Source organism: Corynebacterium tuberculostearicum SK141 (assembly GCF_000175635.1).
Classification (GTDB): domain Bacteria; phylum Actinomycetota; class Actinomycetes; order Mycobacteriales; family Mycobacteriaceae; genus Corynebacterium; species Corynebacterium tuberculostearicum_C.
Window position 1 is genome coordinate 1 of record NZ_ACVP01000005.1, and the last position, 55,563, is coordinate 55,563.

Sequence of the window (55,563 nt, forward strand, 5' to 3'; positions counted from 1 at the left end):
GCCCAAGAAAGGGAAGAGGACGGAACACGACCGTCCTCTTCCCTTTTTCCACGTTTTGCGGAAGCCGGTGTTACGCGACGGAGCTCGGGGCGAGCTGCATGCTGCGGTCTTTCTTCGTCGCTGAAGTATATAGCTATTAGGCTCCCCAGGAGAACACTTCAGGCGACTGGTTGTGTTCCCGCACCCAACTGTGCTTATTGCCGGGGATCTACGAACTAGAAATGGCTCGGTGGTTTTCCTTTGTTCACTCGCAGATAGCCCGCTTTGGTTCTAGGTTTGGTCACGTGACAGTTTCATGGACTACACAATGTGTCGGCTATGCCTGATCGATTAGGCGGTGCGTGTAGAGAGGAAGGGCGGACTCGAACTCCTGGTACTTCCCGCTGAGCGGGTCAGTGAATTCGATGTGCGTTGCTGTGAGGTGCATTGGGATGCGCATATCCTCAGCATCCTCGGGATAGATTTCTGGATAGACAGGATCACCCAGGATGGGTATTCCAGCTTGCCACATGTGGAGGCGCAATTGATGGGTCTTGCCCGTGGTGGGTTTGAGCGTGTATTTGCCTAATTGTGGCAGTTCTCCGTGGATCTTTTCATAGGGGGCGTTATCTATTAGTTCTACTGCAGTCAGAGTAGTAAATGCGTTGGGGATGCCATCGCCTATGCGGCCTTGGATTTCGCCGGGGGTTTTGGTGAGGTGGGAGGCCCACTGTAGGGGCGTCGGAAAGCGGCGGTATTCGGCGATCGCCTGATAGGTTTTTTGTACCTTCTTTTCCGCGAAGAGGGTTTGGTAGGCGCCCCGAACATCGCGATGCTTGGTGAATAACAAAATTCCCGAGGTAAGTCTGTCGAGGCGGTGCGCCGGTGCGAGCTCGTCGTTTCCTGTCATTCGTCGGAGCTGGACTGTAGCTGTCTGTACGATGTGGCGTGCGCGTGGCATGGTTGCCATAAACGGCGGCTTATCGGCGACGAGGATATGTTCATCCTCGAAGAGAATGGGGACGTCGTAAGGCACCGGTGTTTCGGGTGCCGGAATGCGGTAGAAAAAGACGTCCTCGTCGTTGCCTAATATTGAGTCCGGCCGAAGCTTGGTCTGATTGCGTAGGACAACCTCGCCAGAGTCGAAGCGCGCCTGGAGCGCCGAGGCGTCGTCGTCGGGGTGTCGATGGCGTTGTGCCGAAATTACTGCACTAAGAAAATCCCAGGCCGTTATGCCTGCCTCGGGAGTGCGCACGCGGGTTGGATTCAGACCGTCTTTGATCGGCAAAGGCGTGAAACCTTTTCGGCGATGTATTAATGTTTTGTCCATGGATTTTAACTCTCTCATTGAACCGGTTGTTGCCTTTTTCTCTGAAGGTATTGGTGCCGTAATTCGCACCGTCCTGGAGTTTGTGTACACCGTTATGTTCCCGTCGAATTCCGAGGCTGCAACCGTCAACCCTCAAGCCTAATCCGTACTACAATTAAGGTATAACCACCGAAAGGACACATCATGGCTAAGGAAGACATTGTAGTCGTTGCCGTTGACGGTTCGGATGCATCGAAGAATGCAGTTCGTTGGGCCGCAAATACGGCTATGAAGCGCGAGATTCCACTGCGAATCGCATCTAGCTACACCATGCCACAGTTCCTGTACGCAGAGGGCATGGTTCCGCCAAAGGAGCTTTTTGACGACTTGCAGGCCGAGACCCTCGAGAAGATCGAGGAAGCTCGCGCCATCGCTCATGAGGTAGCCCCAGAGCTGAAGATTGGTCACACTGTGGCCGAGGGCTCCCCGATCGACATGCTGCTAGAAATGTCGCACGATGTCACCATGATCGTCATGGGCTCCCGCGGCATGGGTGGCCTGTCCGGCATGGTGATGGGTTCCGTCTCCGCTTCGGTAGTGTCCCACGCCTCTTGCCCGGTGGTCGTTGTTCGCGAAGATAATCATGTTACGGACTCCACCAAGTACGGCCCTGTCGTCGTTGGCGTGGATGGTTCCGAGGTTTCGCAGAAGGCCACGGCTTACGCCTTCCGTGAGGCACAGGCCCGCGGTGCTGCTTTGATTGCCGTGCATACTTGGATGGATATGCAGGTGCAGGCTTCCTTGGCGGGTCTGTCGGCCGCCCAGTCCGAGTGGGCTGATATTGAAAAGGAACAGAGCGAGCTTCTGACTGAGAATCTGAAAGAGCCACGCGAGGAGTATCCGGAGGTTGAGGTAAAGAAGCTCATCACCCGTGATCGTCCAGTGAGCGCTTTGACCGAGGCTGCAGAAGGCGCGCAGCTTTTGGTTGTTGGTTCGCACGGCCGAGGCGGCTTTAAAGGTATGCTCTTGGGCTCGACTTCTCGCGCACTGTTGCAGTCCGCACCGTGCCCGATGATGGTTGTCCGTCCGGATGAGGAAAGCTAAAAGCTGCCGTTTATAGAGCGCTTCGCCCACAAGGGCGGAGCGCTCTTGTTGTGTGGGGCCGCCTTAGGTACTGTGCGCTCGTGTACGCTAAGGTATTACCCGCTAATTTAGGAGGATTGCATGAATTTGGGTTTGGGGCTTATTAGCTCGATTGTTATTGGTATCATTGCCGGCTGGCTGGCAGAAAAGATTATGAAGCGCGACCACGGCCTGCTGACCAACCTTATTGTTGGTGTGCTGGGTGGCATTATCGGTGGCATGATTATCCACTTCCTGAACATTGAGGAAGGTGGATGGATTTTCTCCTTGATTGCCGCTACGGGTGGTGCTTGTATCCTGTTGTGGATCGTGGGGCTCATCAAGAAGTAGCCCGAATTTAATTCGCGTACAAACCGGTTTGTCTATAAAGTATAGATGAACCGGCTTTGTCGTTTTAGAGAGGAACCCATGGCAGAGAAGAAGTCGCGCCGTAATCGGCCCAGCCCGCGCAGCCGGCTGCTGGAATCGGCGACCAAGCTTTTTACCACCGAAGGCATTCGTGTCATCGGAATCGACCGCATCCTGCGCGAGGCGGATGTGGCTAAAGCTTCTTTGTACTCTTTATTTGGTTCCAAAGACGCGCTCGTTATCGCTTATGTAGAAGCTTTGGATGAGAAGTTCCGCCAAGATTGGGAGCAGCGTACCGCGGAGATGACGGATCCGGATCAAAAGATCCTGGCGTTTTTTGATAAGGCGATCGAGGAAGAACCCACGCAGGAATTCCGTGGCTCCCACTTCTTGAATGCCGCCGGAGAGTATCCGCGCCCCGAAACCGAGGCGGAACACGGTATCGTGGCTGCCTGCGTTGAACACCGCAATTGGGTGCATTCCACTCTGACGGCCTTGCTAACCGAGCGCAATGGTTACCCATCGTCCTCGCAGGCGAGCCAGCTGTTGATTTTCTTGGATGGCGGCCGTGCGGGTGCTCGGCTCACCAAGGAGATTGGGCCGCTGCAGACGGCCCGCGACCTGGCTACTCAGATGCTTTCTGCTCCCCCTGCTGATTATTCGATTTAAGGTACTTTCGGGCCTCCATACGTAGCTGGCTGACCCGCTTCTTCTCCTCCTTGGAGAGGGCGGGTTCTTTTTCGCGCTTGCGCCAGCGGCGAATGCTTTCGCGGCGCATAGCGTGGACATCCTCAGTAAGCGGGTAGTCGCGGTGCAAAATGATCTCAAAGATAGCGGTTTGGATCAGCATGAAGAGATAGGCGCAGCCCCAGTAAAGGATGATGGCCACTGGGATAGGTCCGGTTTGGGCTAGGTGCCACAGGAAGAATGGGATCACCAGGAGCAAAAAGCCCATGAGAATGAAGACGCGGCGGTTGACCTTCTGATCAAATTGAGTGGTGCGGAAACTGCGCACGAGGGAAATGACGGAATTAGCCATGGTAAAGGCGATGGCGGCAATGAGGATGGGATTGATGAGGTCGCCGTGCTCGCGGGCGAAATCCGTCAGCGGAGCGCCGTAAAAGGTGGTTTCGCGGAAGGCCGAGACGTCGGAGGCATTCAACATGCCCACGGTGGTGGAGCCGCGCTCAATATTGGACATGCGCAGGAGCACTTGATAGAGGCCGATGAAGGCCGGAATCATGATGAGCGGGGGAACACAACCAGCTGCGGGGTTGTAGTTATAGCTCTTCATGAGGTTCTTTTCCTCTTGCATGAGCTCCGCCATCTCCTCGGTGGTGGTGGCGCTATTCATCTGCTTTTTGATGCGGTTATTCTCCGGGCGGATGAGTGCGCCGATGCGGGCGGAGCGTACGGATATCCAGTTCAAGGGAACAACGACGCCGCGCACGGTGATAACCAGCAGGATGATGGAGATCAGCCAGGCCGTAGATTCACCGACGAAGCTGCTGATGAGCCAGTGCCAGAATTTCATGATTCCGGAAACTGGGTACATGAAGACTTCGTACATGCTCAACCTTTCATGGGCAGTATGGTTTAAGGCATGACTAAAGTTCTAGGGGAACTCATGCTAACCATTGGCGTGGTTCTTTTACTCTTTGCATTCTATGAAGCCTATTGGACAAATGTAGAATCCGGTCAGCTGCAGGAGGAGGCGAGCGCTCACCTCGACGAGCAATGGCGCAATCCGCGGCAGAAGTTGGAGCCGGAGTTGGGTGAGGCGTTCGCGCAGCTTTATATTCCCACGTTCGGTTCTGACTACCGCTTCGCCATCATTGAGGGCACCAATGAAGATGACCTGCTGCGCGGCCCGGGGCGTTACCTGGATTCCCAGATGCCGGGAGAGATGGGCAATTTTGCGGTTGCGGGCCACCGCGTGGGCAAGGGAGCTCCCTTTAATGACTTGGGCAAGCTAGAGACCTGCGATGACATCGTGGTGGAGACGCAGAAGGAGCGAATTACCTATCGCGTATTGCCCATCGATGGCGAGCAGGCGGACTGTTTCAATGGAATTCCGCCGGAGTATTCGCACGTAGCTGGCCGGCATATTACGACGCCTGGCGACGTCTCGGTGACCAACCCCGTGCCAGAGTCGGACGCCGAACCGAGCCGCGAGATCTTGACCTTGACCACGTGTCACCCGCAGTTTTCCAACGCGGAGCGCATGATTGTGCACGCTATGGAAGTAGAAAAAGAGGAGAAATAATGTATCGCGCTTTGTGGAATCTCTTGCCGGGACCGACGCCGGTGAAGGCCATCTTGGCCATTGCTATTGCGGTGGGAGTCTTCTTCCTACTTATGGAGGTTGTATTCCCGTGGCTGTCGCCGATGATGCCGTACAACGACGTCGCGGTTTAAAGGCCCAAGTTGGCGATCGCTTCGTGGGCGATCTGCTCTGATTTAACGGTTTGTTGCTGGTTGCTCCACACCAGCACCGCGTGCGTGTCCTTCTGGACGGCGTACACGGCGTGCTCATTGACTACGCCCCGGCCACCTTCCCAGCCGTCGAAGGAGGCCGGTTCGGTGGCGTCGATAGGTGCGGCCCAATCCACTGCGGCGCGGGCGTCGTCGACCGTGGGCATATCGCGCACGATGACGGTGGCTTGTGGGTCGTCCTGGTAGGACCAAAAGACGCAGGCCGGGGTGGGAAAGCGCGTGTCGATGCCCTGCTTGGTCAGGCGCTGGCCGTTGGTTTCTTCGAGCCAGCCAGGTCCGATGTAGGGGCAATCGCTCCAGTCATTGACTTCCGCGGATTGGGCCACGTTAACCTCCGGTGCCTCCGAAGCCTCCGGAGTGACCGTAGTGGTTGGTGCAGGAGTGGGTGCGGATGAATCGCAGCCGGCGATCCCAAAAGTGGCTAAGGCGAGTAGGGGAAGTAGGCTTTTGCGCATGAGCCCCACAATAGACCGGGATGCCGATGCGTTGCGCACCGGCATCCATATCCTGACCGCTGGCCTGCTGGTGGTAGGCATTTTTACCTCCGCACGAATGCCGCTTTCGCAAGCGATCATCAACCTGCTGCTCTTGGTGGGCTTTGCGGCCGTGTACTTCGCAGGCTCGGTATACGGGGAATATTGGGCAAGACCGGTGCGCTACCTGTGGCTGTGCATCCTCTCGGTGCTGTGGGTGGCGGACCTGTTCGTGGCCCCAGCGGCAATCTATTTGGTTTTCGCCATGTTCTTTTTGTACCTCACGGTGCTGGACATGGCGGCGGGCATCGCGTGCGTCATCGTTGCCTCGATCATTACCGTGGTGGTGCAGATTCCGCAGGGCCTGACCTTCGGTGGTGTCATGGGGCCGGCGGTCTCGGCGCTGGTGACGATAGCGATCACCTACGCCTTCCGGACGCTGTCGCGGATGAATAAAGAGTTGATTGAAACCCGTTCACAGCTGGCTGCCACGGAGCGCGATGCCGGCATGGTGGCCGAACGTCAGCGCATTGCGCACGAGATTCATGACACCCTTGCCCAGGGACTGTCTTCCATTCAAATGCTCCTGCATTCGGCGGACCGTGATCTGGATAAGCAGGACGCGGGCAAAGCGCGAGAGCGCATCGAGCTGGCCCGCAGGACGGCCGCGGATAATTTGCACGAAGCGCGGGCAATGATTGCCGCTTTGCAGCCGCCGACGCTCAATGAGGCATCCCTTGAGGCCGCGTTGACCCGTATGGCGGAAAATTTCGGCGCTACCGGAGATATCCACGTTGAGGTGGAATCCGAAGGAGAGGTGCAGCAGCTGCCCATGAAGGTAGAGGCGGCGCTGCTGCGGATTGCGCAGGGCGCTGTGGGGAACGTCGTCAAGCATGCAGAGGCAAGCCGCGCCCGGATCACGGTGACCTATGAGGGCGATGAGGTGCGCCTGGACGTGGTGGATAACGGCAAGGGCTTTGATCCAGCCGCGGTGGAAAGTACCCCGGCAGGGCTGGGGCATATTGGGCTGGCCGCAATTAGGCGCCGGGCACAGGAGCTAGGTGGGGAGGTCATTATTGAATCCGCGCCGGGGGAGGGCACTGCCGTGTCAGTTAGTATGCCCTTAGGCAACCGGGTAGATTAAACTTTTGGTTGACAATGACATCGATAGGAGGAATGTCGTGATTCGGGTCCTATTGGCAGATGACCACGAAATCGTCCGCCTGGGTCTGCGCTCCGTGCTTGAGGGCGCAGAGGATATCGACGTCGTAGGGGAGGTTGCTACGGCCGAAGCTGCGGTGTCGGCAGCGCAGGCGGGCGGCATCGATGTCATTTTGATGGACCTGCGCTTCGGCGCGGGCGTAGAAGGAACCCGCGTTATGGGCGGCGCGGAGGCAACCGCGCAGATTCGCTCCGCGATGGCCACCCCGCCCAAGGTCCTCGTGGTTACCAACTATGACACTGATGCGGATATCCTCGGCGCTATCGAAGCCGGTGCCGTGGGCTATTTGCTCAAGGACGCACCACCGCACGAGCTGCTGGCCGCAGTGCGCTCGACTGCGGAGGGTGATTCGGCGCTATCTCCCATCGTGGCCGATAGGTTGATGACTCGCGTGCGTACGCCACGCACCTCGCTCACGCCGCGTGAGCTGGAGGTCTTGCAGCTAGTTGCGGCGGGTGCGTCGAACCGCCAGATTGGCCAGGACCTTATGTTGTCTGAGGCCACGGTAAAGTCCCACCTCGTGCACATCTATGACAAGTTGGGCGTGCGCTCGCGCACCTCCGCTGTGGCGGCAGCGCGCGAGCAAGGCGTGCTTTAATTAGCGGCGTTATAGGCCTCGATGACGTCCTGCCGGATCTTTCCGCGGTGCGCCACTGGCAGGCCTTGGGTGCGGGCCCATTCGCGGATTTGGCTGGGGCTTGCCCGCTGCGCATCAGGTGCGGGGGCTATGCGGGCGGCGTCCACGTAGGGGGCGAGCAGATTATGGAAATGCCGCGCGTTATCCGTGGAGAGATCGATAAGGTAATTTTGACCGTTTACGCTGAAGCGAACGACTTCTAGCTGGTCTTCAGGGATTAGGGTGTGGTCCAAGTCGTCGTAAAATTGGGTCACTTCACGGCGGGAAATATTTCCTCCAATTTTAAAAATTGCACCAAGCACAGAGAGCACAAACGGTGTTAAAGGGGTAGGGCGGTGAGAAGATTTTCAGCAACTTTTTCTGGCCGAAAATACTTTTCCCGAAAAAATCCCGGATCTTTATAGAAAATAATTAAACGCCACCACCGAATAGGAGGCGGTGGCGGCGTGTATCTCTTTTACTGGGCCAGGCGCTGCTGGATTTCCGCAGTAATGGAGTCAATTTCCGAGCTAATGGTCTTGTGAGCGCGGCGGCGCTGCTGCTCGGTCATGAACTCGGCATTATCGATGGCGGAGTCCACTTCTTGCAGGCGGTCACGCACATCGCGCTTGAAGCCGGCCGGAACGTCCGTGTTATCGAGGGAGTTGCGGATGCCGGCGGTGCGGGCCTTGAGCGGCGCACCGTAGCCGGAGAAGGAAGCCATCTGATCCGAGCTCACGCCCGCCTTAGCGGCCTTGCGCTTTTCGCCCTCGGTCTTCAGGCCCACGTAACCGCGGTAGAGGAGCGGCAGCAGTAGGGGTGCTGCGGTGCGCAGTGCACCGGCATAACGCTTGACATTATCGGAGTTAAAGCGGCCGGCCTTGAGCTTGGCTAGCTCGTTCTTGGCCATCTTCTCCTCGTGCTTGCGGCGCTTCTTGAGGCCCTTTTCCTCCGACTTAATGAGGTGCTTTTCCTGCTTGGCCAGGAGCTTTTGCTGGCGGCGACGGTCCTTAGACTGGGCCTTTACCTCTGCCTTGGCACGGGTCTTGGCGGCCTTTGCCTGTGCGCGTGCTTCTTGGCGGGCCTTTTTAACTTTCTTCAGAATGCTCATTAAATTTCCCTCACGTTTGATCGAGTCTGGATTCAACTTTACCTTGCCGTTCTATTAAGCTCACCCGGTGTGGAGGATGTGGTTGTTGCTTCGGACCTTGTGGGGTGCCGCTACCGCTTAGTACAGCGGCGCGCGCACCCCGAGATGCCGCGTACCCATGCCTCGATTGCCCGAGCAGAACGCCACGCGGCCGCAGTGGAGGCCGTCATGGAGATGTTTCCCCGCAAGGGCTCTGGCCGGTTCCGCCGCATCGATCTGGAAGGCGATGAGTGGGAGCGCTCCATGCGCACCCTTGAGGCCTTAGCTTCTGGGTATACGCACATCACCAACGCGGTCTTCGCCACCGCGGAGTGGATGGTGCGCGTAGATTTGCTGCTGCGCGAGGGCGATAAGTACACCCCAATTATCGTGTCCAATCACCGTGTGGCCCGCAAGAATGACACTAAGACGACGCCGGCGGTGCCTACCCACCGCTTGGGCCTGAGTGAGCCGCTCGAGGCGCCGTATAAGCTGCGCCATCATGCGGTAGATGGTTACCGCTTAGCGTTTGCCGCCCGTGCTTTGCACGATCTCGGACTCGATTCCGGCCGGGGCGGGGCCATCGGCCAGGACCGCACCCGGGCATTTTTTACGGAAACAGCCAAGTTTGATCTGGAACGCGCCTGGAATCAGCCGCTTCCTACCGCCCCGGTGCGGGTCAAGGAGTGTGCGAGCTGCCGCTTTTGGTCTTTGTGCGAGCAAGAGCTGGTGGCAGCGGATGATATTTCGCTTTTCCTATCCGGCGACCGCGCTAAGCCTTACCGCGAGCGCGGGATTACTACCGTGCAGGCGCTTATCGACGCCGACCTAGGCGAGCCCTCCCGCCTTGCTGCTGCCTGGCGCGCCGGGGAAGTGTTGCTGCGCCGCGGCGACGTGCACGTTCCGCGCGCGGACGTCGAGGTAGACGTGGATATGGAAGCCTACCTGGACCAAGGCTCGTACCTATGGGGAGCCTGGCACGACGGCAACTACGTTCCGTTCGTTACGTGGGAGCCGTTGGGCGGGCGCGCCGAGGCGGAGAACTTTGCGGCGTTCTGGCGCTGGTTGATGGATGTGCGTGCTAAGGCCCATGCGGAGGGCAAAACCTTTGCTGCATATTGCTACTCGGCCCACGGCGAAAACCACTGGATGCGCATGTCCGCGCAGCGCTTCCGCGAGGTGGATGAGCGGGAGGTAGAAGAGTTTATCTCTTCACCGGAGTGGGTGGATATGTTCGCCCACGTCAAACGATCCTTCGCCGGCCCCTTTGGCCTAGGCCTGAAGGTAGTCGCCCCGGAAGCGGGGTTTACCTGGCCAGAAGAAGACTTCGACGGCGAAGAATCCGTGAACGCGCGTCGCGAGGCGCTAGCCGGTGACCTCGTGGCGCGGCAGCGTTTGCTGGACTATAACTCCGGCGATGTCCAGGCCACCCGCGCGGTCCGCGAGTGGATGGACGTCGGCGCGCCGGGTACTACAGCGCTGTAAATAGGGCGTAGATGACCGCGAGGATCGCTATGCCCGCATAGACCTGGTTCCATTCTGGCCCCGGCTTCGGATCCGGGCCCTCCGCCTTCTTCATCAAGACCTGCTTCTGGGCCTTGACCGCCCGGGCGATGAGCACGGGGTAGACCGCCAGGGACAGGATGCACAGGAGGGAGGCGACCACCTTAAGCAGGGAAATATCGGTGCCGATCCAGATGAGCAGCCCACCGTTGACGAAGGTGGCGCGCAGGAGACCGAGTTTGTCCAGCTGCTGCAAGCCCGCCCGGACGGCAGCGGGGCCGCCACCCATGGTGCTGGGCAAGAGGTAGCTCATCACGCCGATGAGCAGTTGGCCGGCAAACCCCACCAGCAAGGCGAGGGTGGGCAGCGCCGGCTCGGGCATAAAGAAATGCTGCACCGTGTAGTACACCAAAGGCAGCACCAGCCATAACGAGGCCATGAGCACGGAGACCGAGGCAAAGGTGATGCGATCGCGCGGGTCCTTAGCCACCGTCAGTACATTAGCGAGCCACTGCTGTAAGCTCAGCGCCCAACCGCAGCAGTAGGCGATAAGTCCCAACTCGGGGAAGCCGAGGAAAGCGCCCACGATGGTGGCAACCACACCGACTGCGAGCAGCGCAAAGGAGGAGTGCATGTGGCGATTAATACCTTGGGTGCGCCAGATGGAGGGGAAAAGGATAGTGAGAGAACCGGCCGCGGCCAAGCCGATGAATCCGCCGATATTGGCGGCGATATGGGCCAGCAGGAGCGTGGGGTGGCCGGGGGAGACGGCCAGCAGGCCGCCAAAGATGGCACCCACCGGCAGGCACAGGGCGGAAAGAACATAAGCGCCCACCACGGGGCGGAAGCGCTTATCTTTGGCACCGCGCCATTGCTGAAAGAGCGATACCGCATGCCAGAGCATCATCAGGGCAATGAGCGTGGCGCCCACCTGGGTGACAATCCAGTGTTGGGACCAGAACTCCATGAGAATTTGGCCGATTAACGCGAGGATGATTCCGGCATTGAGGCCATAGATGCGGGCCAATTGGGTAGGACGGGTGGATTCGGGGAGGCGCTGTTGGGTGAATTTCTCCGTGAGGTGCTGGGACCACACGATGATGCTATTGCTCACCAGTCCGAGGGTGAATAGGTGGATGAGCACCCACCGGTAGTTCGGGACCAAGGTATGCGTTGCACCCACGAGGATGAAGACCATCATCCACAGGGATACGGGACGGGAGGCCTTGCGGTGCCATGTCCGCGCCGACCACTTATTCTCAGGCATAAAACCGATTTTAGTCGGTTTTAATCTTGGTCCAAGTCAGCGCAGTAAGGGCGAGGGCTACGGCGGTGAAGAAGGCGATGAAAAGGGGCCACGATAGGGCGTCGAAAAGCAGGCCGGCACACGCGCCCACCACAGAAGAGCCAAAGTAATAGCAGAACACGTACATCGAGGAAGCTTCCGCGCGGTCGTGGGTGGCAATCTGGCCCACCCACCCGGAGGCGGTGGAGTGTACGGCGAAAAAGCCCACGGTAAAGGCGATCATGCCGAGAAGCGTCAGCGGAAGGTTACCGGCGCACAACGCGATGCCCACAGTAAAAAGCGCGGCCGAGCCGCACAGGGTCTTCCCGTGGCCGATTCGGGCCACCAGCGCTCCAGCCCGAGCCGAGGACCAGGTGCCAGAAAGGTAGAAGAGGAAAGCCAAGCCGGCGAGCGAAGGGGCCAAGCCAAAATCATCGATGAGCCGGAAGGTTAAGAAGTTATACATGGAGACAAACGTGCCCATGGACAGGAATGCGGTGAGAAAGAGCAAGGCCAAATCCCGGTTGGCCCAATGACCAAAGAGTGCCCTGCTTTCGGTCTTGAGGTGGATGGATTTAGGCCGGAAATTGCGTTGGGTAGGAAGCAGCAGCCACGACGTAATGGCAAAGGCGAGTGAGACCAGCGCCGAGCCGAAGAGCGCCCAGCGCCACGTGGAAATCTCCACCAGTCCAGTGGGGATGAGGCGGCCGGTAAGGCCACCGACGGAGGTGCCTGCAATGTAGAGGCCCATTGCCCGCGGCAGGGCTTTGTCATCGAGTTCTTCAGAAAGCCATGCCATTGCGGTGGCGGGGGCGCCAGAGAGCAGCGCACCCTGCAGGCCGCGCACCACGATGAGCTGCCATCCTTCCTGGGCGAGGGGCACAATGAGTCCTACTCCGGTCGCGGCAACGGCCGAAATCAGCAGGATACGTCCGCGGCCGAAGCGCTCGGAGAGGATCGATGCGGGCACCACGCATAGTGCCAGCGCGCCCGTGGCTGCCGATACGGTCATGGCCGCCTCGGTGGAAGAAAGGCCCATGTTGTCTACCAGCGTGGGAAGAATGGCTTGGGTGGAATACAGGCTGGAGAAAATAGCCAAGCCCACCAGGAGCATGGCCACCGTAGCGCGCCGCGTTCGAGTCATATCATTTAGCCTGCCCGGATACGCAGCATGTGTAAAATGTGGAAAATTACACTAATCGATGCGGAGTATGCATGAATGTGGAGGATGTCCGCGGCTTCCTCGCCGTGGTGGATCATGGTCGCGTGGGCGCTGCGGCCGATGAATTGGGGATCTCCCAATCCGCGCTGACCCGCCGCGTACAGCGCGTAGAAGCTAGTCTTGGCGCCCGCCTTTTCGAGCGCACTGGGCGCACCCTGCACGTGAACTCGCGCGGGAGGGCCTTCGCTGCAGCCGGGCGGGAAATGCTCCGCGCCTACCAAATAGGGCGGGACGATGTTGCTCGCCTCATGGATCCAGAGCGCGGCACCGTGCGCCTAGATTTCATGCACTCATTGGGCACCTGGCTGGTTCCGGACCTGCTCAAGAGCTATCGCGCGCAGCACCCGCACGTGGATATAAGCCTGCATCAAGGCGCGGCGCAGGAGTTGGTGAGCAGGGTGGAAAACGGCGAATCCGACCTTGCCCTCGTGGGCCCGCGGCCTGATGCAGCCCTAGGCTGGCACCAGATTAAGGTGCAGCGACTAGGCCTTGCGGTGCCGGAAGGCCACTGGGCAGCGAACCGGCGGGAGGTGAAACTAGCGGAATTCGCTGCAGAACCGTTCATCGGCATGCTCCCAGGCTATGGCACGCGCATGCTTCTCGATGCCCTCGCGGACGACGCTGGCTTTAGCCCCCACCTCGTCTTCGAGTCGATGGAGCTTACTACCGTTGCGGGGCTGGTAGCGGCAGGACTCGGGGTGGCGCTTTTGCCGCTGGATGATCCCTATCTGCAGGTGGGGAGCTTGATCCCCCTCACGCCGCCGGCGTACCGCGAGCTCGGTTTGGTGTGGCGCGCCGGGGATGATGCGCCCCCAGTGCGGCAATTCCGGGAATTTATCCGGGCATAGAAAAAGCCGCCCCAGAGGGGCGGCCGAAGTAACTAAAAGGAGTTACTTGGTGGCTGCAGCGAAACGCTCAGCAACGTCATCCCAGTTGAAGACGTTCCATACGGCCTTAACGTAGTCAGCCTTAACGTTCTTGTACTGCAGGTAGAAAGCGTGCTCCCACATATCCAGCATCAGCAGCGGGGTGAAGTTGATGGAGGTATTACCCTGCTGGTCAGTCAGCTGCTCGATGATCAGGCGGCCAGCAATGTGGTCGTAGCCCAGAACGGCCCAGCCGGAGCCCTGCAGGGAGGTAGCAGCGGCGGAGAAGTGAGCCTTGAACTTCTCAAAGGAGCCGAAGTCGCGGTTGATGGCCTCTGCCAGCTCGCCGGTAGGCTCGCCGCCACCGTTCGGGGACAGGTTCTTCCAGAAGATGGAGTGGTTGGTGTGGCCACCCAGGTTAAATGCCAAGTTCTTGGAGAGGGCGCGGATGCGATCCGGGTTAGCCTCACCGTTGCGCTCTTCCTCGAGTGCCTCGAGTGCAGCGTTAGCGCCAGCAACGTAGGTTGCGTGGTGCTTATCGTGGTGGAGCTCCATGATCTCTGCGGAGATGTGTGGCTCCAGTGCGTCGAATGCGTATGGGAGGTCAGGAAGTTCGTAAACAGCCATTTGTTAAATCCTTTCTTCGGGTACGTGTCCCGATGATAGGCACGGTTGAAAGATTTCGCCATGATTAATTCGAATTGTGGAACTAGCGCGAATATTAACTGGCCGCGGAATAGGTTTTCGCAGTACAACGTTGGGAAGAAGGAATAAGGAAGGAGCTATACCTCATGTGGATGTTTAAGCCGGAGCCCAAGCTCGTGACTGCAGACGAGGCTCTGCCGGGTCGATCCGAGCCGATCCTAGCCCCCGCCCCGCACGCCGTTCTAGGGACACCGATTACCGGACCGTGGAAGGACGGGCAGCGTTCCATTCTCATTGCGTTGGGATGTTTCTGGGGCGCGGAGAAGATGTTTTGGGAGACCGAAGGCGTGGAATCCACCTCGGTGGGCTATGCGGGCGGTACCACCCCGAATCCCACGTATTACGAGGTCTGCCGTGGGTTGACCAACCATGCCGAGGCGGTGGAGGTGGTCTACGACCCGCAGCGCATCAGCCTGCGCGATCTTGTCGTACAAGCCCTAGAAGCGCACGATCCCACGCAGGGTTTCCGCCAGGGCAACGATGTGGGAACGCAATACCGCTCTGCTTTCTACCCACGCACGGAGGAAGAGCGGGCAGAAATCCAGGGCATCGTGGATTCCTATGCAGAAAAACTCAAGGAATTCGGATTCGGGGATACCACTACGGAGGTCAAACTCCTCTCCGATACTGATTCTGGGGAGTACTACCTGGCTGAGGATGAGCATCAGCAGTACCTATATAAGGTGCCCAATGGGTACTGCCCGCATCACAGTACTGGGGTGAAATGCGACTAAGCGTCGCGCCGGATAAAGCGGGCAATCTTCTTGGCCAACTTCGGCGTGAGCGATTGGCGGGATTGGGACCCTAAGACCTCATCCCAGTACCAGAGCATTTCCTCAAAATAGTTGTGTCCGTGCCCGCCAGGGACGTTGAGGGAATTGATCTGGTCCAAGCCAATTTGCCACCAGGTAATAAAAGGCACCCAGTGTAGCTGCCGGAAGGTATCCGCGTGCAGCGCTTCCGGCTGCGGCTCATGGATCCAGGTGGGCCTGCGCACGAGGAGGTTGAGATCCCACCACACGATGGCGTCGGAAGCATGCTGGGCAATGAGCATGCGGGGCCGGCGCCAGGTATGGGCGTAGTCATTGCCAAAGGCGTCGTGCAGCGTATGGTCAGGGGCCGCGGCGTAGCGCACATGCTTGCCGCCATCGATAACGGGCAGGCGTTCCAAGGAACCAATATCCCGGCGCAGGCGCTGAGTAAAGTGCGTCATGCGCGGGGGCCCAGAAAAGACCGCGCCATTGCACGCGGACAGTAGGTCTTCCACATTATGGTAGTTATCCATAATGGCGTAGGCGCCAAGCGATTCACCTGCGAAATAAAGCTGCGGACGGTTTTCTTCCGGCAATCGATCTATTTCTTCTTGTATCACCTGAATCAATTCACGAGCCGCCTGCTTCGGCGCGTTCTTATCCACGAGGTAGGAAAAAACTGAAGGCAGGTAGGAGTACTGCATGGTAACGGTGACGCAATCACCGCCGGTCAAAAACTCATAGGAGCACGCACCCCAGTTATTGATCCATCCCGAGCCGGCGGGCATTTGGATGACGATAGTTTCGCGCCGCAGGGCACCGGTGCGTTCGAGTTCGGCGCGGATCTTTTCCGCAGATTGCTGGAAGGAGCGCCCTGGTATGTATCCGGCGTAGATACGGATGGGTTCCTTTGCATCGATCCCGGTCACTGTGCGGATATCGCGGGCACGGGGGCCGTTGGAGACAAAGCGGCGTCCCTGTTGTCCCAATGCCGACCACGGCTCGAGCGACCACGGACTGCCGGAGCGCTCGGGTTCCCACGGCATGGAGGTGCCGGGGAAAATCTGCTTATTTATTCGCTGCGCTTGGTGCGATAGCGAGCGCAGCCAGCGTCGAAAGACCACGCGGTCAGAAAGGGCAAACGCCGTAAGGCTCAGTCCCGCGGTAACCACCGGCCAAGCAATGAGCGCCGGCACCCAGCGGCCTAGCTGGCGTGACAATTTGGTGACCGCAAGCTGCGTGGCCTCCCCGATGAGTAGGAGAGTGCCGTAGCCCGCGGTGCCCGCGGCCAGGCCGATGGCCGCCGTGACGGGCCCGCGCACGAGCTGCTTATTGACCAACTCCGCCTGCTTCTTCTGGTTGCGCAGCGAAAGCACGGCATTAAATGCAGTCCCGGCGCCAATAGCAAGGTGCACAATTTGTCGATGCTGTGGTCCGAGGCGGTCCTGCGGGCGCTTGCCAAGGCTATTGAGCACGAAGCTTGTTGACGCCGCACCTAGATGCCCAATGCCCTGCCCGATTGCCACGTTGGCAGCGGTCACCCACCACGGGCGGGGAAGTAAGGAGGGCGAAACAGCCGCCCACGTAGCTAATTCCGCACCCAAAATTCCAGCCGACATATTGGGCGGTAAGGTTTGCCGACTGGTCATACGGACGATGGGCGTGAGATCCGCGGCTACGCCAAGAGCGATTAGTGCAGCGCGGCGGAGTGCGCGTTTCATAATGCCCGATTCTCCCAGATTTCGGTGGGAATTTCAGTGTGAGACTTAGCCCGTGCAAAAATCTCCACAAAGTTGCACAATGGGGTCATGGCAAATCATGTAGGAAACAAAGTAGTTCTCATCGGCGCCGGCGATGTGGGAGTCGCTTACGCCTTCGCTCTCATCAACCAAAGCATCGTTGACCACCTGGCAATCATCGACATCGATGAAAAGAAGCTAGAAGGCAACGTCATGGACCTTAACCACGGTGTTGTGTGGGCCCCCACCCGCACCCGCGTCACCAAGGGCACCTACGCCGATTGCGCAGACGCCGATATGGTCGTCATCTGCGCCGGTGCCGCACAGAAGCCGGGTGAGACCCGCTTGGACCTGGTGGGCAAGAACGTCAAGATCATGAACAGCATCGTCTCCGATGTCATGGCGAATGACTTCGACGGCATCTTCCTGGTTGCCTCCAACCCAGTGGATATCCTGACCTACGCCGTATGGAAGGCCTCCGGCCTGGATCACAAGCGCGTCATCGGCTCCGGCACCGTGCTGGACTCCGCTCGTTTCCGCTACATGCTGGGCGAGCTGGAAGATGTTGCACCGAAGTCCGTACACGCCTACATCGTGGGCGAGCACGGCGATTCCGAGCTGCCGGCCGTCTCCACCGCGAATATCGCCGGTGTCCCGATGTCCAAGAAGCTGGACTCGGATCCGGAGTATGCACAGCGCATCGAGAAGATCTTCGAAGACACCCGCGATGCCGCCTACTCCATCATTGACGCTAAGGGCTCCACTTCCTTCGGCATCGGCATGGGCCTGGCCCGCATCACCGCCGCCGTCATCCAGAACCAGGACGTGGCGCTGCCAGTATCTGCTTACCTGCAGGGCGAGTACGGCGTAGAGGATCTCTACATCGGCACCGCTGCCGTCATCAACCGTTCCGGCATCGTGCGCGCGATTGAGCTGCAGCTCAATGAACACGAAAAGGAGCGTTTCGATGCTTCTGCCAAGACCCTGAATGACATCAAGGAAGAGTTCTTCGGCTAGTGAAGATTGTCGCTCATAGGGGATACTCCGGGAAATATCCGGAGTTATCCCCTCTAGCTTTTGAAAAAGCCCTAGATTTGCCAATTCACGGCGTCGAGTGCGATGTGCGCTTGACGCGCGATGGAAAAGTAGTGGTCCAGCACGATCCCACGTTGGACCGCACGGCGGGGCGCCCCGGCCGTATTTCCAAGATGGATTGGGAAGAATTGCGCGGCGTTGACATCGGTTCAGGCCAGCGCATGATGCTTCTCGACGAACTCTTGGAACTGCTCGAGGGCAAACCGCACCACCTTTATATCGAGACTAAGCACCCCTCCGGGCAGGGCGACATCCTGGAGGAGCAAACGGTGCTGCGCCTGCGTTATGCAGGGCTTTTCGATGACCCCCGGATCCACGTCATTTCCTTTTCCCACCACGCGATCCGCCGTATGCAGAATTTGGCGCCGCACATGGACCGGATTTATCTTCGTCGCGATTGGGAGCGCCACGTCAACCGTCCCGATGTCATGCTGTCCAGGCCCACCGCGCTTGGCGTATCGCTGTTGCGCGCGAAGCTGCAGCCGGCAATTATCGGCGCGCAAGGATTGCCTACCTACCTGTGGACCGTAGACAAGCCGGAGGATATGAAGTGGGCGTGGGCTAACGGGGTAGATATGCTCGCCACCAATCAACCCGAAGTGGCCCTACATGCCATTGAGCTCTAGTAAGCAGGTATCTTGGAGGCATGGCCAAGAAGAAAAAGAACAAGGAACAGCTGCCTGAGGGCATGTCCCGCCGCCAGGCAAAGCTCGCTGCCCGCGCCAAGGAGCGCGCCGCCCTGGAAAAGGATCCCCGCCCCTACGGCGGACTTGCTGCGGAGGCCTCCCTGGTCGCCATGCAGGAGTTCGTCCCCTCCGCTTTTGCCAAGCTTGACGTCAAAGGCTGCGATAAGAACGTGTATGTAGCCACCGTCTTGCCGGGTGCGTCTGCCGCGCTCATTCGTGACACCGAATTTGGCGGCGATGCTTTCGTGGGCCTGCAGGTACAGTCCCACACCCACAACCCGGGCCGCGACCTCGCCTTTGCCCTTAACTGGGTGAAGAATAATGAGCCGGGCGCCACCCTGGAATCCACCGCGGCTGACGGCTCGGAGCCGAAGCTGGAGGAGCTTATCGATGCCTCCGCTACCCTCGACGTGCAGGTTCACCAGGACTTCGAATGGTGGATTCCGGAGGGAGCACAGGTCACCCCGCAGATTGCGCAGTCGCTACGCGCCGCTAATGATTCCGTCATCGAGTCCCACGAGGTGGGCGAGAACATCACCGGTGCGGCCTTCTGGGCAAATGCCGGCGGCGGCAAGGCCCACATCCGCTGGGTCCGCCCGAATGATGATGAATCCGCATTCCTGAACGCGCTGGCGCGCGTCGCCGCCCGCGGCGAGCTGAACTTGGGCGAGAGCACCAAGTTCGCCGGTGTCTTCCGCACCCACGGTCTCATCGCTCCGGTCTTCGACTTGGATCCAGAGGTTGACCACGCTTCCTATGAGGATCACCTCACCCGCGTGGACAAGGCCTTGGAGGAAGAAATCTCTAATGATGCCCAGCTGAGCGCCGATGAGCGCAAGCAGCTAGAAAACATCAAGTCCCGCCAGGTGACCCTGCGCTAAAGACAGGAAAATGGCCCTTCCCCGGTAGAGGAAGGGCCATTTTTTGATCGCTATTTGAGGGAATCCCACAACCCGGCGGCTGCTTCATCGTCCCAGAGGACGACGTTGCCTACCTCGGTATCTTGGAATCCGCCGATGGGGACGGTCTCGGTGTCTACACCGGAGCCCATGGCCAGTGCCACGCGGGCGAGGTGCCAGACGTGGTCGCCCTCGCCCACGATGAACGAGGAGGCGGTGTGGTTGACCAAGGAGAAGGCGCGGAATGGGTTGATCAGGGTGGCTGGGGAAGCAACCTTGTCCAGCAATGCGGAGAAGAATTCGCGCTGTCGCTGCACGCGGTCAAGGTCGCCCATGGCGGTGGCGCGGGTGCGCACGTAACCGAGGGCGTCGCGGCCCTTGAGCTTCTGGCAGCCATCTTGGAGATCAATGCCGGCCAGCGGGTCATTGATGGGTTCCTTCACGCATACGTCTACGCCGCCGACGGAGTCGACCACATTGGCCAGGCCGCCCATGCCGATCTCGGCATAGTGGTCGATGTGCAAACCGGTCGTGCCCTCGACGGTTTGGGCAAGCAGCTGCGGTCCACCGTAGGTAAAGGCGGCATTGATCTTGTCCATGCCAAAACCGGGGACTTCCACGTAGCTATCACGTGGGATGGAAACGAGCTTGGCCTTGCCGGTGCGGGGGATGTGCAGCAGCATGATGGTATCGGTGCGGCCCTCGCCCACGTCACCACCGGTGCCGAGCTCAGCCTGTTGCTCCTCGCTGAGTCCTTGGCGGGAATCGGAGCCGACGAGCAACCAATTGGTGCCGGCGGTATTAGACACTTGTTCTTGTGGCAGCGCCTCCACGCGGGTGAGGCGGGCATCCGTCCAGAACATGAAGACGAGGTTGAATACCAGCAGGACAACGAGCGCCAAGCCAACGCAGCCGAGGGCGCGTTTGGCCGGATTGACCTTTTTGCGCCGGCTATGTGGGCGTTGCCGGGGTGCGGGGCGCGGTTCGGTACGACGAGGCGGGCGCTGCTGCGCGCGGTACTGGCTGGGGTAGCGGCTCGGTGTTGGCGGCGGAGTGCGACGCGGGGGCTGTTGCTGCCGCTGTGGTTGCGGAGCGCGGAAGGATTGTTGCTCGGGTTCCACGCGCCGCGGCGTCGGGCGGGCGGAGGAACGGCGTCGAATGGGGCGGCCGTATCGATCCTTGAGGGGACGTCCATCGGCCCCAAGGACGAATTCAGTGGAGGAGTCGTCGCCGGCGCGGCGGGCCTCCCTATGCGGATCTCGTCCTGATTCAGTCATGCGCTATACCTTACAAGGAGCAGGGAGCAACGCCTGCTTCGCGACGTCCCCTACAGGGATTTTCACAGGAAGGAATAACCCACGAAAGCGACGGCGTCGATAAGAAAATGCGCTATGACCAGCGGCCATACCCGCCCCGTGCGGTGGTAGTAGTAGCCGTAGATTAAACCCATGATGATATTGCCAAAGCCAGCGGAAACTCCCTGGTAGAGGTGGTAGGAACCGCGGAGAATGGAGCTTGCGGCCAGCGTGGCTGGCAGCGACCAGCGCGCCTGGCGCAAACGCGTCATCAGCCACATCACCACCACGGTTTCCTCCGCGAAGGCGTTGGCAGCGGCCTTGAGGAGGGAAACGGGAATTTCCACCCAAGCATTGGCGAAGTCGCCGGGGATGACCTCCTTGCTCCACCCCAATTGCACCGCCGCGAAATACAGGGCGAGCCCCGGGATGCCAATGAGGGCGGCAAGCCCTGCTCCTTCTAGCCAGTCGCGGGCGCGGTGGGCACGGGGCACAAAGCGGTCCTTGGCCAGCAGGAAAAGCGCTAAGGCTCCATAGGAAAAGAGCACGGCGGACGAGCACAACTGCAGTCCCATATCCACCCAGGCAAGGGAGGATTGGCTGGAATTGAGCGTGACCGATTGCTCGTCGAGCCGCTGCGGCGCGGCCAGGGAATTGATGAGGTTTAACACCGCCCGCACCCCGGAAATGCCAAAGGTGAGGGTAAGGACGATGAGCAGTTCGGCGCGTAGGGACTTGGTCATGGGTGGAGGATGTGGGCGAGGCCGAGCAGGGCGGCGTCGGAAAGCGTAATGCCTCCCAGGTGCACGCCCACCGGCGGGTGATTGGGAACGGCCCATGGCACGGAAATGGCTGGCAGGCGGGCCATGTTGAAGAGGGAACCCCACGGAGACCACCGGGTCTGGGCCGCGAAATTCTCCGCATGGGGCAGGGACAGGAACGAACCAATACGCGGCGGGTCCGTGGTGAGCATTGGGGTGAGGATGGCATCGACGCCCCATTCCTGGGCCAGCAAGTCGGGCAGCCGCCGGACATGCGCCCGCGCCGCGGCCAGCTCAGCGGCGCTCACGCGCCGGCCCTGCTGAGCGATCCACTCGGCGTAGCCTGCCGCCGGGTTGAGCCCCGCCAAACGGGAGGTAAAGGTCGTGCGGAAATGCGCAAAGGTGGCCCGGGCCTGCGGATACGGGGAAATGGGCACCACGGTGAAGCCGGCAGCTTGTAGGCGTTGGGCGGCCTCGCGGGCGGCGCGCAGGTGGTGGGCATCGACGTTGGCGTCGCAAAACAGCGGCTCTACGAGCAGGCCAATGCGGGCGCGCGGGGTGATCATGCGGTGGCCATGCAGAAAGGCATTATCGGCCACGGTCCGGGTGATAAAGCCCTGCACACCCAGTTCATCACCTGCCGGTTTAAAGCCCACCACGCCGCAGGCCGCGGCCGGCACTCGGATGGAACCGCCGCCATCGCTGGCGTGCGCCGCGCGCAGCAACCCCCGCGCGACCTGTACCGCCGCACCGCCAGAGGAACCACCCGGAGTGCAGCCGGGATAGAGGGGATTATAGGGATGGGGCAGGCCTACTGGTTCCGTATCTACGCGCAGACCCAACTCCGGGGTGGAGGATTTACCGATGATGCGCGCACCCTGCTTCTCCAAGGCTTCAATAAAGGCATCGCTGCGCTCGGGGTAGTAGGTGCGATCGACATTTCCCAAGGTAGTAGGCATGCCGCGGACATCGCAGAGATCCTTAGCGGAGAGGACCCAGCCGGTCAGCCGGCCTCGGCCGGAGGGCTCGCGGTCTACATCCAGGTAGGTGAAACCGTGTTCCTCGGGGGCAAGACCGTGCAGATCCGCGCGGAGTTGTTCTACGGAAAAGTCCATGGGGCACCAGTCTAGTGGGCTAAGGTGACGTGCATGACTACCACCATCGCCTTCCTGGGGCCAGCCGGAACCTTCACGGAAGCGGCCGTGCATAAGTTTGCCGCGCACCTGCCGCAGGTAGAGACCATGCCCGTTGGCTCGCCTTCGGAAGCCGTGGCCGCCGTGCGCGCCGGGCAAGCGGAATACGCCTGCGTAGCCATTGAAAATTCCGTCGATGGCGCGGTCACCACCACCTTTGATGCGCTGGTTGAAGCCGAACCGGTGCAGATTTACCGCGAGGTGGATATCCCCGTGGCCTTTAGCATCATGACCCGGCAAGGCGCGGGCGACATTGCGCGGCTGAGCACCCACCCGGTGGCGTTCCAGCAAATCCGCGGCTGGGTAGAAGACAATCTGCCGGAGGCAGAGTTCGTGCCGGCCAGTTCCAATGCTGCGGCGGCCGAGGCTGTAGCCCGTGGGGAAGCGGATGCGGCCGCAGCGCCGGCGCGGGCCGCCGAGATCTTCGGCCTGGAGACCATCGCCCAGAGCGTGGCGGATGTTGAGGGTGCCGCAACGCGCTTTGTCCTGGTGGGGCGTCCGGGAAAACCCACTGCAAGGACTGGCCAGGACCGCACCAGTGTCATCTTCACCCTGCCAAATGAACCGGGCAGCCTGGTGGGGGCGCTGCAGGACTTTGCGCACCGCGGGGTGGACTTGTCCCGGATTGAGTCGCGCCCCACGCGGGAGGCCTTTGGTACGTACCGCTTCTACGTGGACCTTATCGGGCACATTGACGATCAGCCGGTCGCGGAGGCGCTGCGGGCCTTGTGGTTGCGGGCAGAGGACTTGCTTTTCCTCGGATCGTGGCCGGCGGCAACCCCTGCGGGCAAGCCACCGCGCGATCTGGCAGCGGCGGATGATTGGGTAGCGCGGGCACGCAGGGGCCAATAATCTAGAAGCATGCCCGGAAGAATTATCCTGCTGCGCCACGGCCAGACCTATTCCAATATTTCCCGCTTCCTCGATACCCGCCCGCCCGGGGCAGAGCTTACCGAGCGCGGGCGCGACCAAGCTACGGAGGTAGGCCGTGAGCTAGCGCAGTTGGTAGGCGAGCGCGAGGTGGAATTTAAATGCTCCATTGCCCTGCGCGCTCAGCAGACCGCGATGCTGGCGGCGCGCGCCTTTGAGCAGGAGCGCGGAATGCCGGAATTTTCCCAGCGCGTTGACGTAATCTCTGGCGTGCACGAAATTTTCGCTGGGGACTGGGAGATGGACGGCAGCGAGGATGCCCATCGTTCGCACATGGTGGCCATGCGTGGCTGGTGCGATGGCGAGCGCGGCGCCGGGATGGAAGGCGGCGAGACCTTGGATGATGTGCTGGCGCGCTACCAGCCGGTGCTGGAGGGCATTGCGGAGCAGCTTGCCGACGACCACGATGTCATCCTTGTCAGCCACGGCGCCGCCATCCGCGTGGTCACCAAACATGCCACGGGCGTTGACTCCGACTTTGCCTATACCGGCTACCTGGCCAATTGCCGCTTTATGGTGATGGAACCGCGCGGCAAGGACTTTGGTGAGTGGACGTTAACCCGGTGGGCGGATACGGAGCTCTAGCCCCAGCCCAGGCGGTGCAGCTCCTCTTCCTCGAGGCCAAAGTAATGGCCGAGTTCGTGGAATACGGTGACTTTGACCTGCTCTGCTAATTCTTCCTCGCTGCCGGACCAGCGCTGCAGTGTGTTGCGGTAAATGAAGATCGCATCGGGCAGGAAACCGGTGTGATCGAAGGTGCGGCGGGGCAGTGCTACGCCCTCGTAGAGCCCTAGCAACATAGGGTTATCGGGATTTTCATCTTCGACCAAAATGACGAGGTTGCGCATGCGGCGCACGAATTCCTCGGGGACTTGATCCAGCGCCTCGTTGACCATCTCATCGAAGCGCTCTTCTGATACCTCGACCATTAGGGCGCTGGGGCCGGGGCGGGGGCGGCAGACTCGGGTGCCGGGCTCTTGTCCTTGTCCTCACGCAGTGGATTGCGCTCGGGGCGTTCCTCCGGCGGTTGGCCGTCGATAGTCAGCGCCTGGCGACCACCGGTAGCGGAACCGGTGATGGCAGAGAAACCGCCGCCTTTGCGGGCATGCACAAGGGAGCAATTGACGGACTTGGTGCCGCCGTTCCACGAGGCCTCGGTGATAGAGCCCCAGAATGGTTGCAACGTGGACTGGTAGAGCTGCTCCTCGCCGCCAAGGTAGTCCTCGGTGGCAGCGGTACACGTATCGGATAGGAACTTGTCCATATCCTTGCCGTCCGGGTAGCCGTCAGGGAACTGCTTGCCCACATCGATGACGGAAACGGTCTCCATCTGGTGGGGCTTGGCGCAGTCAACGACGTGCGGAACCTGCTTGTCATCGATGGCCAAGCACTCGCCCGGCTTGGCGAGGTTTGCCTGCTCGGAGGCTTCGACGTTGCCGGTAGTAAGCTGCGGTACGCCGTGATCATCGGTGGTTTGCAGGCCGCACAGCAAGGTGCGGTCGCCGCGATCCCAGGCGGACTGCGGCGGCAGAATGGACGCCACATCGTACTTACCATTCGGATCCCACTTACCGTGCAGGTAGCCCACAGTGGCGGATTCGCACAGCTCATCGCGCAATTGGTGTTGGCGGGTAAGCGCTGGGCGGTTGGCATCAGGGCCGAATTCGCTGGTGGGGTAGACGCTCAGGTCTTCGGTCTTGGAAACCTCGAAGCGGTGCTGTTCAGAGCACGGTACTTCCTTGAACCCAGTGGCGGAGCCATCCTGGGCGATGTCCCACGTCAAGCAAGCGCCGGCGGCCGCAGCGGTGAAGGGCTCCGGTTTAGGAGCGGCGGTTTCTGAAGTATCCCCGCTATTGTGCTGCTGGGCAGCGGTAGTGTCTTCGCCGCCCGATTTGTGGGAGCTGATAACGCCATAGATGCCCATGAAAACGGCCGCCGCGATTGCCGCAATCAAGACAATCTGGACGGCCACAGCGGAACGCCACGCAGGTGATTTCTTCATAAGGCCTTTAATCTTACCTTTTAAGCAGGGTGCTGGCTAGATACTGTTCTCCCTAGCCACCCGGGTAGTCAGGCGGTAGCGGTCGGTGCGGTAGACGGAGGAACACCACTCCACCGGCCTATCGCCCGAGCGGGAGTAGCGCACGATGTGTAGCAGCGGGGTGCCCACGGGGACGTCGAGAAGCGGGGCAGTGTCCGCATCGGCTGAAATCGCCGAGACCGTTTGATCCGCATCGGTGATGGGGACGTTAAAGACGGAGTCGAGGATGGCGTAGACCGAATTGTAGGTGTCATTTTCTAGCAGGCTGGGCGCATACGTGGAGTTATACCAGCCGTCATCAATGGAGTAGGGCTCGCCATCGCCCAAGCGCAGGCGGCGCAGGTGAATATGTTCGGTTTGGGCAGGAGTATCAAAAAAGAGGGCGGCATCCTCCGGGGCGCTGCTGCGCCCGCTGGTGAGGATTTTGGAGGAGGCGGTGACGTCTTGTGCGCCCATCTCATCCGAGAATGAGGCCAGGTGGAGCCGGGAGACAAGGGGATTGGGCGCTACGAAGGTGCCCTTACCGCGGACGCGGCGCAATTTTCCGGCCGCGACAAGATCCCCGATGGCGCGGCGGACCGTGATTCGTGACACGCCATAGGTTTCTTCAAGAAGCCTCTCGCCGGGCAGGATATCGCCGGGTTTGAGGGTCGTGCGGCACAATTCTTCGAGGATATCGTGCAATTGGGTGTGTTTTGGAACGGGACCGTCCGTAATTGTGCGGGCGGGGAGCTGAACGGCGGACATAAAGCCATCATAATTCGCTGGTTATTACCACCGCAAGATGTTGTCAATACGCTAAACTTACATTCGTGATTGATCTCAAGCTACTCCGCGAAAACCCTGACGTTGTCCGTGCTTCCCAGGTGAACCGAGGTGAGGATCCCTCCCTCGTAGACCAGCTCTTGGAAGCTGATGAGCAGCGCCGCGCTGCTATCCAAAAGGCCGACGAACTGCGCTCTGAGCAGAAGGCTTTTGGCAAGAAGATTGGCCAAGCCTCCCCAGAGGAGCGTCCGGCACTGCTGGAGGGCTCTAATGAGCTGAAGGCCAAGGTCAAGGAGGCGGAAGAGGCACAGTCTGCCGCTGAGGCCAAGGTGGAAGAGCTGCAGTACAAGCTCGATAACGTGGTCGAAGGTGCCCCGGCCGGCGGCGAAGATGACTTCGTAGTGATTGAAGAAGTAGGCCAGATTCCTGAGTTCGACTTCGAGCCAAAGGATCACCTTGAGTTGGGCGAGTCCCTCGGCCTTATCGACGTCAAGCGTGGTGCCAAGGTAGGCGGCGCTCGTTTCTACTACCTCACTGGCGATGGCGCCTTCCTGCAGCTGGGAATGCTGATGCTCGCGGCGCAGAAGGCGCGCGAAGCCGGTTTCAAGCTGATGATCCCGCCAGTTCTGGTTCGCCCAGACATTATGTCCGGCACCGGTTTCTTGGGCCAGCACTCCGATGAGATTTACTACCTGCCGGCCGACGATATGTACCTGGTCGGTACCTCTGAGGTGGCCCTTGCTGGTTACCACAAGGATGAGATCATCGACCTCTCCAATGGCCCGCTGCAGTACGCCGGCTGGTCCTCCTGCTTCCGCCGTGAGGCTGGTTCCCACGGTAAGGACACTCGAGGCATCCTGCGCGTCCACCAATTCGACAAGCTGGAGATGTTTGTCTACTGCAAGCCGGAGGACGCGGAAGAAATGCACCAGCGCCTTCTGTCCATGGAAAAGGACATGCTTGCAGCCATGGAACTGCCTTACCGCACCATCGATATTGCCGGTGGCGACCTCGGTTCTTCGGCGGCCCGTAAGTTCGACAATGAGGCTTGGGTTCCTACCCAAGGCACCTACCGTGAGCTGACCTCCACCTCGAACTGCACCACCTTCCAGGCTCGCCGCCTGTCCACTCGCTACCGCGACGAGAATGGCAAGACCCAGACCGCAGCTACCCTGAACGGCACGCTGGCGACTACCCGCTGGCTCGTTGCCATTCTGGAAAACCACCAGCAGGCCGACGGCTCCGTCGTTGTCCCTGAGGCCCTGCGCCCGTTCGTGGGCAAGGATGTCCTGACCCCGCAGTAAGTCCGCCGTCGTCCTGGAGAGTTATGAACGCTGCGACGAATTTCCTGTACCGCCAGATCACCCACATTGGCAGGGGGGTGACTCTGGCACAGGGATTAAAAATGCGCCTTTCGGGGGAAGAAAATATCCCCGATAAGGGCGGCGCGGTGTTGGTTTGCAACCACACCGGCTACATGGATTTCCTCTTCGGCGCCTTTTTGGCCTATCGCAAGAAGCGTCTGGTGCGCTTCTTGGCTAAGGCTGGAATCTTCAAAGCACCGGTGGCGGGTCCGTTGTTGAAGGCCATGCATCACGTGCCAGTTGACCGTATCGATGGCAGCGCCTCCTTCCGCCAAGCGGTACAGCTGGCCAAGGACGGCGAACTCGTGGGCGTGTTTTCTGAAGGCACAATTTCCCGCAGCTTTGAAATCCGCAGCATGAAAAGTGGCGCCTCCCGCATTGCCTATGAGGCGGGGGTGCCGGTAGTCCCACAGGTCATTTTTGGTTCGCAGCGCCTGTGGACCAAGGGACACAAAAAGAACCTGGGACGGACCAAGACCCCTGTCTTTATTACCGCCCTCGAACCGTACTATCCCTCCGGCGATGCGGAGGCTGATACCGCGGAGATTCGACGCCGCATGCAAGAGGCATTGGAAGGGCTATGGGAGCAGTACGAAGCCGAATTTGGGCCCATGCCTGCCGGTGAATACTGGGTGCCCGCCCGTAAAGGTGGAGGGGCTCCTACCCTTGAAGAAGCAGAAGCTCGAGATGCTGAAGTAGAAACCGAGCGCCACCGCGTACGCCGGTTGCGCGACGATCTAGTGGGCCTCAAAGAACGCGTCTCGGTTACTACGGTTGACTTGGTGCGCAACCACATGGCCGCCGCCAAGGGAGCGGACGGGGAGGAGCCAAAGAATAAGGCGCGGACCGCCCCGGAGACCCTGGAGTGGATCAAGAACAACCTCAACGCCGTGGTAGAAGAGGCAACCCGCGGCTTGGATGAAGGTCGCGATAAGGTCGCGGATATCATGGCGCAGCTGAAGTCGGATGTGGCGCAAACCCAAGCGTCCATCACGGCCAGCAGTAAGGAGATATGGGCTGGTTCCGTGGCGGAGCAGGGCCTGTTGGCGGCAGCCACCCAATCCCGGCTTATCGTTTCGCGCTTGCCGCACCGCATGAAGGCGCAATTTTCTTCCATCCCCCGCGTGGTAGTGGCGCAGAGCAGCGCGCTGAATTGGGAAGATGGCGCGCTAACTCCGCGATTGCACAAGGCTTTGGCAGATATCTACCCGGCGGCCGAAGTCCTGATCGTGATATCACCCGCCGGTGAAGTGGAAGTTCCGCAAGCCGTGTGGAGCGTTGTCGTTGATGAGGACGCTGTGCAGCCGCGACTCGATACCGATGCACTGTCCGTCACTGCCGCGACTGCGGTACAAGGCGTGGAGCGCATCCTTGAGGATCTGCAAGCTAAACCGGAGGAGACCCTGGTTTTTGCTAACGAGCCAGGAGATGAGGATTTCCTTGACCGGATGCCGGTGGTGGCTTTGGAAACTGCCCCTATCGAGGTGGTCAAAGGCGCTCAGGCGGTCACTTATTCTGCCGAGAAAGCCGGAATGTCCGAAGTGCTTGAAGCAATGGCGCGGTTAGCGCAGAAATAGCGCGGGCTGTCCGTCCGCTTTGCACCCCCGCGAGGGGGTGCGTTTTCTTTTTGGGCGGCTAAGTATTTTAGGGAAAGTTACTGCTTATGGGCCTGAAACCTACGTGTGAGTAACCACTTGTGTAACTGACGTCCGTGACTCCTATCATAGGTCTAAGGAGATAATGTCTCTGCAGCCGCGGTGTGATACTTTCCACCGAAACCACAATTCACTGCTTTTGGCTGTGCTTTTGCCATCTCATTCATGGATTTATGGCGCAGGCACATGCAAGCACCAAGGAAGGAGATGCGGTCAGTAATGACCCAGCAAAGCAACCAATCCTTTAACCCCGAATACTTTGAAAATCTATGGAATGGGTACGCGGATGAGGACTACGACGTAGTCATCATCGGTGGCGGTTCCGTAGGCGCTGGTGCGGCAGCGGACGCCGCTACCCGCGGCCTCAAGACCGCCGTCATTGAGGCGCGCGACTTCGCCGCAGGTACCTCTTCTCGCTCCTCCAAGATGTTCCACGGTGGCCTGCGCTACCTGGCCATGTTTGACTTCCGCCTGGTGGCGGAGTCCCTCAAGGAGCGCGAGCTGAACATGTCCACCCTGGCACCCCACCTGGTGAAGCCGCTGAAGTTTATCTTCCCGCTGACCCACCACGTATGGGAGCGCGTGATGATGTTCGGTGGCTTTACTCTTTATGACCTCATGGGTGGCTCGAAGAGCGTGCCAATGCAAAAGCACCTCACCCGCAAGGGCGTGCTGAAGGTGACCCCGGGTCTGAAGGACGATGCCATTGTGGGCGGCGTGCGCTACTACGACACCTTGGTTGATGACGCCCGCCACACCATGACCGTGCTGCGTACCGCCGCCGAGTACGGTGCCGACGTGCGTACCAATACCGAGGTCATTGGCTTTGACAAGGACCGCGGCGGCCGCATCGTAGGCGCCAAGGTGCGAGACACCGCCACCGGCCGCGAGACCACCGTGCGCGGCAAGGTCTTTATCAACGCCACCGGCGTATGGAATGACAAGATCCAAGAGATGGCCGGCGTGGAAGGCAAGTTCACCGTTCACGCCTCGAAGGGCGTGCACATCGTCGTGCCGAAGGATGCGCTCGATGCAGAGGCGGCCCTGTGCTTCGTCACCGAAAAGTCCGTCCTCTTCGTTATCCCGTGGGGCGAGTACTGGATTATTGGTACCACCGATACCGATTGGGAAAAGGGTCTTTCCTTGCCAGATCCAGCACCAACCAAGTCCGATATTGACTACATCTTGGATCAGGTTAACCAGCGCGTTCGCCGCAAGATCACCCGCGATGACATCGTGGGCGTCTACTCCGGCCTGCGCCCGCTGCTGTCCGGCAAGTCCGATTCCACCACCAACCTTTCCCGCAACCACGCCGTCGCACGCGTGGCCCCAGGTATGGTCTCTGTCGCCGGCGGTAAGTACACCACGTACCGCGTCATCGGTAAGGATGCCGTGGACCTGGCGGTGAAGGAACTGGGTACCAAGGTCCCAGAGTCCATCACCGAGCAAACCCCGATCCTGGGCGCCGCCGGCTACCATGCCTTGGCCAACCAGGTCCCATCCTTGGCTCGTCGCTATAACCTGAGCGAGAAGTTCATTGAGCACCTGCTCGGCCGCTATGGCTCCCTGCTGGGTGAGGTTTTGGCACCAGCAGCAGAGGATGCCTCCCTGCTCGAGCCAGTTCCTGGTGCCGAGTCCTACCTGTGGGCCGAGGTCCGCTACGCCGTCACCCACGAGGGTGCATTGCACTTGGAAGACATCTTGTCCCGCCGCCTGCGCATCGCCATCGAGTACGGCGACCGCGGTGTGAATGCCGCCCCGGCCGTTGCTGATTTTGTAGCACCGCTGCTGGGCTGGAGCGACGCCGACAAGGAGCGCGAGGTATCCCAATTCAAGGCCCACACGCAGGCCGAACTTGAAGCAGAAGCTGCGGTAACTGACCGTGAGGCCAATGACATTTTGGTACGCGCAGGATCCGCCCGACCCACCCAAAACGAGGTATAAGTTATGACCGGATTTGATGCATTCCTGTGGGAGTTTATCGGCACTGCGTTGCTGCTCCTTCTAGGTAACGGCGTATGTGCGCTGGTAAACCTGCGCACCTCTGGCGCACGCGGTTCCGACTGGGTCGTTATCGCCCTGGGTTGGGGTATGGGTGTCTTCGTCGGTGCCAGTGTGGCCGATCCCACGGGCGGGCACCTTAACCCCGCCGTCACCGTAATGTTGGCCGTCAATGGCTCGCTCGAGTGGTCTCTGGTGCCGTACTACTTCCTGGGCCAGATCCTCGGCGCTATCCTCGGTGCCATCCTGGCATGGGCTGCCTTCAAGCAGCTTTTCGACGCCAATAATTACGACGACGCCGGAAACGTCACCGGCGCCAATAAGGACACCAACGGTATCTTCTTTACCAAGCCGGCACATCCTAAGAACGGCTGGAATGCGGTGACGGAGTTCATCGCCACCTGCGTGCTGTTGATGTTCATCGCCTTCGGCCCCACCGGCGGCGAGCTTGGCCCAATGAGCTACTTCGCTGTTGCTTTCGTTGTGGTGGCGGTCGGCCTGTCCCTTGGTACCCCTACGGGTTATGCCATCAATCCGGTCCGCGACCTGGGCCCGCGAATTGCTTATGCATTCATCTTGCCCATCCAGGACAAAGGCAGCGCGAACTGGGGCTATGCTTGGGTCCCCATCGTGGCCCCATTGGTCGCAGCCGTAGCCGTTGGACTGTTGTCCGTTGCGCTCTAATTTCATCTTCGTATAGGAGACTAGACACATGACTAACAAGAAATACGTCGCCGCTATCGACCAGGGAACCACGTCGACGCGCTGCATCATCTTTGACCACAACGGCGAGCAGGCTGCCGTTGGCCAGCTCGAGCACGAGCAGATCTTCCCGGAAAAGGGCTGGGTAGAACACGACCCAGAAGAAATCTGGAGCAATACCCGTCGCGCCGTCGGTGAAGCGCTTGCCAATGGCGACATCACCGTGGAAGACATTGACTCGGTGGGTATCACCAACCAGCGTGAGACGACCGTGGTGTGGGATAAGCACACCGGTAAGCCGGTCTACAACGCCATTGTCTGGCAAGATACCCGTACCACCGCCATCTGTAAGGAACTCTCGGGTGAGGAAGGACCGGAAAAGTGGCGCCGCCGCACCGGCCTGATTATCAACTCCTACCCGGCTGGTCCAAAGGTGAAGTGGATCCTCGATAACGTCGAAGGTGCTCGCGAGCGTGCCGAGGCAGGAGACCTGCTCTTCGGCACCATTGATAGCTGGCTGCTGTGGAACCTCACCGGCGGCGCCGAGGGCGATGCCGGCCACGAAGCGTTGCACGCCACCGACGTCACCAACGCCTCCCGCACCTTGCTGATGGACATCGAAAAGCTGGAGTGGGATGAGGAATTGTGTAAGGAAATGGGCATCCCGATGTCCATGCTGCCGGAGATTCGCCCGTCCCTGGGTGATTTCCGTACCGTGCGTGAGCGCGGCTCGCTTTCCGGCGTTCCTATCCGCGCCATCCTGGGTGACCAGCAGTCCGCGATGTTCGGCCAGGGTTGCTTCCGTGCAGGTTCCGCAAAGAATACCTACGGAACCGGCCTGTTCCTCCTGCTGAATACGGGTACCACCCCGAAGTTCTCCGAGAACGGCCTGCTGACCACCGTCTGCTTCCAGCGCGAGGGCGAGCGCCCCGTGTACGCCCTCGAGGGCTCTGTATCCATGGGCGGTTCCTTGGTGCAGTGGCTGCGCGATAACCTGCAGATCATCCCCAATGCTGCGTCCATCGAAAACCTCGCGCGCGAGGTTAAGGACAACGGCGGCGTTTATATCGTGCCGGCCTTCTCCGGCCTCTTCGCTCCGTACTGGCGCCCAGATGCCCGTGGCGTCATCGTGGGCCTGACTCGCTTTGCTAACCGCAAGCACTTGGCTCGCGCCGTGCTCGAATCCACCGCGTACCAGACGCGCGATGTTGCCGATGCCATGGTGGCGGACTCCGGCGTGGAGATTACCGAGCTGCGCGTGGATGGTGGCATGACCATGAATGAACTGCTGATGCAGTTCCAGTCCGATATCCTCGGCGTGGAAGTACACCGCCCGAAGAATATCGAGACCACCGCTACCGGTGCTGCCTTCGCGGCAGGCCTGGACCATGGCTTCTGGGATGACCTCAGCGTCTTGGGCAGCCAGGCCGGAGACATGAAGGTATTCAAGCCGAAGCGCGACAAGGAAGAGGTAGAGGGGCTCTACCGCGATTGGAAGCGCGCTATTAAGCGCTCCCTGGAGTGGGAGGATAACGAGGACGAGGACCTGAACTTCTAAGTCCTGACGTAAACTCGCGGGTATGGAGAATTTCCCAGCCCGCGCGCCTCGCCTCATCGCGAGCGATATTGACGGCACCCTGCTGGACCGCAACCACCGCGTCCCGCGTCGCAACCGTGACGCCGTGGCGCGGGCAGTCCAACAGGGTGCCTATTTTGCGCTTTCTACTGGCCGTCCGTTCCGCTGGATTGCCCCGGTGCTGGAGCAGCTGCCCGTGCGGCCGGTATGCGTGACCTCGAATGGCGCTGTGTTATATGACTCCGCGGAGGATCGGGTGATGTCCGCCCACGAGCTTTCGCCCGCCGCGTTGGCGGAAGTGGTGGACGTGGCCCAGACCGTACTGGGCACCGTGGGCTTTGGCGCGGAGCGGGCTGGAGGCTCGCTTGCCGACGCCGTCGAGGACCTCTTCGTAGTCGAGCGCCACTATTCCGAAAACGCCCTGTTTGAGGGCTTCGGCGTGGTCAGCATGGGCGAGCTAGTGGGGCAGCCGGCGGTAAAGTTCCTCATCCGCAACACGGACTACTCCGCCCCAGAGCTCTATGAGCTCATTGCGCCGCACATCGATCCGGAGCTCGCGCACCTGACCTATTCCATGCAGGAAGGAATCTTGGAGGTTGCCGCGCCCAATGTGACTAAGCGCCGCGGGGTGGAATGGCTGGCGGAGCACACCGGGGTCGCCCAGCAAGAGACTATTGCCTTTGGGGATATGCCCAACGATATCGAAATGCTGACGTGGGCCGGCTGTGGCGTGGCCATGGAAAACGCCCACCCGGAGGTAAAGGCGGCCGCGGATGCGGTCACCGTGGCTAACCACCAGGCGGGCGTCGCTAAGGTGCTAGAGCGCTGGTTCTAGTCGGTGAAGATGTCTACCTTTTCCGTTTCGGTGTTGTAGACAATCTCGCCACCCTGGAACTTCACGCGGATTTCCTTGCCATTCTTTTCCTCGTTGGAGGTCGGCAGGCCGAGCTTGGAGGCATTATCGCCCTCGGACCACTTCTTGGCAATCTCGCCCGTCAGCGCCTTGGTGCCGGACTCCTTGGAGGAGAGCACCACGCCATTTTGGAAGAGCTGGTAGAGGATCTTGCCGCCGTCGGTAGTATCCGGGCCGCCGACTGCCAAGCCTAGGACTGGGCCGAAAGCGTTGAGGACGGAGGTCCACGATTCCTTCAGGCCTTCGTTGCTGGAGACCTGGACAACCTTATTGACAATCTCCGGGATATCGCCGGTGGTCAGGTTGCCCGCCACCTTCTGATCGGTATCAGGCTTCTGCAGGCGCTCATTGGCGATGAGCACGCCGAAGACGGCGGCAGCGATTCCAGCGAGGGCGGAGATAGTCGAGACCGGTACCTCGACGTCGCCCAGCGAGGACGTGATTTCCTCACCTACCTGTTGCGGGGTCTTGGGAGAATTTGGCTGTGGAGACTCTTGCCAGTTCAGGTCCGTGCTGTTCTTGCCGGACTTGATGGCATCCGCCTTGCGCTTGGTGTTCTTGCGAATCTCGTCCCAGTGGCGCGTGGTGTACTGGCCCGGGCAAGCCGTGTAGTGGAAATCATTGTGTCCCGCGAAGGCCGGCACGGTGGCCGTGGTTCCTGCAGGGAACTTGGAGCCGTTGAATCCGCCGGAGTACAAGCTGGCCTTGCCCATTGGATCGATGCCAGAAATAGCGGCCTTCCAGCCGGCAATCTCCGCCACGGAGTTGAGCATCTCACGAGACGGCTCTGCTGTCTCGTAGTTGCCAATCATGGAAATGCCCCAGTTATTGGAGTTGAAGCCACCCACGTGGGCGCCCTGTACGGCCTTGTCCAGACCGCCGTAGCGGCCTTCGTAGATGGTGCCGAATTTATCCACCAGCACGTTGTAGCCGATATCGCACCAGCCCAGGGTCTGCGCATGGTAGTCGTAGGCACCGCGTACCTGTGCCGCTGCCTGTGCGCGGGTGTAGTTATTGGTACCCGCGGTGTGGTGCAGGGTCAGGGCTTTCAAGCCATCATCGTAGGTTGGCTGCTGGCAGCGCTTAGATTCGTCTGCTCCCCAGCCAGCGCGGGTGACTACCTTGGGCATGCCCGCGGTTTCTGCGGTGGGCTCGATGGCTTCGCCTTCTTGGGCGTTGCCGTCGATAAACACGGCGTCGAGATCCGCAACCTGGGTGCGCTCATCGGCCACGGGGGAGATATCGCCGACGTTGTACGCAAGCGGCGCGGGGCGGTTGGCATCAGCGCCCTTGGCGGCCTTGTCTAGGAGGGAGTCTTCCTTCTTATCCAGGTTAGAACCAGTCACGAGGTCAACGTTGGCCATAGAGACCTGCACATCGTTGGTATCGCCCACGAAGATGAGTTCGGTGCCGTTCTTGCCCTCGGTGTAATTCATTGCATCCATGGGCAGCCACTCGCTCCAGGAACCGTCCTGCTGCTTGGAGCGGACGAAGGAGTTGATATCTCGCTTGCCTTCCCAGGTGACGGCGAACATATTGAAGGTTTCGTCGCGGTGGAACTGCTTGACCGCGCGGCGGCTTTCGCCGTCGCCCTGAGCGGCTACGGCTGGGTCATCGACGACGATGGATTCGCCGTCACTGAAGCTAGAGGAGGAATTTTTGACCTCAATGGGACCGCCGTTGCCGGAGTCTTGGGTCTTGAGAACTTGCTGTCCGCCGAATGCGGCCGTCACGGCGAGCGCGACGGAGGTGACCGCCGCGATGACGGGGGTGGACCATTTTGACCTGGTGGGTACTAGTCGACGTCGTTGTTGCACTGTTATCTCCCTAGGGTTGTGCAGCTGTAAAAACGGTTGCCAAAAGTTAAGAGTTGATAGTGATGGTACGTTTGTGACTTCTGTGAAATCTGTTGCGACACGCCGATGCGCCGTGTCAGCTGCCGTAGTGCAATAAAGTGGAGGCCATGACTTCTTATGACCTCATCGTTGTTGGCTCTGGATTTTTTGGTTTAACGGTTGCCGAGCGCGCCGCTAGCCAGCTGGATAAGAAGGTGCTCATTGTGGAGCGCCGCAATCACCTCGGCGGCAATGCCTACTCCGAGGCCGAACCCACCACCGGAATCGAGGTGCACAAGTACGGTGCGCACCTCTTCCACACCTCTAATAAACGCGTGTGGGATTACTGCAATAAGTTCACCGATTTCACCGACTACCAGCACCGCGTGTTTGCCATGCACGATGGCACCGCCTACCAATTCCCAATGGGCCTGGGTCTTATCAACCAGTTCTTCGGCCGCTACTACTCCCCGGATGAGGCCCGCCAACTCATTAAGGATCAGGCCGGCGAATTCTCCCCGGGAGAGGCGCAAAACCTGGAGGAAAAGGCCATCTCGCTCATCGGTCGCCCGCTGTATGAGGCCTTCATCCGTGATTACACCGCAAAGCAGTGGCAGACCGATCCGAAGGAGCTGCCGGCGGCGAATATTACCCGCCTGCCAGTGCGCTATACCTTCAATAACCGCTACTTCAACGACACCTATGAGGGCCTGCCGGTCGACGGCTACGCGGCATGGCTAGAAAACATGGCTGACCACGACAATATTGAGGTCCGCCTGGATACCGATTGGTTCGAGGTGCGCGAAGAGCTGCGCGCCGAGTCCCCAGATGCGCCCGTGGTCTACACCGGCCCACTGGATCGCTACTTTGACTTTGCCGAAGGCGAGTTGGGTTGGCGCACCCTCGACTTTGACTTGGAGGTGCTGGATACCGGTGACTTCCAGGGCACCCCGGTGATGAACTACAACGATGCGGACGTGGACTACACCCGCATCCATGAGTTCCGCCACTTCCACCCGGAGCGCAAGGATAAGTACCCGAAGGATAAGACGGTCATCATGAAGGAGTATTCGCGCTTTGCCGATAAGGGCGATGAGCCGTACTACCCAATCAATACCCCAGAGGATCGCACCAAGCTGGAGGCCTACCGTAAGCTCGCCGCCCAGGAGTCGAAGGATAATAAGGTTCTCTTCGGTGGCCGCCTGGGTACCTACCAGTACCTGGATATGCACATGGCTATCGGTTCAGCGCTGTCCATGTTTGATAATAAGCTCGCGCCCTTCTGGAACGAGGGCAAGGCTATTGAGCAGGAGCGTGGCCACTAAGCGCTATGCTTGATCACCTCTGAGGAAAGGAGGTGACGGCATGGCTGACCGCCGCATGTGGAAAATGTCGCCGGAGCGGCTGCAGGAGCATCTGAAATTGCGTAGCCGCGCATCGCGCATTCCCGATAAAAAGAAAGAACAGTCCAAGAAGGCCTGCCGGAACTCCCGGCGGGCCTTTCCGCTTTTTGGTGCAGAAAACTATTGGGTTATTCCCAACCGTTTGACTTAACCCAACGTTAACCATTAAAGTTAACGGCAGGTTAACAATTAGCAGACGGGACAATAATCCGAGAAAGGGGATAACAATGAACCAGTTTGAAACCCTGCGCCAGGATCTGCACGAGAACTACGGCCACGAATACACGGCCGCGGAAATCGATGCCAAGCTCGATGAGGTTATTGCCAAGCACACCAAGAAGGCGGAGCTCGATGAATTCGTGCCGCTTTTGGTGGAGCGTGAGGTGCGCGACTACTTCGGTGCTCACCGCCTGCACGTTCGCTTTGCTGCCGGTACCAATAATGCGCTGGCCCAAGCTGCAGCGGAACTAACCCGCAAGCACGCCGGCGAGGCCCTCTTTGTAGATACCGCCGTTGCTCACCCAGAAAACGAAACGGAAGGCCACCTTGCCCACGTCATGAACGAGCGCGGCATGGGCGAGGCCCCGAATAAGTACCTCGACGAGGTGCGCACGGTAGCGATGCCGGATTACATCGTGTTCTTGGGCCGCGAGATCGAGCGCGATGAGGCGGGTAAGGACATCAAGATTTGGGATATTCCTGCTGCGGATACCGTGGAGGAGGCGCGCGAATTGGCCGATGACCTCGAAGCCCGCGTGCTCTACATGCTCAATAAGCTGGGCATCGATCCGGTGACTGAGCCGGTCAACGCCTAGAAGCGATACGGGTTGGGCAGCTGGGAGGAGACGTTATTATTAGCCACCCAGAAGCCCGCAAACCTATAGGGCATGTAGTGCGTGCCCATACCGGGGCGCCATTCCGGCGTGCCCAAAAGTGGGGGAGTTTTGCGGTCGCGCTGCGGATATAGCCGTTCTGGCAGCGCGCCCACCATGGGGTGGTAGTCCTCGAGGACGCGAGCGAAGGCGGAGTCGAAGTCTTCCCGCGACAGTTCCTGGGACAGGTCATTGATGCGCTGCGTTATCTGGCGCAAGCTGGCGTTGTCGGGCTGGCGGGAGAGGGCCGCTTGGGCGTCGCCAAGCAGCCATTGCACCTCGCCCGCGCGCACCGCTGTATCGCCGTCGCAGAAATCTTCCAAGGAATCTATCTGTGCTGCCGCGGTATTGATCTGCTTGAGTGCTTTGTATGCCTCCTTGATGGAGGCAGCGTGCAGGGAATAGTCCTGGATGTTCTCCAGCGCCTTGAGCGTCGGCCGCGCATCAGTGTACTGGTTGACCAAGGAGCGCCACTGCACCTTCAGGTAGTCGCCAGCCAAGGGGGAATGCAGGGCGTCAATCCGTGCCTCCGTGTGCTTGATGAGTTCCTCAGCCCCGTCGCGAGCGCCCTTAATATAATCGAAGCGCTTGCGCACCCGGGCGCGGCGGATGAACAAGTAGGTAATGAGGCCAACCGCGCCCAGAACTACGAGCACCATAGTCGCTGCGATGAATACGGACCACGTGGGCACATCCTGCATAGATTGCCGGTGCACGGTGGTATCCGCGGCGGCGCGCGTCGCCAGGATCATGCCGACGGTATAGTCATCGTCCGCCAGCGCCGGCCGCATTTGGTCCAAGATGCCGTCCACGCGGCCCTCGTCATAAATCTTGATGTCCTGGCACACCTCTGTGCCGCAGTGCACGGCCATACTATTGGGCTCAAAACCTACCGCGATGGCGAGCACATTTTTCTGTAGCCCACTTTCATTGATGAAATGTGGATGCTCGCGTTCCAAGTCATGGAATAGAGTGCGGGAAAATTCCTCGCCCGAATTCGGATACGTAGCGTAGACGACCTCGTGCACAGAATCCGGCAAATGCATGGACTGGGCTTGCGATTTGATGGCCTCTTCGTCCGAATTGCTGAGGATTTGGGCGTGGTCCAGAAACTCCACCGCGGGCTTTTCCTCGGCGAGGGCGGTGGGTGCGCTGGCTACAGCGAGAAGACCTACTGCCGCCGCGCAAGGAACCCATCTCATGATGTTCCATAATACGGGCTCCGCGTGTAAACCGTAGTACTTATGCAAAAGCAACTACGCTAAATCGCTGACTACTGTTTATACCGTTTGGAGAATCGAAGCTATCGTGACTGCCAACAACACCCAGGCCCATGAGCCCCTGCAGCGCATCCTGCTGCCTAAGCGCGGCGAGCCCTTTGATGTGCGGATGCTCTACCTCATCGAAGCCGAGCAAAACCGCGAACGCCTCAGCTGGTTTAACCGCACCTCCGTCACCATCCCGGCCGGCGAGGAAGCATCTTTTGAAACCTACTTCAACGCCTTCCCAGCCTCCTACTGGCGCCGCTGGTCCCAGCTGCGTTCCGTAATCCTCAGCCTGGACATTGAGGGTCAAGCAAATATTTCCCTCTACCGCTCCAAGCAGGATGGCCAGCGCATTTCCGTGGCCAACCACCTGGTAGGCACCGGCCACCACGAGTTTGAGCTGCCGCTTAAAAACTTCGAGGATGGCGGCTGGCTGTGGTTCGATATCACCGCCGAGCAGGAAACCACGCTTGCCGACGCCGCCTGGTGCTCCCCCCACGCCCCTGGCCCACAGCTGCTGCCGGACGGCACCGAGCAGCCGGCGCAGGACAAACGCGTGGCGGTTGGCATTCCCACCTTTAACCGCCCGACCGATGCCGTGGCAGCGCTCAAGGCACTGGCTGAGGACCCGGTGGTAGATGAGATCATCGACTTCGTCCTCATGCCGGATCAAGGCAACCAACACCCCGCCGATGAGCCGGGTTACGACGAGGCAGTGGCCCACTTTGGCGAGCGCTTCCGCGAGTTCCGCCAGGGCAACCTGGGCGGCTCCGGCGGCTACTCCCGCATCATGTACGAGGCGCTGGAAAATACCGAATCGCCCTTCATCCTGTACATGGACGATGATATCGCCATCGAGCCGGACTCCGTGCTGCGCGCGGTTCAAGCGGCCCGCTACGCGGCCAAGCCCATCATCGTCGGCGGCCAGATGCTCAATCTGCAGGAGCGCTCCCAGCTGCGCACCACCGGCGAGCAGGTTAACCGTGCCGATTTCATGTGGGGCGCGGCGCCGCACGCCGTCTACGACCACGACTTTGCCAAGTACCCGCTGCGCGCCATCGGCACCCGCGAAACCCACCTGGATCCCAAGAAGTACGATTCCCGCGCGCTGCACCGCCGCGTCGACGTGGAGTACAACGGCTGGTGGATGTGCCTCTTCCCGCGCATCGTGGCAGAAACCAACGGCCAGCCGCTCCCGCTGTTTATCAAGTGGGACGATACCGAGTACTCCCTGCGCGCAGCGCGCAACGGATTCCCCACGGTGACCTGGCCGGGCGCCGCTATCTGGCACATGGCCTGGGCCGACAAGGACGATGCCATTGACTGGCAGGCCTACTTCCACCTGCGCAACCGCCTCATCGTTGCCGCGATGTACCACGAGGGACCGGCCAAGGGCATTACCAAGTCCATCTTTAAGTCCACCCTCAAGCACACCATGTGCATGGAATATTCCACCATGGCCATCCAGATTGAGGCCATGCGAGACTTCCTGGCCGGACCGGACCATCTCTTCGACATCTTGGAGTCTTCGCTGCCGCGCATCGCGCAGATCCGCAAGAACTACTCCGATGCCGTGATCCTGGAATCCGCCGATGAGCTGCCGGCTCCCACCGGCGCGCCGGGCGTTCCCACCCGCAATATCGGCGGCCGCCTGGCCAAGATTAAGAAGATCCCGTGGGCCATCAAGGGCCTCAAGCACCTCGTCAGTAAGGAAGACGCTGCGCACCATGAGGCGCCGCAGCTCAACCTCACCCCGGACGAGGCCCGCTGGTTCACCTTGTCCCGCGTAGATTCGGCCACCGTCTCCACCGCGGGTGGCACCGGCGTCGCCTTTCGCAAGCGTGATCGCGACCTAGCCAAGGACCTCGTGACCCAGACCCGCGAGCTGCTGAAGGAAATCGAGGAGAACTTCGACGACCTGCGCGCCGAATACCGCGCGGCACAGCCGGAGCTGACTTCGCGCGAGTCCTGGAAGAAGGTCTTCGATGCCCAATAAGCTTTCCGTAGCAGAATCGCGCGTCCTCGAATCCATCCAGGGTGCGGCCTTCGACGTGCCCGGTGTGCTTCCCACTGCCCGCGGGCTTAGCCACTGGGGCGAGCATGCCTTGGGCTGGATGGGCAGCGCTGCGGTAGGGGCGGGCATCGACAAGCGCCGCCGCGAAGGCTGGATCCGTGTTGGAGCCGCCGCCTTTCTAGCGCACGCCGCCAGCGTGGTGCTCAAGCGCATCGTGCGCCGCAAGCGCCCGGATTATCCCTACGTGCGCGTGGGTGTAAAAACGCCCTCCAAGCTCTCCTTTCCCAGCTCGCACGCTACTTCGACCACCGCATTCCTGGTGGCGGTAGCTCGCCTTACCGGCCGCAAGGCGCCCCTTCTCGGCGTGCCGGTAATGATGGCATCGCGTATGGTGCTCGGAGTGCACTACCCAACAGATACGGCCGTGGGTGCGGCCATCGGCGCTGCTACCGCGGAGGTCGTGATGAAAGGAATGAAGCATGAGTGATGATGGAAACCAGCACTTTTTCCATTCGGAGCCGCACACCTCTGGCGTAGATACCGGCCGCAAGCGTAAGCCGCCGAAGAATCTTGTCGATGGCATGATTAAGGCCCTGCGCCCCAAGCAGTGGGTCAAAAACGTTCTGGTGCTAGCCGCCCCCGCCGCGGCCGGTGCCGATGCACTGTTCCATGGCCGCGTGCTTCTCGACGTCCTTTTGGCCTTCGTCGTCTTCTGTCTCGGCGCTTCCTCCATTTACCTGATTAACGATGCGAAGGATTGGCGAGAGGACCAAGAGCATCCGACCAAGCGCTTCCGCCCGATTGCCTCGGGCGTGCTACCGATCAAGCTTGCCTATGTCATGGCCGTGGTGCTCATCTGCCTGTCCATCGGCCTGTCTTTCCTCGCTACGGCCGGGCCGCAGCTGGCTATCGTGATGGCGATTTATATCGCACTGCAATTGGGCTATTGCTTTGGCTGGAAGCATATGCCGGTGATCGATATTGCGCTGGTGTCCTCCGGCTTCATGCTGCGCACCATGGCCGGTGGCGTAGCCGCAGGCATCGAGCTTTCCCAGTGGTTCCTGCTGGTGGCGGCCTTCGGCTCGCTGTTTATGGCCTCCGGCAAGCGCTACTCGGAGATCCTGTTGGTAGAACAGACCGGCGCGAAAATCCGCAAGTCCCTGGAGGGCTATACGCCCACCTACCTGCGCTTCGTGTGGACCCTAGCCGCCACCGCGGTGGTCATCTGCTACACCTTGTGGGGCTTCGAGCTCGCTAACGACGCCCAGACCGGTGGCGTGTGGTACCAGATTTCCATGGTGCCGTTTACTATCGCCATCCTGCGCTACGCGGCCGATGTGGACCGCGGCCAGGGCGGCGCACCGGATGAGATTGCACTGGAGGACCGCACTTTGCAGGTTCTCGCCTTGGCCTGGCTCGCCTGCATCGCAATGGCGGTTTATATCATGCCGTTGTTCTAGACACAGCGGAATCGATATAGAAATTTTCTGCGGGGCTGATAAACTTTCTCCCCGTGCTTAACACCGACCACAAGAGTATCGCCCGCTGGAGTACCCCAGCGGTCGTTCTTGTGATCGGTGTTTTATCTTTCTGGGGCGGCTTCGCTCGCCGCTGGATTTCCGATGACGGCCTCATCGTCCTGCGCACCGTGCGCAACCTCGAAGCCGGAAACGGGCCCGTGTTCAATATGGGCGAGCGCGTGGAGGCCAATACCTCCACGCTGTGGCAGTACCTCATCTTCCTTGTGCGCTGGGTAACCCACGCAAATCTGGAAGGCATCGCCATTTACCTGGGCCTCTTCTTGGCGGTAGCGGCGATGGTTGTGGGCACGGGGGCGTCGGCAAGCATGCGCTCTGGAGCGGTCCTTCCGGCCGGCGCACTTGTGTATTTGGCCTTGCCACCGGCCCGCGACTTCTTTACCTCCGGCCTGGAATGGGGACTGTGCATCTTCTACCTTGCGGTGCTGTGGTGGCTGTTGCTGCGGTGGTCGCGCCCGCGCCGCCACTCCGGGAGCAATAGCGACGCCTATTGGCTCGCCTTCTGGGCCGGGCTGTCCTGGCTGGTGCGCCCAGAGCTCGCCCTGTACGGCGGCCTGGTGGGAATCGTGCTGCTCGTATCCCACCGCTGGTGGAAAATTCTTGCCGTCGCAGTGCCCCTGCCGTTGGCCTATGAGATTTTCCGCATGGGCTACTACGGCCTGCTGACCCCGCACACAGCCGTGGCCAAGTCCGCGGCCGGTTCCGAATGGGGCAAGGGCTTTACCTACCTGGCGGACTTTGCCGGGCCGTACTGGCTCTTCCTGCCGCTCATCGTGCTTGCCATTGCGGGTCTGTGGAAGGCGGACCTGCGCCCCACGGCTCTGCGATCCACCGCCACTGCCACGTATCTTTTTGTGGGCGCGGCGCTCATCCATACGCTTTACGTCCTGCGCGTGGGCGGAGATTTTATGCACGGCCGCATGCTGCTGCTGCCGCTCTTTGCGTTTCTGCTTCCGATCTTTGTCGTTAGCGTACGCATGTGGATCGTCTCCGTCCTCTGCGCGGTGTGGGCGCTGGTTATCGTTCTACGCGGACATCCGGTGGATCGCAGCATCTATGCGGATGAGATTTCCATCGTGGACGAGCGCGATTTCTGGACCTATGCCACCCAGCGCCAGGATCCGCCCATGCGCGCTGAAGAGTTCCTCGGCGCCAAGTTTATGGAGGACTACCAGGAGGGCATCGACGAGCTAGAGGCCGGCGACGCCATGACCTTCCGCTATATCAAGGGCGAAGATAGGTTCTCGTGGACGGCCACGCCTGCGGACCCTTCGCGCACCGATCCGCCGACCGTTTACCTGCTCAATTTGGGCCTGTCTTCCATGAATGCGCCGCTGGATATTCGCGTGCTGGACAATATTGGCCTCAGCAACCCTTTGGCGGCGCGCCAGCCGCGCATCGTGGGCGGGCGCATTGGGCACGACAAGAGCTTGGATATGTCGTGGCAGGTGGCAGATTCCGCGGCCGATATCGACGAGATCCCGGCGTGGATTGATAAGTACGAGGCGGCCAAGGCTCGCGCCGCGCTTGCCGACGCCGATTTTCAGAAACTCTTCGCCACATACAGGGAACCCCTAACTTGGGACCGTTTCTGGAAAAATATTAAATTCTCCCTGACCGATGGCCGGACCCTCACTTTTTCTTCTAATCCCTCTGACTACCTGCATTAATCCCTTTAAATGCAGACTTTAGGGGGAACCTAAGTTACACTATTCTGTGACATTGTTATCGATCCGTGACGTTAACGGTATACAGGTTCCGGACGATAGAACTTAGTGACAATCACCGAGTAGTTTGAAGGAGAAAGATGACTGCATCCATCAAGGGTCGCGTCCTTTCAGTCATCATGGCAGTTGCCGTAGCTTTGGGCCTGGCCGTCGTGGCGGGGTCCCAGCCGGCAGAGGCAGCCAACCGCGACTGGCTGCGCCGTGACGCCACTGGTACGTGTGAGTGGGACAAGGTTGGCTGGTGGGTCCAGCGTTGCGACGTATGGTCCCAGGCTATGGGCCGCACCATCCCGGTGCAGGTTCAGCCGGCAAAGCGCGGCGGCAATGCTGCCCTCTACCTGCTAGATGGCCTGCGTGCTACCGAGCGCACTAACGCATGGGTAAATGACGTTAATGCTGCCAAGACCTACGAGCCGCACAACATTACCCTCGCTATGCCCGTGGGCGGTGCTGCTTCCTTCTACGCTGACTGGCAGGGTCCTGCTACCTACGACCTAGAAAATCCGGTCAACTACAAGTGGGAGACCTTCCTGACCAGCGAGCTTCCTGGCTACTTGGAGCGCAACTTCGGTGTTGCCCGCAACAATAACTCCATTGCTGGCCTGTCCATGGGTGCCGGTGCCGCCCTGACCCTGGCTGCTAAGCACCCGAACCAGTTCCGTCAGGCGTTGTCCTTCTCTGGCTTCTTGACTACAACTGTCCCCGGTGCACAGACATTCATGCGTCTAGCTATGTTGGATGCAGGCGGCTTTAATATCAATGCAATGTACGGATCGCTATTTAATCCGAAGCGTTTCCAGAACGATCCGCTGCTGCTTATTCCGCAGTTGCGCAATACCAACCTTTACATCTCCGCTGCCTCTGGTGTCCCAGGCGCTGGCGATGCTCACTATCTGCCAGAGCACCAAGCCGCCGGTGCTGCACTTGAGGTCGGCTCCAATATCACCACCCGCGTGTGGGAGGGTGCCGCTCGCTTGCAGGGCCTGAACCCGACCGTGGACTACCCAGCACAGGGGCTGCACAACTGGGAACAGTTCGGCTACCAGCTCAACCGCTCTAAGCCACAGGTACTTAACGTCATGAACGCCTGGTAATTCTCGCGGCCTGATCCTCCTTCCTGATGGAAGGGGGATTTTCTTTTGCGACGGGTATCGAACAAATATACGTCTAACTATTGCGGGCGTCTCGGCATTGCGCTAATCTAGGGGTGTCAGTTCGATTGGGTGTGCGAATTTATTTTGAGGGGGAGCTTTCGTGACTACTGCTACCGCACCACCAAAACAGGCGTATTTTTCTACCAATGACATGGAAGACACCGTGTGTGTCATGGCCATGGTGCAAAGAATTCAGTCATGGCAACTGTTCCAGGCAGTGCTGCCACAGTTAGAAGACGACGTTGATTGCACACTGGCCGTATTGTCTAAGAGGCTCGGTCTTTCGCGGTGGCGGGTATCAAGTGCAATCCAAGCCCACTTTCGGATGCGCGAACTGCCGCTTACTACCGCAGTGCAAACGGAACACTGGATTTTGGACCTTCCGCGACTCCAAGTTATTGACGTGGAATTGCGCCCCCTCGGCGAGGATGAAGCGCAGATCCAACTGGTTGATGCGGCCTTGGCAGATTTCCTCACGCCCAAAGACCCGGGACAGCACGTGCCGACGGAACCGGAAATCCGAAATTTCCTGCGCGGATTCATTGATGGGCTGCTGAAGCCAGATTTGTCGGCCCAAATCGAACGCGCGGTGTCGGTGTCCTATTCGGGTGGGCAAGCCACGATCGTGTTGAAGACGGATAAGGCCACTGCGGCGGCAATTTCTAGACATATTGATAAAGCGGCAGCACAAGAGGGAGTTTCAAAGGCGGAGGCGCTGGAAAGTCTGATCTTCAACCGCACTAGTACCAAGGTGGTGATTAACACCTATCGCACTGGCGAGGATCCTTCCCGCGTCTTTATTCCTAGCGCGGGATGGTGCGATCTGGGGGAGGACTTAGCACATGACTCTGCGGTGCGAACTCTAACCGCCGAGGACGTCAAAAAGTATGTCCCCTCAGAAGAAATCCGTGCCTGGGTGCAGGGGCGGGACGCGACCTGCCGGTGGCCAGGGTGTTCAATGCCAGCGCACTATTGTCAACTGGATCACCGAGTGGAGTACGGCGACGAAGGGCCTACCAGTGTGGGAAATCTGGTGAGCTTGTGTCAGCATCACCATAACGTGAAGACGGATGGTCGGGTGCGATACATCATGGACCCGTTTACCGGAGATATTGTCTGGATGTTTGAGGATGGCACCTATGAGGTGGACCGAGCTGCAGGTCATCTGGCGCCCCGGAATATTCATTGGAAGCTGACGTGGGAGCGATTTCTCAAGCTGAGAAGGGGAACATTGCAAGGTTTGTGAGTTGGGACTATACAGGGGCGCATGTTCGCTATTGAGAACCCAAACACAGGCAAGAGTGAAGACCAGTTTGAACGTATCGATGATTCGCAGCGCGATGACATCCTAGACCGCTCCACCGCAGCCTACGATGCATGGCGTAGCACACGCATCGAGGAGCGTGCTGCGGTTTTGTCCCGCGCAGCTGACCTTTATGAAGAGCGCATTGATGAATTGGCCGATCATATCGGCCGCGAGATGGGCAAGCTGACCCGTTGGGCCAAGGCCGAGGTACAGATTGTTGCCGATATTTACCGTTATTACTCCGAGCACGCGCACGAGCTGCTTGCCGACGAGTACCTGCCGGCACAGAATGCCGACAAGACCGTAGTGCGCAAAGAGCCGATCGGCCCGTTGCTCGGCATCATGCCGTGGAACTTCCCGTACTACCAGGTAGCCCGCTTCGCGGCGCCTAATTTGCTGCTGGGTAACACCATTGTGCTCAAGCACGCTTCCATCTGCCCGCTGTCTTCCCAGGCGTGCCAGGACATCCTGGAAGAGGCTGGTCTACCGAAGGACGCGTACATCAACATCTACGCTTCCGGTTCCCAGATGGATGCCTTTGTAGCGGATAAGCGCATCAAGGGTGTTTCGCTGACCGGTTCGGAGGCTGCAGGCTCTGCCGTGGCCAAGACCGCCGGTGAAAATTACAAGAAGTCCGTACTGGAGCTGGGCGGCAACGACCCGTTCCTGGTTATTGATGACGAGAACCTGGAGTGGGTACTGGATCAGTACAACCTGATCCGCATGTACAACACCGGCCAGGCCTGCAACGCGCCAAAGCGCCTCATTGTTCTGGAGGACTTCTACGACCGCACCGTGGAGTACCTGGAGAAGAAGATTGGGGACATGAAGGTTGGCACGTATGACGACGAGAATGCCGACATTGGTCCGCTGTCCTCCATTGGTGCTCGCGATGAGATTGTGGAGCGCCTGGAAAAGGCTGCGGCCAACGGCGACGCCAAGATCCGCGTAGGCGGCAAGAAGATTGACCGCGAGGGCGCCTACATGGAGCCTGCGCTGCTTACCGACGTCGACTCATCCACCGACGTTGGCTGCAACGAGATCTTCGGCCCTGTGGCCATTGTCTACAAGGCCAAGGACGTTGAAGAAGCTATCGAGATTGCCAATAACTCGGAGTATGGTCTGTCCAGTTCCGTGTGGGGCACCGACCTGGATGCCGCGTTCGAGGTGGCAAACCAGCTCAACGATGGCATGACGTTTGTCAACGAGGCGTCGGTAACCGCAGCAGGCCTGCCATTCGGTGGCGTGAACCGCTCCGGCTACGGCCGTGAGCTGGCGCGCTGGGGCGTCGGCGAGTTTGTTAACGAGCACCTGTACCGCGTCAGCGGACAGGATAACCCGGGTAACTCCCCGGCAATGTAGCGGCGTGTCAGTCTAGCGTAAGTCTCAAGTTCAACTTAAACTTGAGCACACGATAGACAGCTCACGCCGCAGGCATCGGTCCGGGGGAGGGGAACCCTCGGAAGGTACCGCGGCAAATCTTCAAGGACGTTTACCTATGCGCAAAAGCACTTCCCCGAGCAAAGCTCGCAAGGGCCTTGCAGTGGCCGCAGTACCTACCGCTATTGCCGTGGGTTTGGCTCTGCTGCCAAACGCCACCGCACAATCTTCCGTAGGCGATCTCTCTTCCGCAATCGGCGGCGATTCCAGCCTGTCCGATCACTTCGCACCGAAGGATCCGCCCGCCCGCACCCCGCTGAACACCGAATACCCGGATGTTAAGGGCCTGCCGGAGGGCGTCAAGATCAACCGTGTGGAGTACCTGACCAACCGCCACCTGATGGTCTACATCAAGTCCGCGGCTATGCCGGACAAAGAGCAGAAGGTACAAATCCAGCTTGCTCGTGACTGGTATTCCCACCCAGAAAAGAAGTTCCCAGAGGTATGGGCACTCGACGGCCTGCGTGCGCGTGATGATGAGTCCGGCTGGACCATCGAGACCAATATTTTGAACCAGTACGCTGACCGTAACGTCAACCTAGTTATGCCGGTAGGCGGCGAGTCTTCCTTCTACTCGGACTGGGAGCAGGCAGACCGCGGTAAGCGCTACATGTGGGAGACCTTCCTGACCAAGGAATTGATCCCCATCTTGGACAATGAGTACCGCTCGAACCACAAGCGTGCGGTCACCGGCCTGTCCATGGGCGGCACCGCCGCGATGAACTTGGCTGAGCGTAACCCGCACCTGTTTAACTTCGTAGGCTCCTTCTCCGGCTACCTGGACACCACTACACGCGGCATGCCGGAAGCCATCATGGCGGCGCAACGAGATGCCGGCGGCTATGATTCCCGCAAGATGTGGGGCGAGCCAGGTTCCCAAAACTGGATCGACCACGATCCGAAGCTGGGCATTGAAAACCTGAAGGACATGAAGGTGTATGTCTCTGCAGGTTCGGGCAAGGATGACTTTGGTAACGCCAACTCCGTAGCCAAGGGTCAGGCCAACCTTGCCGGTATGGGCTTGGAGGTCATTTCCCGCATGTCCACCCAGACCTATGTGGACTACGCAAAGCGCGCCAAGATTAACCCAGTGATTAAGTTCCGCCCATCCGGCGTGCACAGCTGGGAATACTGGCAGTTTGAGATGCAGCAGGCATGGCCCTACATCGCAGATGCCCTCGAGATGGACAAGGCTGATCGCGGTGCGGACTGTGAGGCCATTGGTGCCATCGCCAAGGAAACCAAGAGCGGCGTCATTGGCTCTTGCTTGAATAACGAGTACGACGTCGCCAAGAAGGGCAAGGCCCAGGACTTCGAGTCCGGTACCGCTTACTGGTCCCCGGATACCGGTGCGCACGCCCTCTTCGGCCGCATTGGTGCCCGCTACGCCGAAATCGGCGGACCTACCTCCTGGCTGGGCTTCCCTAAGACCGGCGAGACTAAGACCCCGGACGGCAAGGGTCGCTTCGTGCACTTCGAGCACGGCTCCATCTACTGGTCCCCGGAGACCGGTGCTTGGGAGATTACCGGCGATATGTTCCAGGCCTGGGGCAAAAACGGCTACGAAAAGGGCGACCTGAAGTACCCGACCGGCTCGGTTAAGAAGGTCGGCGAGGGTTACATGCAGGAATTCCAGGATGGCGTCCTTACCCGTAACCCGGATGGCTCCAACCAGGTAGTCCACGGTGCTATCGGCGCTAAGTACAAGGACATGGGCGGCGCTGAATCTGCGCTCGGCTTCCCGACGTCCGGTGAGAACGCCGTCGATGGCGGCTTCTTCCAGACCTTTGAGAAGGGCAGCATCTACTGGTCCCCGAAGACTGGCGCGCACTACATTTTGAAGAGCAAGATCATGGACCGCTGGGGCCAGGCTGGCTGGGAGCAGGGCGAGTTCGGCTGGCCTACTTCTGACTACTCCGAGATTGCCGCTGGCGGCCTGAGCCAGGAATTCCAGCACGGCAAGATCAGCGAGGTCCTCGGCCAGGTTCGGACCGAGAAGAAGTAGCTATGCGCAAGCTAGTAGTTGTGGGCGCGGCGCTGTGCTTGGGTCTTGCGGGCTGCGATTCCGCCACGGTGGATAGCGAACCGCCGCAAGAGACCGAGGTCGCGCCCCTCGAGCGGGAGTCCGATGCCCCTTCTTCTTCGGAGAGTGCCACCTCTAAGTCGCAAGAAGATCGCGGTGCGCGCGAGATCTCTGAAATCCCGTCCGCTGAGGTGCCGGAACCGGACGCCAAGTACTTGGACAAGCTCAAGGACGCCGGCGTAAACGTCGATGGAGTAGAGGATCAGCTCCTAGGAGCCGGCAAAGCGGCCTGTGACGAGAATGAGGTCACCATTTCTGCGGTTGCCGGCCAGCTCATCGAGCAGCAGCGCACCACGCAGAGTTTTGAGGAGCTTTCCCAGCTCATCAAGGATTCCGCGCGTTCAGGGATTTGCTAGGTTTAGCTGGTACAACTAATCCATGCGAAAAACTATTACCGTCGTCGCGGCCCTCGTCGTTTTAGCTGTCATCGGCGTGGGCGCGTCGCGTTACCTCAACCAAGGCACCGATTCCCCTGCTCCGCACACCACGGAGCAGGCAGCGCCGCCGCAACCGCAGCAGCCCGAGTGGTGCCCCCGTGTTGAGTTCATTTCTGCCCCGGGTACTTGGGAGTCCGCGGCTGACGACGACCCCATTAATCCTTCTGCCAACCCGCGCTCGTTCATGCTGTCTATTACGAAGCCGTTGCAGGAGGCCTACGGGGACGACGTGAAGGTCTGGACCCTTCCCTATACCGCGCAATTTAAAAACATTAATGCGCAGCACGAAATGAGCTACGACGATTCCCGCAATGAGGGAACCGGCAAGATGAATGACGAGCTGCGTAGCGTTCATCAAAGCTGCCCAGCTACCAAGTTCATTCTGAGCGGCTTTTCTCAGGGCGCGGTGATTGCCGGCGACGTTGCCGATGAGATTGGTGGCGGCCAGGGCGTGGTTCCGGCGGAATCCATCGCAGGCGTGGCCCTTATCGCAGATGGCCGCCGCCAAAATGGCGTCGGGCAAAACCCAGGCCGCAAGGTGGGCGGCGTCGGCGCTGAAATTGCGCTGCAGCCGGTATCCGGATTGGTTCAGCCCATTGTGCCGGGTGCCTCCATGCGTGGTGCGCGCCAGAATGGGTTCGGTAGCCTCGCGGATCGCACCTTCCAAATTTGCGCGCCCAATGATTCGGTGTGTGATGCCCCGCCAAACGTCACCAATGCACTAGAGCGCGCGCAGGGTTTGATTGCCGCGAATGGCGTGCATGCGCAGTACGCCTCCAATAGTGGCGTTATCGATGGCACGACTGCCAACCAGTGGGTAGTGGGCTGGGCCCGCCAGCTTATCGACGCCGCGTAACAACCATTCCCCCAACTCCGATAGTTTTATTAACGAAACCATTTACCTAAGGAGAATCGATGGATCTAAAAGCGCAGATGGGGCAGTTCTTAGCGCCCGAGTTCACCTTGGCCCAGTTGGCAGAGAAGCTCTTCCAAGCGGAAACCGACCCAGACCGCGTGGTCATGCGCCAGTGGATCTACGGTGAGGAAGAAACCTGCCGGGAGCTTACCCGCGCACAGGTCAATAACCGCATCAAGGTGGTGGCGGCGCGCCTGCAGCAGGTGGCAGAGCCCGGTACCCGCGTGGCCATCTTGGCTGGTAATTCGCCGGAATACGTCTTCGGCTTCTTGGGTGCTCTTTATGCGGGCATGGTGCCGATTCCGCTGTATGACCCCAACGAACCGGGGCACTCGGACCACCTCAAGGCCGTATTTGGTGACTGTGACCCGTCCATCGTGGTGACTAACCGCGTATCGGCGGCGGCCGTGCGCACGTACTTTTCCGCTCAGCGTGAGCGCCCGCGCATCATTTCCCTTGATGTCCTGCCGGATTCTTTGGCTTCCTCCTGGACTCCCGTGGAGGGAACCGCAGAGGATACTGCGTTCCTGCAGTACACCTCCGGTTCCACCCGTACCCCGGCCGGCGTGGAGCTCACCAATCGCGCGATTATCACCAACGTGGCGCAGATTTTCCAGGCCCTGCAGCTGCAGATGCCGGCCCGCATCGTTTCTTGGCTGCCGATGCACCACGATATGGGCATCATCTTGGCCGTATTTGTCACCATCCTGGGCCTCGACTTCGAGATGATGACCCCGCGCGATTTCATCCAGCACCCGGATCGCTGGGTCCGGCGCGTGACGGCCGGCAAACAGGCCACCTATACCGCTATCCCGAACTTTGCCTTGGAACTTGCCGCGCGCCACGCCAAGGACGCGGATTTCTCCCACGTGGACGGCATCATTATTGGTTCCGAGCCGGTGACGGAATCGGCCGTGGACTCCTTCCTCGATGCCTTCAGCGTGGACCGTTCCGTACTGCGCCCGGCCTACGGTCTGGCAGAGGCGGCGCTTATTGTGTCTACCCCGCAAACTGACAAGCGCCCGGTCATCGCGCACTTTAACCGCGCGGAGCTAGCCGCAGGTCGCGCCGTCATTGAGGATAAATCCGAAGACACCGTTGCCTACGCCTCCAATGGACAGTGCGTGCCGCATCAGCACCTCGCCATTGTGGATCCGGAAACTCGCGCCGAGGTAAAGGACGGCGTTATCGGAGAAATCTGGGTCCACGGTCCCAATATGGCTTCTGGCTACCTCAACCGCCCAGAGGAAACTGCTGCGACCTTCCGCAATACGCTGGGTGAGCGCCTGCAGGATGGCCTGCCGGAAGACGATTATTGGATGGCCACCGGAGACTTGGCAACCATCGTGGACGGGGAACTTTATATCACCGGCCGCCTGAAGGATCTCATCGTTATTGCTGGGCGCAACCATTATCCGCAGGATATTGAGGGCACGGTGCAAGCAGCTTCCGCACAGGTTCGCCCGGATTCCGTTGCAGCCTTCTCCGTGGAAGGCAATGATTCTGAGTCCCTCGTCCTGCTGGTGGAGCGCGCCGATGATGCGCAGCCGTCCGGCGATGCCGAGGCAACCGAGGCCATTCGCACCGCGGTCACTGCCCACCATGGCATTACTCCGGATGACATCGTGTGGAAGGCACCTGGCGAAATCAACCGCACGTCCTCCGGCAAGATTGCGCGCCGCGTAGCCAAGAAGAATTATGTGGGATTCTGATTTGTCGCTAACAAAGTGACAAAATATAGCGATATACCCCTACGCCATTTAGTATTTTTCCGTAACGAAAGACCTTTTTATGACCATCGAGCAACTGCGAGCATGGCTGCGTGACTGGGTCGCCCAGGCCACCGGTGTTTCCGCCGAAGAGATCCTAGATTCCAAACCTTTGGAAAATTATGGCCTCTCCTCGCGGGATGCTGTAGTGCTATCCGGCGAGCTGGAAAACCTTCTGGGCACCCGCCTCGATGCCACCGTGGCATATGAGTATCCCACCATCGAGCTGCTGGCGGACCGCCTGCTGAACACACCGGCGGCGCCCCAGCCCGAGGAACACGCGCCGCGGATCGCGCAGGGATCCGACGTTGCGGTCATTGGTCTTTCCGGCCGCTTCCCGGGCGCCAAGAATGCCCAAGAGTTCTGGTCCATGTTGGCGGAATCCCGCGCGGGCACCGGCCCGTTGCCAGTGGGCCGGTGGTCCGAGTACTCCGCCGATCCGGTCATGAGCGAGAAGATTGCCCAGCAAAATACCGACGGCGGCTATATCGAAGACATCGCCTCCTTTGATGCGGAATTTTTTGGCCTGTCCCCACTTGAGGCCGCCAATATGGATCCGCAGCAGCGCATCCTGCTCGAGCTGGTGTGGGAAGCGCTAGAAAACGCTGGTGTTCCCGCCAATGAGCTGCGGGGCACGCAGACCGGCGTGTACATGGGCTCGACCAATAATGACTACGGCATGCTCATCGGTGCCGATTCCGCCGAGATGCACCCGTATGCGCTGACCGGCATTTCTTCCGCCGTGGTTGCCAACCGCATTTCCTACGCCCTGGATTTCCGCGGCCCTTCCATCAACGTGGATACGGCTTGCTCCTCCTCCCTCGTGGCGGTGAACCAGGCGATGAAGGATTTGCGCACGGGGAGCGCAGACGTGGCGCTGGCCGGCGGCGTGAATATTCTGGCCGCCCCGCATGCGTCCACGGTGTTCTCGGAGTTGGGCGTTACCTCTCCAACGAGCGCCATTCACGCCTTTTCGGACGACGCCGATGGCATCGTGCGTGCCGACGCCGCCGGCGTCCTCGTGCTCAAGCGCTTGGAGGACGCGGAAGCGGACGGCGACGATATCCTGGCCGTCATCAAGGGCTCGGCCGTCAACTCCGATGGCCACTCTAATGGCCTGACCGCCCCGAACCCGGAGGCA

The 55,563-nt window shown here is 59.9% G+C and carries 54 protein-coding genes (1 of these 54 only partly in view); 37 read left to right on the forward strand and 17 right to left on the reverse strand.

Annotated elements, in window-relative coordinates; all coding sequences use genetic code 11:
• Window positions 1-316: 316 nt before the first annotated feature.
• A complete protein-coding gene (locus tag CORTU0001_RS01990; RefSeq protein ID WP_084771597.1) occupies window positions 317-1,327 on the reverse strand; it encodes a pseudouridine synthase in 1,011 nt (336 codons plus the stop codon).
• Here CORTU0001_RS01990 and CORTU0001_RS11775 point away from each other — a divergent pair.
• From CORTU0001_RS11775 to CORTU0001_RS02005, 4 genes are all read left to right on the forward strand, one after another.
• Window positions 1,308-1,451, forward strand: a complete 144-nt coding sequence (locus CORTU0001_RS11775) for a hypothetical protein (RefSeq protein WP_005325337.1) — start codon at window positions 1,308-1,310, stop codon at window positions 1,449-1,451. The genes CORTU0001_RS01990 and CORTU0001_RS11775 overlap by 20 nt on opposite strands.
• A gap of 41 nt (window positions 1,452-1,492) precedes the next feature.
• Complete coding sequence (locus CORTU0001_RS01995) at window positions 1,493-2,392, forward strand: universal stress protein (protein WP_005325338.1); 900 nt, start codon at window positions 1,493-1,495, stop codon at window positions 2,390-2,392.
• 120 nt (window positions 2,393-2,512) lie between these two features.
• The gene (locus CORTU0001_RS02000) at window positions 2,513-2,761 is read left to right on the forward strand and encodes a GlsB/YeaQ/YmgE family stress response membrane protein (protein WP_005327014.1); all 249 of its coding nucleotides are present in this window, start codon (window positions 2,513-2,515) and stop codon (window positions 2,759-2,761) included.
• Window positions 2,762-2,839: 78 nt separating this feature from the next.
• Window positions 2,840-3,448 (forward strand): TetR/AcrR family transcriptional regulator, encoded by a 609-nt coding sequence (locus CORTU0001_RS02005; RefSeq protein WP_005327015.1) that lies wholly within the window; start codon window positions 2,840-2,842, stop codon window positions 3,446-3,448.
• On the opposite strand, the gene yidC is transcribed toward CORTU0001_RS02005, so the two are convergent.
• The gene (gene yidC / locus CORTU0001_RS02010; protein WP_005327017.1) at window positions 3,405-4,349 is read right to left on the reverse strand and encodes a membrane protein insertase YidC; all 945 of its coding nucleotides are present in this window, start codon (window positions 4,347-4,349) and stop codon (window positions 3,405-3,407) included. The genes CORTU0001_RS02005 and yidC overlap by 44 nt on opposite strands.
• A gap of 33 nt (window positions 4,350-4,382) precedes the next feature.
• On the opposite strand from yidC, the gene CORTU0001_RS02015 reads away from it, so the two are divergent.
• Window positions 4,383-5,045: a class E sortase gene (locus CORTU0001_RS02015; protein WP_005327018.1), complete on the forward strand. Its 663-nt coding sequence runs from the start codon at window positions 4,383-4,385 to the stop codon at window positions 5,043-5,045.
• Window positions 5,045-5,197, forward strand: coding sequence for a hypothetical protein (locus tag CORTU0001_RS11780; protein ID WP_005325347.1), 153 nt, complete (start codon window positions 5,045-5,047; stop codon window positions 5,195-5,197). Before CORTU0001_RS02015 ends, CORTU0001_RS11780 begins: the two co-directional genes overlap by 1 nt.
• Here the strand turns inward: CORTU0001_RS11780 and CORTU0001_RS02025 are convergent.
• Window positions 5,194-5,730, reverse strand: coding sequence for a DUF2020 domain-containing protein (locus tag CORTU0001_RS02025; protein ID WP_034667995.1), 537 nt, complete (start codon window positions 5,728-5,730; stop codon window positions 5,194-5,196). The two genes, CORTU0001_RS11780 and CORTU0001_RS02025, sit on opposite strands and share 4 nt — an antisense overlap.
• Between CORTU0001_RS02025 and CORTU0001_RS02030 the strand changes: the two genes are divergently transcribed.
• Together CORTU0001_RS02030 and CORTU0001_RS02035 are read left to right on the forward strand one after the other, a co-directional pair.
• The gene (locus CORTU0001_RS02030; protein WP_005327020.1) at window positions 5,729-6,892 is read left to right on the forward strand and encodes a sensor histidine kinase; all 1,164 of its coding nucleotides are present in this window, start codon (window positions 5,729-5,731) and stop codon (window positions 6,890-6,892) included. The genes CORTU0001_RS02025 and CORTU0001_RS02030 overlap by 2 nt on opposite strands.
• 37 nt (window positions 6,893-6,929) lie before the next feature.
• Window positions 6,930-7,568 (forward strand): LuxR C-terminal-related transcriptional regulator, encoded by a 639-nt coding sequence (locus tag CORTU0001_RS02035; RefSeq protein WP_005327021.1) that lies wholly within the window; start codon window positions 6,930-6,932, stop codon window positions 7,566-7,568.
• Here CORTU0001_RS02035 and CORTU0001_RS02040 read toward each other — a convergent pair.
• Together CORTU0001_RS02040 and CORTU0001_RS02045 are read right to left on the reverse strand one after the other, a co-directional pair.
• Window positions 7,565-7,861, reverse strand: coding sequence for a histone-like nucleoid-structuring protein Lsr2 (locus CORTU0001_RS02040; RefSeq protein ID WP_341858026.1), 297 nt, complete (start codon window positions 7,859-7,861; stop codon window positions 7,565-7,567). The two genes, CORTU0001_RS02035 and CORTU0001_RS02040, sit on opposite strands and share 4 nt — an antisense overlap.
• 203 nt (window positions 7,862-8,064) lie before the next feature.
• Window positions 8,065-8,697 (reverse strand): DUF6474 family protein, encoded by a 633-nt coding sequence (locus tag CORTU0001_RS02045; RefSeq protein ID WP_005325356.1) that lies wholly within the window; start codon window positions 8,695-8,697, stop codon window positions 8,065-8,067.
• A gap of 69 nt (window positions 8,698-8,766) precedes the next feature.
• On the opposite strand from CORTU0001_RS02045, the gene CORTU0001_RS02050 reads away from it, so the two are divergent.
• Entirely contained in the window at window positions 8,767-10,200 is a 1,434-nt protein-coding gene (locus CORTU0001_RS02050; RefSeq protein ID WP_208853850.1) for a TM0106 family RecB-like putative nuclease, read from the forward strand.
• Here the strand turns inward: CORTU0001_RS02050 and CORTU0001_RS02055 are convergent.
• Window positions 10,187-11,485 carry a hypothetical protein gene (locus CORTU0001_RS02055; protein WP_005327024.1) on the reverse strand — a complete coding sequence of 433 codons (1,299 nt, stop codon included), beginning with the start codon at window positions 11,483-11,485 and terminating at the stop codon, window positions 10,187-10,189. The genes CORTU0001_RS02050 and CORTU0001_RS02055 overlap by 14 nt on opposite strands.
• A 10-nt stretch (window positions 11,486-11,495) precedes the next feature.
• Window positions 11,496-12,647: an MFS transporter gene (locus tag CORTU0001_RS02060; RefSeq protein WP_005327025.1), complete on the reverse strand. Its 1,152-nt coding sequence runs from the start codon at window positions 12,645-12,647 to the stop codon at window positions 11,496-11,498.
• A 71-nt stretch (window positions 12,648-12,718) separates the two neighbouring features.
• On the opposite strand from CORTU0001_RS02060, the gene CORTU0001_RS02065 reads away from it, so the two are divergent.
• On the forward strand, window positions 12,719-13,573 hold the full coding sequence (locus CORTU0001_RS02065; RefSeq protein WP_005327026.1) for a LysR family transcriptional regulator: 855 nt from the start codon (window positions 12,719-12,721) through the stop codon (window positions 13,571-13,573).
• A gap of 42 nt (window positions 13,574-13,615) precedes the next feature.
• On the opposite strand, the gene CORTU0001_RS02070 is transcribed toward CORTU0001_RS02065, so the two are convergent.
• On the reverse strand, window positions 13,616-14,218 hold the full coding sequence (locus CORTU0001_RS02070; protein WP_005325362.1) for a superoxide dismutase: 603 nt from the start codon (window positions 14,216-14,218) through the stop codon (window positions 13,616-13,618).
• Window positions 14,219-14,382: 164 nt separating this feature from the next.
• Here CORTU0001_RS02070 and msrA point away from each other — a divergent pair, with 164 nt between their 5' ends.
• Window positions 14,383-15,030 (forward strand): peptide-methionine (S)-S-oxide reductase MsrA, encoded by a 648-nt coding sequence (gene msrA, locus CORTU0001_RS02075; protein WP_005327027.1) that lies wholly within the window; start codon window positions 14,383-14,385, stop codon window positions 15,028-15,030.
• Here the strand turns inward: msrA and CORTU0001_RS02080 are convergent.
• Entirely contained in the window at window positions 15,027-16,769 is a 1,743-nt protein-coding gene (locus CORTU0001_RS02080; RefSeq protein ID WP_005327030.1) for an alpha/beta-hydrolase family protein, read from the reverse strand. The genes msrA and CORTU0001_RS02080 overlap by 4 nt on opposite strands.
• A gap of 87 nt (window positions 16,770-16,856) precedes the next feature.
• On the opposite strand from CORTU0001_RS02080, the gene CORTU0001_RS02085 reads away from it, so the two are divergent.
• The 3 genes from CORTU0001_RS02085 to CORTU0001_RS02095 are packed head-to-tail and all read left to right on the forward strand — an operon-like array spanning window position 16,857 to window position 19,449.
• A complete protein-coding gene (locus CORTU0001_RS02085; protein ID WP_005327031.1) occupies window positions 16,857-17,804 on the forward strand; it encodes an L-lactate dehydrogenase in 948 nt (315 codons plus the stop codon).
• The gene (locus CORTU0001_RS02090; protein ID WP_005327032.1) at window positions 17,804-18,508 is read left to right on the forward strand and encodes a glycerophosphodiester phosphodiesterase family protein; all 705 of its coding nucleotides are present in this window, start codon (window positions 17,804-17,806) and stop codon (window positions 18,506-18,508) included. Before CORTU0001_RS02085 ends, CORTU0001_RS02090 begins: the two co-directional genes overlap by 1 nt.
• A 20-nt stretch (window positions 18,509-18,528) precedes the next feature.
• Window positions 18,529-19,449, forward strand: a complete 921-nt coding sequence (locus CORTU0001_RS02095) for a DUF5926 family protein (RefSeq protein ID WP_005327033.1) — start codon at window positions 18,529-18,531, stop codon at window positions 19,447-19,449.
• Window positions 19,450-19,499: 50 nt separating this feature from the next.
• On the opposite strand, the gene CORTU0001_RS02100 is transcribed toward CORTU0001_RS02095, so the two are convergent.
• From CORTU0001_RS02100 to CORTU0001_RS02110, 3 genes are all read right to left on the reverse strand, one after another.
• Window positions 19,500-20,744: an LCP family protein gene (locus CORTU0001_RS02100; RefSeq protein ID WP_005327034.1), complete on the reverse strand. Its 1,245-nt coding sequence runs from the start codon at window positions 20,742-20,744 to the stop codon at window positions 19,500-19,502.
• Between the two features lie 62 nt (window positions 20,745-20,806).
• Window positions 20,807-21,505, reverse strand: a complete 699-nt coding sequence (locus CORTU0001_RS02105; protein ID WP_005327036.1) for a CPBP family intramembrane glutamic endopeptidase — start codon at window positions 21,503-21,505, stop codon at window positions 20,807-20,809.
• Window positions 21,502-22,638 (reverse strand): amidase, encoded by a 1,137-nt coding sequence (locus CORTU0001_RS02110; RefSeq protein ID WP_005327037.1) that lies wholly within the window; start codon window positions 22,636-22,638, stop codon window positions 21,502-21,504. Before CORTU0001_RS02110 ends, CORTU0001_RS02105 begins: the two co-directional genes overlap by 4 nt.
• 33 nt (window positions 22,639-22,671) lie before the next feature.
• On the opposite strand from CORTU0001_RS02110, the gene pheA reads away from it, so the two are divergent.
• Both pheA and CORTU0001_RS02120 read left to right on the forward strand, forming a co-directional pair.
• The gene (pheA, locus tag CORTU0001_RS02115; protein WP_005327039.1) at window positions 22,672-23,568 is read left to right on the forward strand and encodes a prephenate dehydratase; all 897 of its coding nucleotides are present in this window, start codon (window positions 22,672-22,674) and stop codon (window positions 23,566-23,568) included.
• A gap of 9 nt (window positions 23,569-23,577) precedes the next feature.
• Window positions 23,578-24,231 carry a histidine phosphatase family protein gene (locus CORTU0001_RS02120; RefSeq protein ID WP_005327040.1) on the forward strand — a complete coding sequence of 218 codons (654 nt, stop codon included), beginning with the start codon at window positions 23,578-23,580 and terminating at the stop codon, window positions 24,229-24,231.
• Here the strand turns inward: CORTU0001_RS02120 and CORTU0001_RS02125 are convergent.
• The 3 genes from CORTU0001_RS02125 to CORTU0001_RS02135 are packed head-to-tail and all read right to left on the reverse strand — an operon-like array spanning window position 24,228 to window position 26,434.
• Entirely contained in the window at window positions 24,228-24,575 is a 348-nt protein-coding gene (locus CORTU0001_RS02125; RefSeq protein ID WP_005325385.1) for a metallopeptidase family protein, read from the reverse strand. The two genes, CORTU0001_RS02120 and CORTU0001_RS02125, sit on opposite strands and share 4 nt — an antisense overlap.
• Window positions 24,575-25,648: a septum formation family protein gene (locus CORTU0001_RS02130; protein WP_005327041.1), complete on the reverse strand. Its 1,074-nt coding sequence runs from the start codon at window positions 25,646-25,648 to the stop codon at window positions 24,575-24,577. Before CORTU0001_RS02130 ends, CORTU0001_RS02125 begins: the two co-directional genes overlap by 1 nt.
• A 36-nt stretch (window positions 25,649-25,684) precedes the next feature.
• Window positions 25,685-26,434, reverse strand: coding sequence for a GntR family transcriptional regulator (locus tag CORTU0001_RS02135; protein ID WP_005325388.1), 750 nt, complete (start codon window positions 26,432-26,434; stop codon window positions 25,685-25,687).
• Window positions 26,435-26,499: 65 nt separating this feature from the next.
• On the opposite strand from CORTU0001_RS02135, the gene serS reads away from it, so the two are divergent.
• The 6 genes from serS to CORTU0001_RS02165 all read left to right on the forward strand — a co-directional run bounded on the left by serS (window position 26,500) and on the right by CORTU0001_RS02165 (window position 34,585).
• Complete coding sequence (serS, locus tag CORTU0001_RS02140; RefSeq protein ID WP_005325389.1) at window positions 26,500-27,756, forward strand: serine--tRNA ligase; 1,257 nt, start codon at window positions 26,500-26,502, stop codon at window positions 27,754-27,756.
• Window positions 27,757-27,857: 101 nt separating this feature from the next.
• On the forward strand, window positions 27,858-29,393 hold the full coding sequence (locus tag CORTU0001_RS02145; protein ID WP_244262075.1) for a lysophospholipid acyltransferase family protein: 1,536 nt from the start codon (window positions 27,858-27,860) through the stop codon (window positions 29,391-29,393).
• Window positions 29,394-29,690: 297 nt separating this feature from the next.
• Window positions 29,691-31,415, forward strand: a complete 1,725-nt coding sequence (locus CORTU0001_RS02150) for a glycerol-3-phosphate dehydrogenase/oxidase (RefSeq protein ID WP_005327043.1) — start codon at window positions 29,691-29,693, stop codon at window positions 31,413-31,415.
• Window positions 31,416-31,418: 3 nt separating this feature from the next.
• Complete coding sequence (locus CORTU0001_RS02155) at window positions 31,419-32,156, forward strand: MIP/aquaporin family protein (RefSeq protein WP_005327044.1); 738 nt, start codon at window positions 31,419-31,421, stop codon at window positions 32,154-32,156.
• Window positions 32,157-32,184: 28 nt separating this feature from the next.
• Entirely contained in the window at window positions 32,185-33,732 is a 1,548-nt protein-coding gene (gene glpK, locus CORTU0001_RS02160) for a glycerol kinase GlpK (protein WP_005327045.1), read from the forward strand.
• A 22-nt stretch (window positions 33,733-33,754) separates the two neighbouring features.
• Window positions 33,755-34,585 (forward strand): Cof-type HAD-IIB family hydrolase, encoded by an 831-nt coding sequence (locus CORTU0001_RS02165; protein ID WP_005327047.1) that lies wholly within the window; start codon window positions 33,755-33,757, stop codon window positions 34,583-34,585.
• Here the strand turns inward: CORTU0001_RS02165 and CORTU0001_RS02170 are convergent.
• Entirely contained in the window at window positions 34,582-36,480 is a 1,899-nt protein-coding gene (locus CORTU0001_RS02170) for an N-acetylmuramoyl-L-alanine amidase (RefSeq protein ID WP_005327049.1), read from the reverse strand. The genes CORTU0001_RS02165 and CORTU0001_RS02170 overlap by 4 nt on opposite strands.
• A 146-nt stretch (window positions 36,481-36,626) precedes the next feature.
• On the opposite strand from CORTU0001_RS02170, the gene glf reads away from it, so the two are divergent.
• The 3 genes from glf to CORTU0001_RS02185 all read left to right on the forward strand — a co-directional run bounded on the left by glf (window position 36,627) and on the right by CORTU0001_RS02185 (window position 38,716).
• A complete protein-coding gene (gene glf, locus CORTU0001_RS02175; protein WP_005327050.1) occupies window positions 36,627-37,823 on the forward strand; it encodes a UDP-galactopyranose mutase in 1,197 nt (398 codons plus the stop codon).
• Window positions 37,824-37,863: 40 nt separating this feature from the next.
• Window positions 37,864-38,052 carry a hypothetical protein gene (locus CORTU0001_RS02180; RefSeq protein WP_005325400.1) on the forward strand — a complete coding sequence of 63 codons (189 nt, stop codon included), beginning with the start codon at window positions 37,864-37,866 and terminating at the stop codon, window positions 38,050-38,052.
• A 76-nt stretch (window positions 38,053-38,128) separates the two neighbouring features.
• Window positions 38,129-38,716, forward strand: coding sequence for a three-helix bundle dimerization domain-containing protein (locus tag CORTU0001_RS02185; RefSeq protein ID WP_005327051.1), 588 nt, complete (start codon window positions 38,129-38,131; stop codon window positions 38,714-38,716).
• Here CORTU0001_RS02185 and CORTU0001_RS02190 read toward each other — a convergent pair.
• A complete protein-coding gene (locus tag CORTU0001_RS02190) occupies window positions 38,713-39,975 on the reverse strand; it encodes a TPM domain-containing protein (RefSeq protein WP_005327053.1) in 1,263 nt (420 codons plus the stop codon). The genes CORTU0001_RS02185 and CORTU0001_RS02190 overlap by 4 nt on opposite strands.
• A 106-nt stretch (window positions 39,976-40,081) precedes the next feature.
• Between CORTU0001_RS02190 and CORTU0001_RS02195 the strand changes: the two genes are divergently transcribed.
• The 12 genes from CORTU0001_RS02195 to CORTU0001_RS02250 form a co-directional block, all read left to right on the forward strand.
• Entirely contained in the window at window positions 40,082-42,034 is a 1,953-nt protein-coding gene (locus CORTU0001_RS02195) for a glycosyltransferase (protein WP_005327055.1), read from the forward strand.
• A complete protein-coding gene (locus CORTU0001_RS02200; RefSeq protein WP_005327056.1) occupies window positions 42,024-42,539 on the forward strand; it encodes a phosphatase PAP2 family protein in 516 nt (171 codons plus the stop codon). The genes CORTU0001_RS02195 and CORTU0001_RS02200 overlap by 11 nt, the downstream gene beginning before the upstream one ends.
• Complete coding sequence (locus CORTU0001_RS02205; protein ID WP_005327057.1) at window positions 42,532-43,512, forward strand: decaprenyl-phosphate phosphoribosyltransferase; 981 nt, start codon at window positions 42,532-42,534, stop codon at window positions 43,510-43,512. Before CORTU0001_RS02200 ends, CORTU0001_RS02205 begins: the two co-directional genes overlap by 8 nt.
• Window positions 43,513-43,565: 53 nt before the next feature.
• Window positions 43,566-45,260, forward strand: coding sequence for an arabinofuranosyltransferase AftB family protein (locus CORTU0001_RS02210; RefSeq protein ID WP_034667983.1), 1,695 nt, complete (start codon window positions 43,566-43,568; stop codon window positions 45,258-45,260).
• A gap of 137 nt (window positions 45,261-45,397) precedes the next feature.
• Entirely contained in the window at window positions 45,398-46,411 is a 1,014-nt protein-coding gene (locus CORTU0001_RS02215) for an alpha/beta hydrolase (protein ID WP_005327060.1), read from the forward strand.
• A gap of 160 nt (window positions 46,412-46,571) precedes the next feature.
• Window positions 46,572-47,717 (forward strand): HNH endonuclease signature motif containing protein, encoded by a 1,146-nt coding sequence (locus tag CORTU0001_RS02220; protein WP_005327061.1) that lies wholly within the window; start codon window positions 46,572-46,574, stop codon window positions 47,715-47,717.
• 21 nt (window positions 47,718-47,738) lie between these two features.
• Window positions 47,739-49,139 carry an NAD-dependent succinate-semialdehyde dehydrogenase gene (locus CORTU0001_RS02225; protein ID WP_005327062.1) on the forward strand — a complete coding sequence of 467 codons (1,401 nt, stop codon included), beginning with the start codon at window positions 47,739-47,741 and terminating at the stop codon, window positions 49,137-49,139.
• 136 nt (window positions 49,140-49,275) lie between these two features.
• Entirely contained in the window at window positions 49,276-51,222 is a 1,947-nt protein-coding gene (locus tag CORTU0001_RS02230; RefSeq protein WP_005327063.1) for an alpha/beta hydrolase-fold protein, read from the forward strand.
• Between the two features lie 2 nt (window positions 51,223-51,224).
• Window positions 51,225-51,656 (forward strand): DUF732 domain-containing protein, encoded by a 432-nt coding sequence (locus CORTU0001_RS02235; protein ID WP_005327065.1) that lies wholly within the window; start codon window positions 51,225-51,227, stop codon window positions 51,654-51,656.
• A 22-nt stretch (window positions 51,657-51,678) separates the two neighbouring features.
• Window positions 51,679-52,593 (forward strand): cutinase family protein, encoded by a 915-nt coding sequence (locus tag CORTU0001_RS02240; RefSeq protein ID WP_005327066.1) that lies wholly within the window; start codon window positions 51,679-51,681, stop codon window positions 52,591-52,593.
• Window positions 52,594-52,652: 59 nt separating this feature from the next.
• Window positions 52,653-54,365: a FadD32-like long-chain-fatty-acid--AMP ligase gene (locus CORTU0001_RS02245; protein WP_005327068.1), complete on the forward strand. Its 1,713-nt coding sequence runs from the start codon at window positions 52,653-52,655 to the stop codon at window positions 54,363-54,365.
• A gap of 79 nt (window positions 54,366-54,444) precedes the next feature.
• Window positions 54,445-55,563, forward strand: partial view of a type I polyketide synthase gene (locus CORTU0001_RS02250; protein ID WP_005327069.1) — the 5' end (the start) only. 3,588 nt of this gene lie beyond the right edge of the window; 1,119 of the gene's 4,707 nt are visible here — the first part of the coding sequence; its start codon is at window positions 54,445-54,447; the stop codon falls past the right edge of the window.

What these genes read in the sequence shown, in the direction of transcription:
- msrA (WP_005327027.1), top strand. Translation starts at nt 14,383, where the DNA reads ATGTGGATGTTTAAGCCGGAGCCCAAGCTCGTGACTGCAGACGAGGCT.
- CORTU0001_RS02070 (WP_005325362.1), bottom strand. Translation starts at nt 14,218, where the DNA reads ATGGCTGTTTACGAACTTCCTGACCTCCCATACGCATTCGACGCACTG.
- CORTU0001_RS02125 (WP_005325385.1), bottom strand. Translation starts at nt 24,575, where the DNA reads ATGGTCGAGGTATCAGAAGAGCGCTTCGATGAGATGGTCAACGAGGCG.
- CORTU0001_RS11780 (WP_005325347.1), top strand. Translation starts at nt 5,045, where the DNA reads ATGTATCGCGCTTTGTGGAATCTCTTGCCGGGACCGACGCCGGTGAAG.
- CORTU0001_RS02130 (WP_005327041.1), bottom strand. Translation starts at nt 25,648, where the DNA reads ATGAAGAAATCACCTGCGTGGCGTTCCGCTGTGGCCGTCCAGATTGTC.
- pheA (WP_005327039.1), top strand. Translation starts at nt 22,672, where the DNA reads ATGACTACCACCATCGCCTTCCTGGGGCCAGCCGGAACCTTCACGGAA.
- CORTU0001_RS02150 (WP_005327043.1), top strand. Translation starts at nt 29,691, where the DNA reads ATGACCCAGCAAAGCAACCAATCCTTTAACCCCGAATACTTTGAAAAT.
- CORTU0001_RS01995 (WP_005325338.1), top strand. Translation starts at nt 1,493, where the DNA reads ATGGCTAAGGAAGACATTGTAGTCGTTGCCGTTGACGGTTCGGATGCA.
- CORTU0001_RS02005 (WP_005327015.1), top strand. Translation starts at nt 2,840, where the DNA reads ATGGCAGAGAAGAAGTCGCGCCGTAATCGGCCCAGCCCGCGCAGCCGG.
- glf (WP_005327050.1), top strand. Translation starts at nt 36,627, where the DNA reads ATGACTTCTTATGACCTCATCGTTGTTGGCTCTGGATTTTTTGGTTTA.
- CORTU0001_RS02085 (WP_005327031.1), top strand. Translation starts at nt 16,857, where the DNA reads ATGGCAAATCATGTAGGAAACAAAGTAGTTCTCATCGGCGCCGGCGAT.
- CORTU0001_RS02120 (WP_005327040.1), top strand. Translation starts at nt 23,578, where the DNA reads ATGCCCGGAAGAATTATCCTGCTGCGCCACGGCCAGACCTATTCCAAT.
- CORTU0001_RS02055 (WP_005327024.1), bottom strand. Translation starts at nt 11,485, where the DNA reads ATGCCTGAGAATAAGTGGTCGGCGCGGACATGGCACCGCAAGGCCTCC.
- CORTU0001_RS02245 (WP_005327068.1), top strand. Translation starts at nt 52,653, where the DNA reads ATGGATCTAAAAGCGCAGATGGGGCAGTTCTTAGCGCCCGAGTTCACC.
- CORTU0001_RS02065 (WP_005327026.1), top strand. Translation starts at nt 12,719, where the DNA reads ATGAATGTGGAGGATGTCCGCGGCTTCCTCGCCGTGGTGGATCATGGT.
- CORTU0001_RS02185 (WP_005327051.1), top strand. Translation starts at nt 38,129, where the DNA reads ATGAACCAGTTTGAAACCCTGCGCCAGGATCTGCACGAGAACTACGGC.
- CORTU0001_RS02230 (WP_005327063.1), top strand. Translation starts at nt 49,276, where the DNA reads ATGCGCAAAAGCACTTCCCCGAGCAAAGCTCGCAAGGGCCTTGCAGTG.
- CORTU0001_RS02135 (WP_005325388.1), bottom strand. Translation starts at nt 26,434, where the DNA reads ATGTCCGCCGTTCAGCTCCCCGCCCGCACAATTACGGACGGTCCCGTT.
- yidC (WP_005327017.1), bottom strand. Translation starts at nt 4,349, where the DNA reads ATGTACGAAGTCTTCATGTACCCAGTTTCCGGAATCATGAAATTCTGG.
- CORTU0001_RS02105 (WP_005327036.1), bottom strand. Translation starts at nt 21,505, where the DNA reads ATGACCAAGTCCCTACGCGCCGAACTGCTCATCGTCCTTACCCTCACC.
- CORTU0001_RS02180 (WP_005325400.1), top strand. Translation starts at nt 37,864, where the DNA reads ATGGCTGACCGCCGCATGTGGAAAATGTCGCCGGAGCGGCTGCAGGAG.
- CORTU0001_RS02045 (WP_005325356.1), bottom strand. Translation starts at nt 8,697, where the DNA reads ATGAGCATTCTGAAGAAAGTTAAAAAGGCCCGCCAAGAAGCACGCGCA.
- CORTU0001_RS02215 (WP_005327060.1), top strand. Translation starts at nt 45,398, where the DNA reads ATGACTGCATCCATCAAGGGTCGCGTCCTTTCAGTCATCATGGCAGTT.
- CORTU0001_RS02000 (WP_005327014.1), top strand. Translation starts at nt 2,513, where the DNA reads ATGAATTTGGGTTTGGGGCTTATTAGCTCGATTGTTATTGGTATCATT.
- CORTU0001_RS02145 (WP_244262075.1), top strand. Translation starts at nt 27,858, where the DNA reads ATGCGCCTTTCGGGGGAAGAAAATATCCCCGATAAGGGCGGCGCGGTG.
- CORTU0001_RS02155 (WP_005327044.1), top strand. Translation starts at nt 31,419, where the DNA reads ATGACCGGATTTGATGCATTCCTGTGGGAGTTTATCGGCACTGCGTTG.
- CORTU0001_RS02015 (WP_005327018.1), top strand. Translation starts at nt 4,383, where the DNA reads ATGACTAAAGTTCTAGGGGAACTCATGCTAACCATTGGCGTGGTTCTT.
- CORTU0001_RS02110 (WP_005327037.1), bottom strand. Translation starts at nt 22,638, where the DNA reads ATGGACTTTTCCGTAGAACAACTCCGCGCGGATCTGCACGGTCTTGCC.
- CORTU0001_RS02205 (WP_005327057.1), top strand. Translation starts at nt 42,532, where the DNA reads ATGAGTGATGATGGAAACCAGCACTTTTTCCATTCGGAGCCGCACACC.
- glpK (WP_005327045.1), top strand. Translation starts at nt 32,185, where the DNA reads ATGACTAACAAGAAATACGTCGCCGCTATCGACCAGGGAACCACGTCG.
- CORTU0001_RS11775 (WP_005325337.1), top strand. Translation starts at nt 1,308, where the DNA reads ATGGATTTTAACTCTCTCATTGAACCGGTTGTTGCCTTTTTCTCTGAA.
- CORTU0001_RS02240 (WP_005327066.1), top strand. Translation starts at nt 51,679, where the DNA reads ATGCGAAAAACTATTACCGTCGTCGCGGCCCTCGTCGTTTTAGCTGTC.
- CORTU0001_RS02095 (WP_005327033.1), top strand. Translation starts at nt 18,529, where the DNA reads ATGGCCAAGAAGAAAAAGAACAAGGAACAGCTGCCTGAGGGCATGTCC.
- CORTU0001_RS02080 (WP_005327030.1), bottom strand. Translation starts at nt 16,769, where the DNA reads ATGAAACGCGCACTCCGCCGCGCTGCACTAATCGCTCTTGGCGTAGCC.
- CORTU0001_RS02200 (WP_005327056.1), top strand. Translation starts at nt 42,024, where the DNA reads ATGCCCAATAAGCTTTCCGTAGCAGAATCGCGCGTCCTCGAATCCATC.
- CORTU0001_RS02235 (WP_005327065.1), top strand. Translation starts at nt 51,225, where the DNA reads ATGCGCAAGCTAGTAGTTGTGGGCGCGGCGCTGTGCTTGGGTCTTGCG.
- CORTU0001_RS02190 (WP_005327053.1), bottom strand. Translation starts at nt 39,975, where the DNA reads ATGAGATGGGTTCCTTGCGCGGCGGCAGTAGGTCTTCTCGCTGTAGCC.
- CORTU0001_RS01990 (WP_084771597.1), bottom strand. Translation starts at nt 1,327, where the DNA reads ATGAGAGAGTTAAAATCCATGGACAAAACATTAATACATCGCCGAAAA.
- CORTU0001_RS02100 (WP_005327034.1), bottom strand. Translation starts at nt 20,744, where the DNA reads ATGACTGAATCAGGACGAGATCCGCATAGGGAGGCCCGCCGCGCCGGC.
- CORTU0001_RS02030 (WP_005327020.1), top strand. Translation starts at nt 5,729, where the DNA reads ATGAGCCCCACAATAGACCGGGATGCCGATGCGTTGCGCACCGGCATC.
- CORTU0001_RS02165 (WP_005327047.1), top strand. Translation starts at nt 33,755, where the DNA reads ATGGAGAATTTCCCAGCCCGCGCGCCTCGCCTCATCGCGAGCGATATT.
- CORTU0001_RS02025 (WP_034667995.1), bottom strand. Translation starts at nt 5,730, where the DNA reads ATGCGCAAAAGCCTACTTCCCCTACTCGCCTTAGCCACTTTTGGGATC.
- CORTU0001_RS02225 (WP_005327062.1), top strand. Translation starts at nt 47,739, where the DNA reads ATGTTCGCTATTGAGAACCCAAACACAGGCAAGAGTGAAGACCAGTTT.
- CORTU0001_RS02060 (WP_005327025.1), bottom strand. Translation starts at nt 12,647, where the DNA reads ATGACTCGAACGCGGCGCGCTACGGTGGCCATGCTCCTGGTGGGCTTG.